Genomic DNA, 57,547 nt, shown 5'->3' with positions numbered 1-57,547 from the left:
GAGCATCGACGACATCGTCGATCTGCTGCACGCCGGCGTATCGAATCGCGGCGCCGTGTATGGGCCGATGGCCGAGGTCGTCTACGACAGCTTCCAGTACCTCACCGAAGACGACGTGCGCGCCGTGGCCGTCTATCTGAAGTCGCTGCCGGGTCATTCGGGCGAGGTCGACAAGTCGCCGAAAAGCCCGTTCGTGACCGAGGAAGCCAACCGTCTCGCGCCGCTCGGCAAGAAGATCTACGAGGCGCAGTGCGCGGAGTGCCACGCCACCGAAGGCCAGGGCAAGCTGCCCAACTTCCCGCCGCTCGCGAACAACCAGTCGATCCAGATGAATTCGGCGGTGAATCCCATCCGCATGGTGCTCAACGGCGGCTATGCGCCGGGCACGAAGAAGAATCCGATGCCGTACGGCATGCCGCCGTTCGCGCAATTGCTCTCCGATGAGGAGGTCGCCGCCGTGGTCACCTATATCCGCACGGCATGGGGCAACCACGGCGCGCCGGTTTCGGAGCGCGAGGTGAATGCGCTGCGCTCGGCGCCGCTTTTCTGAGCCGCGCCGGCAAAGTTTTCAAACTACGCTTTTCACTGCGTTGCAAACCGCGTTTCAAACTGCGTTTCAAGCTGAGGCCGCGATGATCGAGACTCCCGTTCCGCAACAGCCGGGCGAGCGCCCGCAGCACGAGCAGATCGACGAGATCGTGCGCCGCGGACCCTGCGGCGCGCTCGCGCTCGCCGGCATCGCCACGGCCATCGTGGCCGCGATCTGGCTGGCGTTCTACTTCCTGGTGTTCCTGCCTCGCGGCGTCATTCAATAGCCACCATGACTTCGCACTAACTTCACTCTCTTCTCGCGCCAACCGCTCTCATGTCCACGCAACCAACCGATCCCCATGCCAGCGCCGAAGTGGCCGCGCGCGTGGAGCGCCGCTGGGCCACGCTCATGGTGGCGCTCGTCCTCGCCATGGTGGCGATCGTGATCTTCACGGGCCTGCACTGGAAGATGATGCCGCCTTCGCGCGTCGAGATCATCGACCCCGAAACGCTGCACGTCTCGGGCGAATTCGTCGAAACCAATCTCGGCAGCGCGCTCGAGCCGGACGGCTCCGTCACGGTGCGCGTGATCGCGCAGCAGTACTCGTTCACGCCGCAATGCATCGTGGTGCCGACGGACACGCCCATCACCTTCCGCGCCACCAGCGCCGACGTCGTGCACGGCTTTCTCGTGACCGACACGAACCTCAACACGATGGTCGAGCCGGGCTACGTCTCCACCTTCCGCACGACCTTCGCGAAGCCCGGCGACCACCTCATGCCGTGCCACGAGTATTGCGGCACGGGCCATCAGGGCATGTGGGCGCACGTGAAGGTCGTCGATCGCGACGCGTTCATGCAGATGGCCGCCCTTCCGGAGAACCATTCGCGGAGACTGAGCTGTGTTAAATAACAAGCGACTCGTGCTCGCCCACTTCTGGCTCGCGTTCATCCTGTTCGGCGTCGCGCTGCTGCTCGGCGCATGGCAGATGCTCGTACGCAGTCCTTTGCATCCGTGGCTGCACGACCCCGAGCTCTATTACCGCTCGGTGACCGAGCACGGCACCGTGATGGGCTACGCGTTTCCCACGCTGATCGCCATGGGCTTCGGCTACGCGGTCAGCGAGCTCGCGTTGAAGCGCCCGCTCGTGGGCGTGCGCTGGGCATGGCTCGGCTTCATCCTGCTCACGCTCGGCGCGGTGAGCGCTTCCGTGCCCGTCGCGCTCGGTCGCGCCTCGGTGCTCTACACCTTCTATCCGCCGATGATCGGCAACGTGTTCTATTACATCGGCGTCGTGCTCGTAGTGGTGGGCTCGTGGGTCTGGGTCGCGCTGATGAGCGTGAATCTCGCCGCGTGGAAGCGCGAGAACCGCGGCAAGCCGGTGCCGCTCGCGATGTTCGCGACCGTGGCGGGCGCGTATCTGTGGGGCTGGACCGCCGTGGGCGCGGCCATTGAAGTGCTGTTCCAGATCCTGCCCGTCGCGCTCGGCTGGCGCAGCACCATCGACGCGGGCCTCGCGCGTGTGTTCTTCTCGTGGACGCTGCACGCCATCGTCTACTTCTGGCTCATGCCCGCGTACATCGCCTATTACACGATCGTGCCGCGCGCGATCGGCGGGCGCCTCTATAGCGATGCGATGGCGCGCATCTCGTTCATCCTGTTCCTCGTGGTGGCCATGCCCATCGGCCTGCACCACCTCTTCACCGACCCGCAGGTGGGCTCGGGCTTCAAGTTCCTGCAGTCGGTGTTCACGGCGCTCGTGGCCGTGCCCACGCTGCTCACGGTCTTCACGATCTGCGCCTCGGTCGAGATCGCGGGGCGGCTGCGCGGCGGCAAGGGCGTATTCGGCTGGATCGCGAAGCTGCCGTGGCAGAACCCGCAGATGCTCGCCGTGGCGCTCTCGTTCGTGATGCTCGGCTTCGGCGGTGCGGGCGGGCTCATCAACATGAGCTACCAGCTCGACCAGCCGATCCACAACACGCAATGGGTCACGGGCCACTTTCACCTGATCTACGGCGGCGCGATCGTCATCATGTACTTCGCCATCGCCTACGATCTGTGGCCGCAGCTCACGGGCCGCGCGCTCGCCAACTGGCGCCTCATGCGCTGGCAGCTCTGGCTCTGGTTCATCGGCATGATCGTGACCACGTTTCCGTGGCATATGGTGGGCATTCTCGGCATGCCGCGCCGCATGGCCTACTTCGACTACAGCGACCCCGCGCTGGCCGGGCAGGCCGCGCTCGTGGCCATCTCGGCCGTGGGCGGGCTGATTCTCGTGATCTCCGCGATCCTGTTCTTCGTGGTGCTGCTGCAGGGCCATCGCAGCGCCGCGCAGGCCCCCGAGGAATACCGCTTCAGCACGCCAGTGCACGAATCTCCGGTGCTACCCGCCGCGCTGAACGGTTTCGCGCTGTGGCTCGTGCTGATGGTCGCGCTCACGATCACCAACTACGGCTACCCCATCGCCCAACTGCTCGCGACACCCAACACGGCCGTGCCCGCGATTCCGATTGGAGCGCCGCGATGAGCGACGAACGCCTGTTCACGTTACGCAATGTCTGGTTCCGCGCGAGCGTGGGCGCGACGATCCTCGCGCTCGTCGCCTCCGCGCTGATCGGCTTCATCTGGCTGCCTTCCGCGCAGAGCGATCCGCAATTCCAGGGCATCTGGAACGCCATCTGCAGCGCCGCCGGGGTGCCGCGCCAGTGGTACCAGGTGGGCACGCCGATCACGCCCGGCTACAAGGTCAGCACGGTCGAGCTCACGCCGCACATGCTCGACGACGCCACGACGCTCTCGATCGGGCGCGGCGCCACGCTCTCGCTGCGCTGCACGATGTGCCACGGCCCGCGCGGCATGAGCGAGGCCAACTCGCCGAATCTCGCGGGGCAGTTCGCGAGCGTGGTGTACAAGGAACTGCTCGACTTCCAGAGCGGCGCGCGCAAGAACGCGGTGATGTCGCCGATGGCGCAGAATCTCTCGGATCAGGACATGCGCGATCTCGCGGCCTACTACGCCTCGCTGCCGCCCGCTGCGCGCATTCGCGGCGACGCGCCCGCGATCGTCTCGGAAGGCGCGCCGCTGCGCAATATCCCGGCGTGCGCGGCGTGCCACGGCGGCGTCGACCACAAGGTGGGCAGCCCCTGGCTCGACGGCCTGCCCGCGGCCTATACGAAGGCCCAGCTCGCGGCCTTCGCGGACGGCACTCGCCACAACGATATTTCCGAGCAGATGCGCAATATCGCGCGCAACATGACCCCTGAGGAAATCGACGCGGCGGCCGCCTGGTACGCGGGCGGCGCGCACTGAACGCGCGGCACGCCGCTTGCGCGCTCCGCGCTTTCCCCCTCGCACTTGCGGAGAAACATCATGCAAAAGACGGCAACCGCCCAATGGCATGGCGGCATCAAGGACGGCCAGGGTTCGATCTCGACCCAGACCGGCGTGCTCAAGAACGCGCCCTACGGCTTCGCCTCGCGCTTCGAGAGCGGCCCCGGCACCAACCCCGAGGAGCTGATCGGCGCCGCGCACGCGGGCTGCTTCACGATGGCGTTCTCGCTCTTTCTCACCGAGGCGGGCTTCAAGGCCGATAGCATCGAGACGAAGTCGACGGTCACGCTGGAAAAGGTGGGCGAAGGCTTCTCGATCACCGCTTGCCAGCTCGACATGAGCGCGAAGATTCCCGGCATCGACCAAGCGACCTTCGAGAAGCTCGCGACCGGCGCGAAGGAGAACTGCCCCGTCTCGAAGCTGTTCGCCAACAACGCGAAGATCACGCTGACCGCGAAGCTTGTGCCCTGAGCCGGAGAGACGATCATGGCCATTGCTCACGCCACGCCGGGCGAAGTCTTCGACGTGCGTCCGCTCGGCGGCGCGTTCAAGGACGCGAAGTCGACCACGCTGATCCGCGCCGCGCAGCTCGAGGTGATCCGCCTCGTGCTGCCGGCCGGCAAGCGCCTGCCCGAGCACCACGTGCCCGGCGAAATCACGGTGCAATGCGTGGAGGGCGTGATCCGCTTCTTCGTGAAGGGCGAGCCGCGCACCATGCAGGCGGGCGAGATGCTGCTGCTCGGCGCGGGCGAGCAGCACGCGCTCGAAGCGCTCGACGACGCCTCGGTCATCGTCACGATCCATCTCGTGCACGACGGCAAGCAAACGTAAGCGCCAACGCCGACGACCCGCCCCGATCATGGCGCCGAGGCCCTTGCCCGCACGCTTGAGCGGCGCCGTGCGCCACGCGTTCGCGGCGCAGTTCCGCTGGCTGGGGCGCCATCCGTTCGTGCCCGGCTGCGCGGGCACGCTCGTGGCCATCGCAATCGTCGCGCTGGCGTTCACGGGCTTCGCGCAACAGCGCGAGCAGGCGCTCGCGCACGCGCGGCAGACCTCCGAAACGCTGGTCTCGCTGATGTCCGCGCACCTCGAAAACAACTTCGGCGTCTACGATCTGATCCTCACCGACGCGCTCGATGCGATCCGCGATCCGCGCACGGCCGCGCTGCCGCCCGACCTGCGCCGCAAGCTCATCTTCAGCCGCGTGGCCGGCGCGTCCTATCTCGACGGCGCGCTCTATGTCGACGCGCAGGGCAAGATCGTCGAATCGCTCGATGGTCGCGACTACCCCAACGTCAATCTCGCCGATCGCGACTACTTCCGCGCCCAGCAGCGCAGCCGCTCGGTGGGCATGTACATCTCCGATCCGTTCCGCTCACGCGTGAACGAAGGCCAGTACGCGATCGGGCTCTCGCGCCGCGTGAGCGGCTACGACGGCGCATTCGGCGGCGTGGTGCTGCTCACGCTGCGGCTCGCGTATTTCCAGCAGTTGTTCAGCCGCATCGACGTGGGCAGCCGCGGCGCCGTCTTCATCATGCTCGACGACGGCATGCTGCTCGCGCGCAAGCCCTTTTCCGATTACGACGTGGGCACGAATCTCGCCTCGCAGCGGCAGATCGCGCCGATGCTCAAGTCGAGCGCCGGCACCTTCGTCGCGCGCGACGACGAGGACGGCACGACGCGCATCTACACCTGGCGGCGCGTGCCGCACACTTCGCTGATCGTGGCGGTGGCGCCCGCGCTCGACGACGCGCTCGCGCGCTGGCACCAGCGCGTGGCGCTCTACGTGCCGATGTCGCTCGCGTTCGGCGCGGTCGTCGCGCTCTCCTCGTGGCTGCTCGCGTTCGGCTTGCGCGCGCGCCTGCGCACGCAAGCCGAACTCGAACGGCTTTCGGTCACGGACGCCCTCACCAGCCTCGCGAACCGCCGCGCACTCGACCTGCGTCTCGTGAACGAATGGAACCGCGCACGCCGCGCAGAGGAGCCGCTCTCGATCCTCTTCATCGACATCGACCGCTTCAAGCTCTTCAACGACTTCTACGGACACGCGGTGGGCGACGAGGTGCTGGCCGCCGTGGCGCACGCGATCGAGGCCTGCGTGCATCGCGCAACCGACATGGCGGCGCGCTACGGCGGCGAGGAATTCGCGGTGGTGCTCTCGAACACGCCGCCCGAGGGCGCGCGCAAGATCGCCGAGCAGATCCGCGCGAACGTGCAGCGTCTCGGCATCGCGCACGGGCACAGCGAGCACGGCTCGGTGACGGTGAGCGTGGGCTGCGCGACCTGCACGCCGCGCGAAAGCACGGGCGCGCATGCGCTGTTGCGCGCCGCGGACGAAGAGCTCTACGCCGCGAAGCAGGCCGGCCGCAACCAGGTCAAGGCGAAGGCATTCGACGGCGCGCCGCCCGATCCGCGCAACGCGCTGGCCGAGGGCGGCGCGCAACCGGAAACGCAACCGGAAACGCAAACGGAAACGCAAACGGAAACGCAAGCGCCGCAGGCTAGTTCGGCGACTCCACCGGATCGTCGTTGAGCGTCTTCAGAAACGCGACGATGTCGCGGATATCGTCGTCGGTCATCGCGGGCTTGTCGCCGAACTTGCGGTCGAACGGCGCGTCCGTCACGTCCACGTTCTTGCGATACACCGCCGGAATATCGTCGTATTGCTCGATCTTGCCGTTCGCGCCGCGCGGATAGAACTTGCCCGGGTCGGTATTGCGCTCGTTGTAGAACGCCATCACGTGGTCGAGGTCGTGATAAATGCCGTTGTGGAAAAACACCGTGCGCGTGGCCGAATTGCGCAGCGTGGGCGTGAGGAACATCCCGCAATATTGCGTCTGGTTCGACATGTCCGCGCGAAACGGCCCGCACACGCCCAGATCGAAAAAGCGCGGGTTCTGGTTCTGCGCGAGCTTGCGGTTGCGCGGCACGCCGAGCGCCTCGTACTGATAGTCGGTGAACATCGGCGGCAGGCCGTCCTTGCCCGGCTTCGAGAGATGGCAGCCCGCGCAGTTCGCCTTGTCGGGATCGTTGAAGAGGCGCAGGCCATGCAGCTCGGCCCGCGTGAGGCGCGCGCGCCCTTCGAGCCAGCGATCGTACTTGCTGTTATACGGATGGAACGACGGGTCCTCGACCTGATAGCGCGAGATCGCGAACATCGCTTCGGAGACGAGCAGCTTGTGGTCGCCGAAGATTCGTGGTCCGAACAACTCGGTGAAGCGCTTTGCGTAGGACGCGTGCCCGAGCTTGCCCGCCACCGTATCGACGCTCGTGTTCGCCATCTCCACCGGGTTGAGCAACGGGCCGTAGGCCTGCTGCTGCAGCGTATCGGCGCGGCCGTCCCAGAACAGGCCGCCTTGCGGCACCATCTCGACCGAGGTCGAGGGACCGCCTGCCGTCTTCTGCGATTTCACCACGTCGGCCGAGGCCGTGGCTTGCTGCGCGAGCGTGGGGGCGTCGTCGTTCTCGCCCGCATCGGGGCCGATGCTGAAATTGGGCTGGCGATACAGATACATCAGCGAAGGCGGCGGACGATAGCCCTGCTGCGTCATCACGAGTCCGCCCTGCTGCACGTCGAGCCCGTTGGGCGGCCCGTAGGCGTGCCCGGGGCTATGGCACGACGCGCACGACTGCTTGCCCGAAGCCGAGAGCGCCGGATCGAAGAAGAGCTGCTTGCCGAGCTGGGCCATGGCTGAGAGCGGCGCCACGGGCGGCCGCTGCAATACGACCGGATGCGGATTCGCGCCCGTGAGGTTCTCGACGATGGCGCCCACGGGCGCGGGCACGTCGGCGGGAAAGGCCACGGCGTAGGCGCTGAAGCCCAGCGCCGCGATCGCGATGGCGGCAGCGGCGCGCAGCGCGAGGCGCGCGGGCCTGGCACTCGCGCGCGCCGCACGGGAAGCAGGAGACGACGAAGAGGAAAGCTCGGACATGTTGCGTTCTTCCCGGTCGATCACATCGCCGGCGCGGAGCTCAGCTGCGTGCCCTGCGCGCCGTCGAGATACAGGACCGGCAGATTGCCCTGGCCGCTGAAGTCGAACATGCCGCGCATGTCGCCTGCCGAGGCGTCGAACGAACCGCCGCCCAGACGCGTACCGCCGAGCCAGTTGTCTTCGACGAAGCGCACCACCGAGGCCTGGTCGATGAAGGTGTGATCCACATAGTTCGCCTTCGCCCACGGCGAGATCACGACGAACGGAATGCGCGTGCCCGGACCGCAGCGGCCATTGACGGGCGAGCCCGCGACGCCCTTCGGCTGCGCGCCGTTACCGCAAGCGCCGTTGCCGCTGAGCTGGTCGGCCGAGGCCATCGACGAATTCACGGGCGCCATGTACTGGTGGTCGTACCAGCCGTCCGAGTCGTCATAGGTCACGACCACGGCGGTGTTCTTCCAGTCGGGCTGCTGCATCAGGAAGTTCACGACCTTCGTGACGAACTGCTGCTCATCGAGCGGGTCCGAGTAGCCCGCATGCGCGTCCTGCGCGGCCGGCGCCTTCAGGAAGCTCACCGACGGGTAATTGCCGGCCTTCACGGCGGCGAAAAAGTCGTCGGTGTCGTACTGGTGGTTCGCGGGCTCGGCCGTCTTGCCGTCCGTTTCGAGGCTCGAACCGATCGCGGCCGTCGAGCTCGGGCGCGTGTGCTGCGGGTTCGCGGTCGACTTGAAGTACTGGAACCAGTTGTGGTGCGGAATGTAGTCGGCCGTGGCCGCGTTCACTGCCGTCGCGATCGTGCTGCGCTTGCAGCCCGTCGTGCCGTTCGCGTTGGTCGTCTGCAGGTTGAAGCCGCCCATGAAGCCGCCCCAGCTGATCTTCTGCGCGTTGAGCAGGTCGCCGATATTCTGCGCGTTGATCATGCCCGTGTCGGTCGTGCTCGAGCAGACGTCGTAGCCCGGATCGACGTCGTTGATCATCGTGAGGCCGCCCGCACCGTCATTAATGTAGTAGGACGAACTAGTTGCCGTGGCCGGCCGCTTCGACGAGAGCACGATCTGGAAGCCGTTGGTCTGCCCCGCCACCACTTCGAGCGCGCCGGGCGTGGACGGGCCATAGGTGGCGGTCCATGCGTTGTCGCTCATCGCGAACTTCTGCGCGTAGTTCCACAGCGCCGTGACCGTGTTGCCGTCGAAGTAGCCCATTACCTGGCCCTTCGTGCCGAACGCGCCTGCGCCGCCGCTCGTCGCGGTGCCGGTGTACTTCGGGAACAGGTCGAGCGCGCCGTTGTCGCCGGCCTGCTGCTCGGCCGTGTAGGCGTGATTCTGGTCGGCGGTGGCCGCCTGGGTGCGGTCGAGGCGGAACGGGTTCGCGGCGTCCGTGCCGTTGGCCGTGTTCGTGAAGTTCGGGTTGGCCGTGAGCAGCGTGCCCGAAAGACCGTTGACGGCCGGCGTACCCGAAGTGGCCGCGAAGGCCGGTTCGCCCGAGGGGTTCGTAGCGTTCGGATAGGTCGCGAAGTAGTGGTCGAACGAGACGTTCTCGCCGTAGATCACCACGAGGTGCTTGATCGGCGTGGCGGTCGCGAGCGCGTCCTGCGCGGACGTGGCCGTGGGCGCAGGCGTCGAGGCGGGGTTCGAATTGCTGCTGCCGCACGCGAACAGTGCGGCGGCGAGGCCCGCGCACGGCACGGCGAATAGTGCCCGGCGATACATGCGAGACATGTTGTGAGGCTCCGTCGATTCTTCGAATTGGTTTCAGAGTCCCGCCGACGCGTCAAATGCGTAAGGCCTTGCCGCCGCGCCATGCAGGTTCGTGCAGGTTCATGCAGTTCGATTTGCCAGACATCTGGGCGAGCGCATTTGAACACCTGAACATGACGACATGGCGACCATCTCATTTCATTAAACTTTCGCTTAATTTCATTTCGGAAAGAATTTGCTCACTCGGCGCAGGGTTGCGTTGCACTATTGCGCATGCGAGCTATAACGGAGGTGCAGCGCGGATGTTCTCTGCGCGCCCGCTCTTCCCTTCTTCTTGCGCCGCACCACGCTGCCCCGCCTCCCGAACCGGCGCAGGCGGGCTTGTGAGAAAGCGTTAGCTAACACGTCCGGCAGCCCGGCCTCTTGCGCCGGCATCCCGGCCTTCCACCCGAGTGCGCACGGCGCGGCGTTTCGCCGTGCGCACAGCGGGTCGTGTTTGGGTTTTGCCAGGGAAGGAGTGTTGAAATGAAGATTCGCTTGGCGTTGATCGCCGGCTGCGTGGCGGTACTGGCGGCCGGTGCGCCCGCAACGGCGCAATCGAAGGACGAGCCTGTTTCGCAGCAGCGCGCGCATCAGACGATGACCGATGACGCGGACGCTTCCGCCCAGGCCAGCACCGACATGTCGTATGGCGGCATGCCCGACACGCACAGCGTCTCGGGCCATCGCACAGGCAAGGCATGCTGGCCTCGTTCGGAGTGCGACGTATTTTTCGGGCAATAGGGGATGAGGGTGCGGCGCCGCTAGTCTCGCGGCGCCGCGTGCTTCACTGCACCGCGGTCTGCAGGAGCGCCGCCACGCGCTGCAAGGGCGCAAGCAAATCGGGCGCGATGGCATAGTGCGGCCCGAGCGTCTGCGTGACGTCGAGATAGTCGACGTTTGCGCGCCCTGCGTCGTCTTCCCAGATCACGAGCCGCAGCGGCAATTCGAGCGCCGCGTGCGGATTGGCCGCCATGACCGGCGTGCCCGCCTTCGGATTGCCGAACAGGATGAGCCGGGTGCGCCGCAACGTCAGGCCCGCGAGTTCGGCCGCCTCGCGCTGGTCCACGTCGGCGAACACGACGGCGCCCACGCGCTCGAGCGCCGTTTTGAGGCGCGCGATCGTCGTGTCGAAATCGTGGCTGCTCTTGAAGGTCAGAACAGCTGAAGGGTGCTGCCCGTGTTCGCTCATGGCAAGGCTCCTGGGTCGTCGAAAACGCGTGCCGGCTGCCCAGCCGGTAATGCGCGCGAACCGGCCCGGCTCCCGCGCGCTATCGCACTGTAGCCCCACTTTAGTTCATAACGCGCATGCACTGAAATGGCGCTGACGCGCGCCGCTCAACGCGTGCGCGCCGCGTGTCCACATCTCCCTCGCCCGGCGCTCAGAGCATCGGCGTGAGTTGCTGGACCTGCTGCGCGAAATGTTCGAGATCCGCGCCGTTCAACGCCGTGCGGATCGGCAGTTCGACCGTGAGCGGGTCCTGCGGCACGTGATCCACATGGACCTCGTAGTGCAGATGCGGCCCGGTCGCCCAGCCCGTCTTGCCCACGTAGCCGATTACCTGACCCTGGCGCACCTGGCTGCCCACGCGCAGCGCCTTCTCGAACCGCGAGAGATGCGCAAACGTCGTGGAGAATTCGCCGAAATTCCTGATCTTGATGACGCGGCCATAGCCCCGCTGCCAGCCCGCGAACGTCACCGTGCCCTGCGCGGTCGCGTGCACGGGCGTGCCCACGGGCGCGGCAAAATCGACGCCCTCGTGCGGCGCGAGGCGGTGCGTGAAGGGGTCGAGCCGGTTGGGCGAGAAGTCCGAGGAGATGCGCTTGTAGTCGAGCGGATAGCGCAGGAACGACGGTGCCGCCGGATGGCCATCGGCGCTGTAGTAGAACGCCTTGCCGTCGAGATTGCGATAGAGAAACAGGTCGTGTGCGTCCTTGCCGGTGGAAATGCGCATCGCGATGGGCGCATCGCCGGCGCCGGCTGCCGGGGCGGCGGTCTGCGCTGTTCCCGTCTTTCCCGCCGGACCGGCGGACGCGCTGGCCTGCGCCGCGCCGTTGCGGAACACGAGCCGCACCTCGCTGCCGGGCTGCAGATCGCGCCGGAAGTCGAGCCGCCCGGCGAGCGCGCGCGCGAGCTTCGCCGTCACTGCGGCGCTCACCCCCAACTGATCCGCCGTGGCCGCAAAGCTGCGGGTGACCTCGGCGGTCTCGACACGATAAGCGGGAACCGGAGCGACCACGGGCGCGGAAGCCGATGCGGCGACGTCCGGCGTAGCGATGCCGGAGACAGGATCGCGCGCGGCGCGATCGGGCATGTCGTCGGAGGCGTGCAGCGATATTTCGGCGTCGGGCCGCGGCATCTCGTGCGAGAGCCACGCCGTGCAGGCGGTGCTGAGGGCGGCAACGAGCATCGCTCTACCCGCGACTCCCTGGGCGGTCGTCGATACGAATTTGGGCATCTACGGATACAAAATCGGGTACGGCTGGCTGGCAGAAAGCCGCGCGCGCAGCACGCCGCTTTCGAAGAGACACCGGCGCCATTGCGGCACCGATGGGCGAAATACCCGAGGCTAAGGAAGTTTTCTTAAGCGAATCTTAAAATTGGTCAATACCGTTAATTCCCTCTTTTTGACAACCGATTTGCGGAAGTTCAATGGGGTTGCGCGCTTTGGCAGGACCCGTAAACCAGGCCTATATTGAAAACTACGGGATGGCCTTGCCATTTCGACGGGGTAACACACCGGCAGGAGAACGCAGCACACGGGACTAGAACAATGCAATCGGTCAGGGGTGACTGAAAGCAAGGAGTTCGGCATGAGCACTCCCTCAAGCCTGACCCTCGAAGGCAAACTCCGGCGCGACGCCGGAATCGTAGGGCTACTGTTTGCCAGCACAACCAGCATGATCGGCTCGGGCTGGCTGTTCGGCGCTTATCACGCCTCCCGCATCGCAGGACCGTACAGCATCGGCAGCTGGGTGCTCGGCGCCATCATCATCATGCTGATTGCGCTGTGCTTCGCCGAGCTCGCCGCCCTGTTCCCGCGCAGCGGCGCGCTGGTCCACATGAGCCACGCGAGCCACGGCGAAGGGCTCGGCCGCATCTGGTGCTGGCTGCTCTTTCTGGCCTATGTGCCGGTACCGGCCGTCGAGGCCGAGGCCATCGTCACCTACGCCAACAACTATCTGCCGTGGTTCATCCGCCCCGGAAGCTCTGGACTGCTAACGTTGACGGGGTTCGTCGCCTGCGCCGCGCTGCTCGGCGTGATGGCGCTCCTGAACCTGCTGGTCGTGCGCTGGCTCCTCAACGTGAACTCCACCATCACCTGGTGGAAGATCCTGGTGCCGCTCGTGACCATCGTGGGCTTGATCGCGGCGAGCACCCACTGGGACGTCATGCACGCGGCGCCCGGCACCTACAAGCTCTCCGGCATGTTCACGGCCTTGCCGGCCGCCGGCATCGTCTTCAGCTATCTGGGCTTTCGCACGGCCATCGACCTGGGCGGCGAAACCGCCAACCCGCACCGCGATATCCCGCTTGCCGTGGTGGGCGCCGTGGTGCTGGCCGCCGTCATCTACATCCTGCTCCAGGTCGCGTTCATCATGGCGCTCGCGCCCGGCGACCTCGCGCACGGCTGGGCGCAACTGAGCTTCAAGGGCGAAATGGGTCCGTTCGCCGGCCTCGCGGCCACGCTCGGGCTCGGCTGGATGGCGACGCTGCTCTATATCGACGCCTATGTCTCGCCGGGCGGCACCGGCCTCATGTACGTGACGGGCGGCTCGCGCGTCTTGTTCGCCGCCGGTGAAATGAACGCGGGCCCGCGCGCGCTCACGCGTCTGAACGGCAACAAGATTCCGTGGCTCAGCGTGCTCGCGATGTGGGTGGTCGGCGTGCTGTTTCTGCTGCCCTTCCCGGCGTGGCAGCAGATGGTCAGCTACATCACCTCGATCACCGTGCTGACCTATGGCCTCGGTCCCGTCGCGCTCATGGTCCTGCGGCGCAATCTGCCGGACCTCCAGCGGCCGTTCCGCATGCGCGGCGCCGGCGTCGTCGCTCCGCTCGCGTTCATCTGCAGCAATCTCATCATCTACTGGACGGGGTTCAAGACCAATAACTTCCTGTTCCTGCTGGTGGCGATCGGCTTCGTGATTTACGCGCTCCACTACCACTTCGTTGCGCGCCGCAGCGTTCACGACTTCGGCTGGCGCCACATCGCGTGGCTGCTGCCGTGGTTCGGCGGCCTGTGGCTGCTGTCGTGGCTCGGCGGCATCGGCGGCGGGCGCGGGGTGATCGGCTTCGGCTGGGACATTCTCGTCGTCACGCTCTGGAGCATCGTGGTGCTCGTGCTCGCGCTGCGCAGCTCGCTCGATGCAACCGGCACGTCGGCAATGATGGCGCAGATGAATCAAACCAGTTAGGTTCGCCCCGGGGCGGCGGTGGCGTGCGCCGCGCGCCGCCGCCCCGATACGTGATCGGTGACGCGATAGCAATCATCAGGATTACAAACTTTGTGGGCGTCCATGCAACGATCGAAATACCCCCTGCGCAGAGGGCTCGCGACGGATTGGCCGCATCTATCATGCAGCAAGTCTTACGCTTTTCTCTCACCCAGGAGCGAGCAATGCCCACCGGACTACTCACCCGCGGCGCGATCGATCGGCTGGTTCTTTCCCCCGCGGAGCAGGAAGCAATCAAGCACTTTCTCGACAACGACCACCCCGCGACCGCCAGCAGCCAGCCGATCGCCAATAAGCTCCGCGAGGTGGCCCTCGGCCTCGGATACTCGGACCATCAGCTCGCCAACCAGAACCTGCTCCGGCAAATCGCGCAACTCTTGTTCCGCCGGTTTTGCGGCGTGGCCGATACGCCCCGGCAGACGAGCGGCACGCACCCGCTCGCCTATGGCACGCCGATCGGCCGCTGGACGCGCGGTAATCTCTCGATCAGCGTCGACGCGACCGGCTGCAAGGGAGTCACGGCCGCAGACGTCGATCAACTGACGTGGGACGCGTACATGCAATATCAGGCGGTCTGTCCTTTCTTTTCGTTCCGTCACGTTGATAGCGGCGGGGACCTGCACCTCAAGTTCGGCGACTCTTCGCTCGACTCGCGGCTCGGCAATGGCGCCATCGGCGTGGGCGCGGCGCCGCCGCATGGAGATCTCTACCTCGACATCGGCGCGATATGGACCCCTGACTTGTTGCTTGCCGTCCTGCTCCACGAGGCCGGGCATACGCTCGGGCTTGGTCACTCGACGTCGCGCAAGGCCTTGATGTATCCGGCCGCGCCATTGACGCGCGTGCTCGACCCCGAAACGATCGAAGCGATCCGCAGCCTCTACGACTGGCAGCCGCAGATCCCGCTGCCGAATCGCGCGTCGTCGCATGCGCCGTCGATGGCCAATGTCACGCAGCCTGCGCTGTTCGGCCCCGCATCGGAAACCTTGTACATGGCCTGGAAAGGCACCGTGGGCGATTCGGGCCTCTACTTCGCATCGAGCGCGGACGGCGTCGCATGGACGCCGCAGCAGAAAATCCCCAATACGGGCTCTTCGCATGGGCCTTCGCTGGTTGCTTATCATCCTCCCTCGGCCGCCGGCACCTTGCGCGCGGGACTCTTCATGGCCTGGAAAGGCGTGGGCGACGATCACAACATCTACTGGGCCCGCAACCCCGCGCTCACGGGATGGACGGGTCAGCAACGCATCGCGGTCGGCACCAGTGAGCGGCCTGCGCTCGTCGAGTTCGGCGGGACGCTCGTGCTGGCCTGGAAGGGCTTGCCCGGCGACTCCGGCATTTACTGGTCGACCTTCGACGGTGCGAACGCGTGGTCGCCCCAGCAGTTGATCGCGGGCCGCGGGACGTCTTCCGGTCCCGCCCTGGCGGTCTATAACGGAGAACTGCACATGTTCTGGAAAGGCGTTAGCGGCGACAACAATGCCTGGCACGCGCGCCTCGTGGACCCGGCAAACCGCATCTGGGGGCCGCAGGAAAAAATCGCCTTCATCGACGCCGGCGATCTGAGTTCCGGAGAAACGCCGGTCCCGATCGGCACCAGCGATGCGCTCGTGGCGACCCAGCGCGGCAACGAGCTCGTCCTCGCATGGAAAGGCATCCCCGGCGATCACGCGCTCTGGTTCTCGCGCTATCGCGATGGCGAGTTCTCGGGGCAAATGAGCGTGCCGAACGTCGGCAGCGAAGCCGGTCCGGCCATCGCGCTGCTGGGCGGCAAGCTGGTGCTCGCATGGCGTGGCATCGGCGACGATCACAACCTGTGGATGTCGAGCCTCGGCTGACGATGCAAAGGCCGACGACGCAAAGCGCCGCGTGATGGCTCCGCTCCGGCGCCATCACGCAGAAGCCTGGGCACAAAAAACGCCTCTCAGTTCGCCGCGATTGTGAACATCGAGCTTGCGGTAGAGTTTGCGCACGTGATCGATCACTGTGCTTTCGCGCACGTCGAGCAGCCTCGCGATCTCGCCATAGCTCCGGCCCGCGATCATGTGCAGGCAAATCTGTCTTTGCCGCTCGCTCAGGCCCAGTTCGAAGCCGCGATTTTCGACAGCCAGTGCGAGCGGCGGAAAATGCTCGATATGAATGGCGATCGCGAGGCCATGCACGCAGGTCTCGTCGGGATCGAAGCGATAGGCCTTGAACACGAAACGCCCCGCCGCGCAGCGCCGTTCGAGCACGGCCGGCGGCACCGCGACTCCTTGCCATAAGCGGTTGAACGTACCGCGCAGCGGCGAGAGCCAGTCGGGCAGGCGCGCCTCGACGCGCGCGAGGCCCGGTGCGCCGCCCGCCAGCCAGAGCAGCCTCGAGCCTTCCGCACTGCGCAGCAAGACCTTGCCTGTTTCGTCGGCCACCACAATGGCGCTGCTCGCGAGCTCGGCGTCGTGCACGGAAATTTGCTCTGGACTACGAAGCGCATGCGCGATGTGACGCGATAGCGGGCGAATGTCGGCGTGATTGCGCGCGGTGAATGGGCTGCCGCCAGGCGGCCGCGCCAGTTGCAGACTGCCCCAGCCCCGGCGCCCGTCGCTGGCCGTCAGCTCCAGACTATGGCGGATGCCCGTGGGCTGCCATAGCTCGCCATACATCGTGCTGCCCGGCAATGCGTCGTCGAACTGGAGGCTGTTTTCATATCCCCTGCCACGCCGCATGGCCGTTTGAAAATCGACGCCGAGCACTTCCTGATTGCTCGTGTTGTGGATCTGGGCGAAGTAGACCGGCATCACGTCGAGCACGGCCTGGTTCTCGCTGTACACGTCCGCGAGGCCGAAATGCTCGTCCGCGTAAAAGAACATGGCCCATTCGGCGCCCGCGATTTTGCGCAGCGCTTCGGTCACATGGGGAATCACCAGATGCGGATCGCATCCCAGAGAGCACAGGCGCCGAACATGGCCAGACAATGCGACATGCTTGTTCGACATTGCGCCTCTCTTCGTCGCACGCCCGCAGGACCCGCCGAACCTGCCGGAAGCGTCGGCGCTCCGGCAACACTCTCGTTGTAGTACAAAAGTGAGCTAACCGATAGCAGATTGTAATTTTATAGCCTCGGCATCGAGCAGCGCGCGCAGCCTCACCTGATCGCCGCTCACCACCCCCGGCGACGACGACAACATCCGCTGCGCGCGCGGCTCGTGATCGTGAATCGTCGAGCGCACCAGCGGATAGATCTGCGTATCCCAGCGATAGCCGTTGAACACGCCGTAATGGCCCACGCCCGTCTGCACGTGGTGCGTCTTCATGTACGGGCGCAGCCCCGAGCAGAGATCCTGGGCGGCCACAGTCTGCCCCACGGCGCAGATATCGTCCTTCTCGCCTTCGACGGTCAGCAGCGCGGTGCGCCGGATCGCATGCGGCTCCACAAGGCGCTCGCCCACCTTGAGCTTGCCGAGCGGCAGCGCGTATTGCTGAAACACCGAGCTCACGGTTTCCAGATAGAACTCGGCGGTCAGGTCCGAGGTGGCGAAATACTCGCGGTAGAACACGTTGATGGCATCGGCTTTCGCGGGGTCGCCCTTCGTGCGCTCGTGGCGCATCTGCTCGAAGGACGCGAGATGGCGCTCGAGGTTCATCGACATGAACGCGCCGAGCTGCACGAAGCCCGGATACACGCGCCGCTGCGCGCCCGCAAAACCGCCCGGCACCGCGCTGATGAGGTTGCGCTCGAACCATTCGATCGGCCGGCTGCTGGCGAGCTCGTTGACCCGCGTGGGATTCACGCGGCAGTCGATGGGGCCGGCCATCAGCGTCATGCTCGCGGGCTGCGCGGGATCGTTGTCGGCGGCCATCAGCGAGACGGCCGCCAGCGCGGCGACGGTCGGCTGGCAGATCGCCACCAGGTGGGCGTCGGGACCGATCCTGCGGATGAACGACACCACGTGCCCGACATATTCGTCGAAGCCGAAGCGCCCCGCCGAGAGCGGCACGTCGCGCGGGTTATGCCAGTCGGTGATATAGACGTCGTGATCGGCGAGCATGGTGCGCACCGTGCCGCGCAGCAGCGTCGCGAAGTGCCCCGACATCGGCGCGACCAGCAGCACGCGCGGCTGCGGGGCCGCGACGTCCTTGCGAAAATGCAGCAGCGAGGCGAACGGCGTGCGCTTCACCACCTCTTCCGTCACGGGCACACGCACGCCGTCCACCTGCACGGAGTCGATGCCGAACGGCAGACGCGCGTGCGAGAGTCCCGCCAGCTCGATCTGCTCCCAGCAGGCGGCGAGATAACGCGCGTCGAATCCGCAGGCGAATGCGGGCCACGCCGCGAGCGCCGCGCGCGCGAACGAAGCGGCGGCGCGCCAGGGCCGCATCAGGTCGGTGACCGCCTGATAGGCCGGATAGGCAAGCAGGTTCATGGCTCAAATCCCGATCCGGTTGAACGCGAACCCGTAAAGGCAATAGGCATGCCAGAGGCGCGTGCCGTTGGCACGATTGGGCGCCATTGGCACGGCGCTTGCACCTTGTCGGGCGCGTCGTGGGCCGCTTTCGTACGCATGAAAGCCCTGGCCGTGGCGGCACGCATATGAAGCGCCACGCACGAGGCAACGTCCGGGGCAATCGCTGGTGCAACACGCGCTCGCTTCGTGCTGCAAAGCAGTGCAGCCGCTGGCCTTCGAGGTGCATGGCGCGCGCGATGTCCCCGTCCGGTGCATGCCTGCGCCCTGCGCCCTGCGCGTCGCGTCCGACTGCGTCCTTTCCGTTCGGGAGCCCTGCATGAATCACCCCACTACGACCTTGACGATCAGCAGTCGAAACTATTCGTCGTGGTCCCTGCGCGGCTGGCTGCTCGCCAAACTCGCGGGCCTCGAATTCGAAACGGTCGCCGTGCCGATCGACGATGCGGCCGCGCGCGCCGAACTGCTGCTGCTCTCGCCTTCGATTCTCGTGCCCTGCCTGCGCCACGACGGCATCGAAGTCTGGGACACGCTCGCGATCTGCGAATACCTCAACGAAATCCAGCCGCAGGCGCGCCTGCTCCCCGCGGAGCGCAATGCACGCGCGCACTGCCGGTCGGTCTGCGGGGAAATGCATTCGGGCTTCGGCGCGCTACGCTCGGCACTGCCGATGAACCTGCGCGCCCACTTTCCGGATTTCCGCATCTGGTCGCGCGCGCAGGACGACATCGAGCGCATCGTCACGATCTGGCGCGACTGTCTGCAACAGTACGGCGGGCCCTGGCTCTTTGGCGAGATCGGCGCCGCCGACGCGATGTACGCCCCCGTCGTCACGCGCCTGCTCACCTACGACGTGCCGATCGCGCCCGACATCGCCGACTACTGCATGCGCATGCTCAAGCAGCCCTATATGGCCGAGTGGATCGCGGCGGCGCGCGCGGAAACCGAAGACATCGACGAACTCGACATGGAGTTCTGAGCCGCCATGCAGCGCAACGCACCGCGGCGGTGCGTCCACATGCACGCGAATGGCACCCGAATGGCGCCCGATCAAGGGAAATGGCCCGCTTTTATCCACTGCCGATGCACTCATCTGCACGCCCATGCACGGTTATGCACAAGGCACGGACCTTGCATTGAAACGTCTACGCCGGACCGGCAAAGCACTGCCGGAGCGAAAGACGGAGAACATCAATGAAGCCTTTCGACGAAATGCTGCAAACCGGCGATACCGTGCGCACCCCGTACTCCGGGCTCAAGCAGTGGCTGGACGCCCAGGACGCCGTGGACCTCGCCCGCAAGGCGCACGACGCGGAAGCCGTATTCCGCCGCACCGGCATCACGTTCGCGGTCTATGGCGACGCCGAGGCCGCCGAACGGCTGATTCCGTTCGACATCGTGCCGCGCATCCTCTCCAGCCAGGAGTGGGCGCGGCTCGCGCAAGGCATCGAGCAGCGCGTGATGGCGCTCAACGCGTTTCTCGACGATATCTATCATCGTCAGGAAATCGTTCGCGCGGGCATCGTGCCCAAGCAACTGATCGCGTGCAACGACGCGTTTCTCCCCGAGATGATCGACTTCCGGCCACCCGGTGGCGTCTATACGCACATCATCGGCGTCGACATCGTGCGCACCGGCGAAAACCAGTTCCACGTGCTGGAAGACAACGCGCGCACGCCATCGGGCGTCTCGTACATGCTCGAAAACCGCGAAACGATGATGCAACTGTTTCCCGAGCTGTTCCAGCGCGTGAAGGTGCGGCCCGTCGAGACCTATCCGCAGTTGCTGCGCCAGTCGCTCGCCAGTGTCTGCCCGCCTGGCGGCAATGCCGATAACCCGACTGTCGCGGTGCTAACGCCCGGCATCCATAATTCGGCCTACTACGAACATGCGTTTCTCGCGGACCAGATGGGCGTGCATCTGGTCGAGGGCAGCGATCTGCAGGTGATCGACGGCCGCGTCGCGATGCGCACGACCGAGGGCTATCGTCCGATCGACGTGCTGTACCGCCGTCTCGACGACGCGTTTCTCGATCCGCTCACGTTCCGCCCCGATTCGGTGCTCGGCGTCCCCGGCATCATGGACGTCTACCGCGCCGGCAACGTGACGATCGCGAATGCGCCGGGCACCGGCATCGCCGACGACAAGGCGATCTACTCGTACATGCCCGAGATCGTCGAGTTCTACACGGGGCGCAAGGCGCTGCTCGAAAACGTCCCCACGTGGCGCTGCGCGGAGGCGGACAGCCTCAAGTACGTGCTCGAGCATCTCGACGAACTGGTCGTGAAGGAGGTGCATGGCTCGGGCGGCTACGGCATGCTCGTGGGCCCCGCCGCCACGCGCGACGAGCTCGGCGCCTTCGCCGCGAAGCTGCGCGCGCATCCATCCAACTACATCGCGCAACCCACCCTCGCGCTCTCCACGACGCCGATTCTGACCGAGCGCGGGCTCGCGCCCCGGCACGTCGATCTGCGCCCGTTCGTGCTCGTGTCGGACCGGATCCGCATCACGCCCGGCGGGCTCACGCGCGTCGCGCTGAAGGAGGGCTCGCTCGTCGTCAATTCGAGCCAGGGCGGCGGCACCAAGGACACCTGGGTGCTCGCGGAGTGAAGGCGCATGGCGCGGCGGGTCGTCGTGCATGGCCGGCCTTCGGGGCTGTCGTGCACGCGACTACAACGCGGCGCACGCGAGAACAACGAATTTGGGGAGTAGTCCGAAATGCTACTTGGACGCACGGCAAGCGGTCTTTACTGGATGTATCGCTATATCGAGCGCGCGGAGAACACCGCGCGCATTGTCGACGCGGGCCTGCGCATGGCGCTCACCAGCACGTCGGACGCGCCGGCCCAGTGGTCGTCGGTGCTCGTGAGCTCGGGCGCGGACACCGGCTATTGCGAGAAATACGGCAACTACGCGGCCGAGACCGTCACCGACTATCTGCTGCGCGATCGCGACAACGCGTCGAGCGTGCTTTCGTGCATCGAGTTCGCGCGCTCGAACGCGCGCATGGTGCGCACCGCGCTCACGCGCGAAGCGTGGGAAAGCGTCAACGGCGCGTGGCTCTCGATCAAGCGCGCGCTCGCGCCGCCCATCGCGTCGAGCAACCTGCCCGCGATCCTCGACGAGATCAAGCGCGAAACCGCGCTGATACTGGGCAGTTTCTACAGCACGATGCTGCGCAACGAGATCTTCGATTTCGCGCAGATCGGCGCCTTCGTCGAGCGCGCCGACAACACCGCGCGCATCCTCGACGTGAAGTATCACCTGCTGCTGCCGTCGGTCTCGCACGTCGGCACGATGCTCGACAACTACCAGTGGGAGTCGATTCTGCGCTCGGTCGCCGCGCACCGTTCGTACCGCTGGGTGTACGACGTTCAGTACCGCTCGATCAATATTGCCGACTACCTCATCCTCAACAACCGGATGCCGCGCTCGCTGCGCTATTGCTATGGCCGCGTCGTATCGAGCCTCGATTATCTCGCGCGCGACTACGGCACGACGCACGGCTGCCACGCAACGGCCGCGAGGATCCTGAGAATGCTGGCCGACAACAGTATCGAGCGCGTTTTCAAGAGCGGTCTGCACGAATTCCTGACCGACTTCATCAGCCGCAACAACAGTCTCGGCATCGAGATCGCGCAAGCGTACAACTTCGATTGAGGGCATCCATGCGACTCGCCATTCGCCATATCTCGCGTTATCACATCGACGAACAAGCCGCCTATGCGATGCAGCGGCTGCGCCTGCGACCGCAAAGCGGCCCGTGTCAGACCGTGCGCGCGTGGCAGGTAACCATCGACGGCGTCGAACCCACGCTGGGCTATACCGACGGGCTCGGCAACCGCGTCGATCTCGTGCGTCACGAGCGCGGCCGCGCGGAAGTCGTGATCGTCGCGGCGGGCGTGGTCGAGACCGAGGACCACGCGGGCATCTTTGGCGAAGCGGATCCCTATGCGGCGCCCTGGCTGTTCGAACGCGAGACGCCGCTCACGCGCGCGGGCAGCGCGGTGCGCGAGCTCGCCGCAGCGTTGCCGGCCGAGCATGGCTGCCTCGACGCGCTGCATTGGCTGATGGGTCAGGTGCATACGCAGATTCGCCATGTGCCGGCCGCGCACGCCGATGAACCCGCGCAAGCCGATGCGGCGCTCGTGCGCGGCGAGGGATCGAGCCGCGACCACACACATGCGTTCGTCGCCGCCGCGCGTGCGCTGCGGATTCCCGCGCGCTACGTGTGCGGCTATGTGCTGACCGACGGGTCGCTGGAGCGCATGACCGAGGCCATCCGGCAGGCCGGTGCGGCCCAGCCGTCGCAACAGTCGCAGCAATTGCAGATGGACAGTGCGGGGATGCTGCAATCGCAGTCCGCTGCCGGCGCCGCGCGGCAAACGAGCGTGCAAACCGGCACGCTTGCGAGCGCACAGGTCAGCGCACAAGCGAACCCACAAGCAAGCGCACAAACGCACACCCTCGCCGCAACCCTGCCGCCCTGCGGCCACGCGTGGGCCGAAGCCTTCGTCGACGGTCTCGGCTGGGTCGGTTTCGATCCGTTCCTGAACCGCTGCCCCGACGAGCGCTACGTCCGCATCGCCGTCGGGCTCGACCACCGCGACACGCAATCGGTGAGCGGCATCGGCGCATGGGCGTCCGGCGTCGAGATCAGCGTGGCCCAGGCCCCCGAGCTCATCTAGCGCGCAGGCACCCCCACCTCCGAACGGGATCATCGGCCCATGTCCATCCAAGTCGCGCTTCATCACACCACCCGCTACCGCTACGACCGCCTCATCGGCCTCGGCCCGCAAACCGTGCGGCTGCGGCCGGCGCCCCATTGCCGCACGCCAATCCTCTCGTACTCGATGCGCATCGCGCCCACGGGCCACTTCGTCAACTGGCAGCAGGACCCGTTCGCCAATTACCTCGCGCGGCTCGTCGTGCCCGAGCGCACGCGCGAATTCGCAGTGAGCATCGACCTCGTCGCCGAGATGTCGGTCTACAACCCGTTCGACTTTTTCCTCGACGAGTACGCCGAGCACTATCCGTTCAGCTATGACGATGCGTTGCGCGCCGAGCTCTCGCCGTATCTGGCCTGCGACCCGGCGACGAGCGCGTCGCCGGCGTTTCGCCGCTATGTCGAGGCGATCGACCGCTCGCGCGCCGCCACCGTGACCTTCCTCGTGGCGCTGAACCAGCAGTTGCAGCGCGACATCGGCTATCTGGTCCGGCTCGAACCGGGCGTGCAGACGCCCGAGGAAACGCTCACGCGCGCGACCGGATCGTGCCGCGACAGCGGCTGGCTGCTGGTTCAGCTATGCCGGCATCTGGGGCTGGCCGCGCGCTTCGTCTCGGGCTACCTGATCCAGCTCACGCCCGACGTGCAGCCGCTCGACGGCCCCGCGGGCGCAGCGGCCGATTTCACCGACCTGCACGCCTGGTGCGAGGTCTATCTGCCCGGCGCGGGCTGGCTCGGGCTCGATCCCACCTCGGGGCTGCTCGCGGGCGAGGGGCATATTCCGCTCGCCTGCACGCCGCAGCCCACGAGCGCCGCGCCCATCGAAGGACTCGTCGACGAATGCGAGGTGGAGTTCGCGCACACGATGCGCGTGACGCGCATTTACGAATCGCCGCGCGTGACGAAGCCCTATACCGACGACCAATGGCGCAACGTGCTCGCGCTCGGCGCGCAGGTCGACGCGCGGCTGCAAGCGGGCGACGTGCGGCTCACGCAGGGCGGCGAGCCGACCTTCGTGTCCGTCGACGCGCGCGACAGCGCGGAATGGAACACCGATGCGCTCGGCCCGACCAAGCGCCACTACGCGAGCTCGCTGATCCACAAGCTCAGCAACCGCTATGGCGCGGGCGGCTTTCTGCATTTCGGCCAGGGCAAGTGGTATCCGGGCGAGCAACTGCCGCGCTGGGCGCTCTCCGCGTTCTGGCGTGCGGACGGCCAGCCCGCGTGGCACGACCCCGCCTTGTTCGCCGACGAAAGCGCGCCCTCCTCGTACACGAGCGCCGACGCCGCGCGCTTCATCCGCGCGCTGGCGCAGCGGCTCGGCCTCACGGACGCGCACATCGAGCCCGGCTACGAAGACGTCTGGTATTACCTGTGGCGCGAGCGCCGCTTGCCCGTCAACGTCGATCCGTTCGACTCGCGGCTCGACGACGAGCTGGAGCGCGAACGCCTGCGCCGCGTGTTCGATCGCGAGCTCGACAGCGTGATCGGCTATGCGCTGCCGCTCAAAGCGCTCGAAGCCCAACTGGGCGCCGAGGGTCCGCGCTGGGAAACGGGCCCCTGGTTCTTCCGCGACGAGCGCATGTATCTCGTGCCCGGCGATTCGCCGATGGGTTATCGCCTGCCGCTCGATTCGCTGCCCTGGGTCGGCAAGGACGACTACCCGTATCTGCTCGAACGCGATCCGTTTGCCCCGCAGGCGCCGCTGCCCGATGCGCAGGCGCTGCATGCGCGCCACGCGAACGCGCATGATTCGCTGCACGAACCGCCCTCGCATCGCGAGCCGCAACCCGCGCGCACGGCGATGCAAACCCGCCTCGGCGCCGAAGACGCGACAGAGGCCGCCGCGCCTGTCGCCGGCCGGATGCCCGAGCCGTTCGAGTCGGCCGCCTGGCTCACGCGCACCGCGCTGTGCACGGAGGTCCGCGACGGCGTGCTGTACGTATTCATGCCACCGCTCGCCGCACTGGAAGACTACCTGGACCTGCTGAGCGCGGTCGAGGCAAGCGCGGCCGCGCTCGAAATGAAGCTCGTGCTCGAAGGCTATCCGCCGCCGCGAGACGCGCGGCTGAAGGTCTTGCAGGTGACGCCCGATCCCGGCGTGATCGAAGTCAACGTGCATCCGGTCCACGACTTCGGGGCGCTCGTCGAGCAGACCGAGTTCCTCTACGACGCCGCCTGGCGCACGCGGCTGTCGACCGAAAAATTCATGATCGACGGGCGGCACATCGGCACGGGCGGCGGCAATCACATCGTGCTCGGGGGCGCCACGCCCGCGGACAGCCCCTTCCTGCGCCGCCCCGACCTGCTCGCGAGCCTCATCGCGTACTGGCACAACCATCCGTCGCTCTCGTACCTGTTCTCGGGCTTGTTCATCGGTCCGACGAGCCAGGCGCCGCGCGTCGACGAAGCGCGCAACGACCAGGTCTACGAGCTCGATGTCGCGTTCGCCGAGATCCGGCGCAATGCGTTGCTGCACGGCGAGGACATGCCGCCGTGGCTGGTCGACCGCGTGCTGCGCAATCTGCTGATCGACGTGACCGGCAACACGCACCGCAGCGAGTTCTGCATCGACAAGCTCTATTCGCCCGACTCGCCCACAGGCCGCCTCGGGCTCCTCGAATTGCGCGCCTTCGAGATGCCGCCGCACGCGCAGATGAGCATCGTCCAGCAATTGCTGCTGCGCGCGCTCATCGCGCGCTTCTGGGCAGCGCCCTACACGACGCCGCTCACGCGCTGGGGCACCGCGCTGCATGACCGCTTCATGCTGCCGACGTTCCTGCGCATGGATTTCGACGATGTGGTGACCGGGCTGCGCGAGGCCGGCTTCCCGTTCGACGCCGCGTGGTTCGCGCCGCACCTCGAATTCCGCTTTCCGCTGCTCGGGCAGATCGCGGTACGCGGTTTGCGGCTGTCGCTGCGCGGCGCACTGGAGCCGTGGCACGTCATGGGCGAGCAAGGCGCGACCGGCGGCACGGTGCGCTATGTGGACTCCTCGCTCGAACGGCTCGAAGTCCACGTGAGCGGCCTCAACGACAACCGGCACGTCGTGACCGTCAATGGCCGCGCGCTGCCCTTGCAGCCGACGGGCATCGCGGGCGAGTACGTGGCCGGCGTGCGCTACAAGGCGTGGTCGCCGTCCTCGGCGCTGCACCCGACGATAGGCGTGCACGCGCCGCTGACGTTCGACATCGTCGACACGTGGATGAACCGTTCGTCGGGCGGTTGCCGCTATCACGTCGCGCATCCGGGCGGACGAAACTATGCGACATTTCCGGTCAACGCCTATGAGGCGCAGAGCCGCCGCCTCGCGCGCTTCGAGCCGATCGGCCACACGCCGGGCCGGATGGAAGTCGCGCCCGCCACGCCGAGCCGGGAATTTCCGTGCACGCTCGATTTGCGCCGGCCCCCGTTCCCCTGAAGAGACGACATGGTGCTTTCCGATCCGACCGACGACCTGCACACGTTGTTCGATTCCGGCGCGCTGCAGGACGCGGCAGAATTGGGGGCGGCGCTTGCGGCGCCCGCGATGACGGGCCGCTACGACGAACTGCGCGGCGGCGCGGCGGCATTGCGCACGGCCGCGCTCGCGCCGCTGTGGCGCGACTTCTTCAACCAGGTCGGCAACGCGGGTATCGCGGATCTGGACCGCCGCGCGGACGCGCTGGGGCGACGCATCCACGAAAACGCGCTCGCCTATCAGCCGCACACAGCCGATACCGCCGCGCCGCCCTGGTCGCTCGACCTGTTGCCGATGATCGTCTCGCCGGCCGACTGGGCGACCATCGAGCGCGGCGTGCTGCAGCGCATGGCGCTGTTGAACGCGATCCTCGCCGATGTCTACGGCGAGCAGACGCTCTTGAAGCGCGGCTTGCTGCCACCCGCGCTCGTGACCGGCCACCCCGGCTATCTGCGGCCGATGTGCGGCGCAGCCATTGCCGGCGACACGTGGCTGCACGTCGCCGCGTTCGACCTCGCTCGCGGCCCGGACGGCCAATGGCGGCTGATGGCGCAGCATACGCAGGGCCCGACCGGTCTCGGCTATATCCTCGAGAACCGGCTGATCGTGTCGCGCCTGTTCCCGCGCGCGTTCCGCGGCCTGCGCGTGCAGCGCCTCGCAGCGGGCTATCGCGCGCTGCTGCAAAGCCTGCAAACGCTGAGCCCCGCGCGCAAGAACTCGCGCATCGTGCTGCTGACGCCAGGTCCGCTCGCCCCCACGTATTTCGAGCACGCGTATCTCGCGCGCTACCTCGGCCTCACGCTCGTCGAGGGCGGCGATCTCACCACGCGCCATAACCACGTCTACCTGAAGACGCTGCGCGGACTCGAACCCGTGCATGGCATCCTGCGCCGCGTCGACGACGACTGGCTCGACCCGCTCGAACTGCGGCCCGACTCGCTGCTCGGCATCCCCGGTCTGCTGCGGGCCGTGCGGGCCGGCAACGTGCTCGTCGCCAACGCGCCGGGCTCCGGCTTTCTGGAGTCGCCGGGCATACTCGCGTTCCTGCCGAAGCTCGCGCAGAGCGTGCTCGGCGAACCGCTCAGCCTCGCGGCGGTGCCCTCGTGGTGGTGCGGCGAGGCGGCCGCCTGCGAGGAGGCGCTCCCGCAGCTCGCGCGCTCGATCGTGAAGCCGGCGTTCCCGGACAGCGTGCAGGCGGGCGGCGCGTTCGCGCCCGCGATCATGGCCGGACTCAGCGCCGCGCAGCTCGCCCAATGGCGCGCGCGGATCCTGGCCAACCCGGCGCACTACGTGATTCAGGCCGACATGCCGCTGTCCCAGGCGCCCACATGGGCCGGGCGCGCCATGGCGGCCGGCGGCGCGCGGATCGTGCCGCGCCCGGTGCTGATGCGCGTGTTCGCTGTGCTCGACGGCGCCGGATCGTGGCGCGTGCTGCCGGGCGGGCTGTCACGCGTCGGCACGCGCGACGAGCTGTTCAACGCGCCGATGCCGCGCGGCGGCAGCAGCGTCGACACGTGGATCGTCACCGATGGCGCCGTCGATCCGACCACGCTGCTGCAGACCCATCTAGGCCCCGACGATCTGGTCGAACGCCCGCGCACGATCTCGAGCCGCGCGGCCGAAAACCTGTTCTGGCTCGGCCGCTACGCCGAGCGCGCGGCCAATCTCGTGCGGCTCGCCCGCACGGCGCTCGAACAACTGCGCGGCGAGAACGCCATCGACAATCCGGCCCATCTCGAACTGCTCGACGCGCTGTGCCACGACCACGGCCTCGTCGCGCAGGAGACCGCGCCCGTGCTCGACGCGCCGCACGCGTTCCAGCTCAGACTCGCGAGCGGCCTGTCACCGCTCGCGGACCGCGCGAGCGGGATCGCTTCGTGCGTCTTCGGCATGCGCACCGCCGCGGCGGCGATCCGCGAGCGCCTCTCGCGCGACCAGTGGCAACTGATCGACGAAGCGACGCAAGCGTACGAAGGCGCGGCCCCCGCCGACGACGAGCCGCCCGAACAGCTCGGCAACCGCGCGCTGCAGGTGCTCGACCGGCTGAACCTGCTGCTCTCGGCGATCACGGGCGCGCAGACCGACAACATGACGCGCGACGACGGCTGGCGTCTCCTCTCGATCGGCCGGCAGATCGACCGTCTCGACTTTCTGTGCGGCGTGCTCGACTTCGCCTTCGAGCGCGGCGCCGTCCACCGGCAGGAGGGCTTCGAACTGGTGCTGGAACTGTTCGATAGCGCGATCACGTTCCGCTCGCGCTTTCAGCGCTGTTTCGACGTGGCCCCGCTGCTCTCGCTGCTGGTGCTCGACAGCGACAACCCGCGCTCGCTCGCATGGGTCGTGCAGACGATGCGCGGCCGGCTCGCCAAAATCCAGCGTCCCGAGAGTGCCGTGGCGCCCGAACTCGAACCGCCCATTCCCGACGTGGCGAGCTGGTCGCTCCATGCACTGTGCGAGATCGACGCGGACGGACGGCACACGGCGCTGCTGGACCAGTTGCACGGGTTGCGCGACGTGGCGCGCACGCTCTCGGATCGCATCGGAGAGCGGTATTTCAGTCATGTGAGGGAGGCTGGCCGATCGCTATGGGGATGAGCGCAAAACCACCGCAGCGCACACGCGGCACCGAGCGCTCGCATGCGCCGCGCGACGCGGCGCGCACGCTGCGCGTCACGCACGACACCCGCTACCGCTACGCGGCGCGCGTCGAGGCGGCCCAGCACCAGGCGCGCCTGCGCCCGCTGGAGACGTCGAGCCAGCGCGTGCTGGAGTTCGCGCTCGAGATCGAACCCGCGCCCGAAGAAATCGCCATGGGAACGGATTCGTTCGGTAATCAGCGGACGTCGTTCGCGCTGCATCAGCCGCACGAGGAATTGTTCGTGCGCAGCCGCAGCGTCGTCTGCGTCTCGGCCTCCGCGCTCACGGGCGGCAAGCAGGGCGAGCCGCCGCCCGCGATCGGCACGCCTGTGCCTGGCCGCGCCAGCACGTGGGAAGCGGTGCGCGAGGCGCTCGCCTATCGCGCCGGACGGCCCTACGACCCGGCAAGCGAGTTCGTGTTTGCGTCGCCGTACGCCGCTTGCCATCCCGATCTCGCGGGCTATGCCGCGAAGAGCTTCACGGCGGGTCGCGCGCTCGGGCTTGCCGCGTGGGAACTGATGCGGCGCATTCACGCCGATTTCGCATACACGCCGAACAGCACCGACGTGAACACGACCGCGCTCGACGCCCTCATCTTGCGGCGCGGGGTATGCCAGGACTTTGCGCACGTGATGATCGGCGCGATGCGCTCGCTCGGGCTCGCGGCGCGCTATGTGAGCGGCTATTTGCTGACGCGGCCGCCGCCAGGGCAACCGAGACTGATCGGCGCGGATGCGTCGCACGCGTGGGTCGAAGTCTACGATCCTGCGTGGCCCGAAAACGGCGGATGGCTGCAACTGGACCCGACCAATGATCGCGCGCCCGGCAACGATTATGTGACGCTGTCGATTGGCCGCGACTATGCGGACGTGACGCCGTTACGCGGCGTCATTCGCGGCGGTGGGGCCGATCAGGAATTGAGCGTGGGCGTGACGGTGGAGCCGCTTGATGGGGGCTGAGGCGGTAGGTGGCGTAGCGCCACCGCCCCCTTTCCGTACCGGTTTTCGTGCGCCCATCTGTACCGGTACTGTACCGATTTCCGCGGATAAACTGGCAGCCAGCCAATCGCCGCGATCTTCGCCGATCGCCGCCCTTTCCTGGAGCCACCGCACCATGCTGTCCGAAATGCTCAGCGCCAGCGCCCTGCCCGCGGGGATGCTCTTCGTGGTCGTCACGACCATCACGCCCGGCCCCAATAACACGATGCTGCTCGCCTCCGGCGTCAACTTCGGTTTCAGGCGCACGGTGCCGCACATTCTCGGCATCAGCGCGGGCGTGGTCGTGCTCATGCTCTCGGTGGGATTCGGCCTCGGCGAGGTGTTCCGGCATCTGCCCTGGCTCTATACGGCGCTCGAAGCCGCGAGCGTCGCCTATCTGCTGTGGCTCGCGTGGAAGATCGGCACCTCGGGCATGATCAAGGAGAAGCGCGGCGAGCATCGGCCCATGCGCTTTCACGAAGCCATCGCGTTCCAGTGGATCAACCCGAAGGCGTGGATGATGGTGCTCACCGCGGCCACCACGATCCGTCTCTCGGCCGACTTCGGCGTCAATACCGTCGTGATGGCCGCGCTGTTCTACATGATCGGGCTGCCCTGCATCTGCCTATGGGCCGCGTTCGGCACCGGCATGCGCCGCTTTCTCGACGACCCGCGCCGCCTGCGCCTGTTCAACGTCGCCATGGCGCTTGCGCTCGTCGGCTCGATGTATCCGCTGTTCGTGCATTTGCTGCAGCGTTGAAGCCGCCGACGTTCAGTCATCCTTAGCATGATGCGCGGGCGCATCCAGGCCTCACTTCAGGCCGCGCTTCACGACGCGTGCTTGCCCACGCGCTCGATGAAGCGCCACAGCGCATCGTTGAGCGAATACGGCGCGTTGAAGCGGAACCAGGCGCTGGCCGCGTCGTCGGGGCGGAAATAGGAGCCGGGCGCGAGCCAGATGCCGTCGGCCAGCGCGGCCGTGGCGATCGCGCCGGCGCGCGCGGCCTCCACCGGCAGGCGCACCCAGACGAACAGCCCCGCGCGCGGCCGGCAGAACGGTTCGAGGCCCAGCGCGTCGAGGCGATCTTCGAGCGTGGCATGCGCGGCCTTCAGGCGCTCGTTGACGATCTCGACGTGACGCGCGTAGCGCCCTTCGAGCAGCACCTTGTCGACGATGCGCTCGATCGTCTCCGACGATGTGAGCCCCACCGCCATCTTCGCGCGCGCGAGCTCGCGCAGCACGTCGCGCTCGGCGACCACGTAGCCGCAGCGCAGCGACGGCGTGACCGTCTTCGAGAATCCGCCCACGTAGAGCACGCGCTGGAGCCCTTCCATCGCGGCCAAAAGCGGCGCGCCGGGCGGTGCGAGCTCGCGGCTCACGTCGTCCTCCACCACCCACATGCGCTCGCGCTCGGCGATCTGCAGCAGGCGAAACGCATTCGCCATCGTGTAGGTCGCGCCCGTGGGATTCTGCAGCGTCGTGTTCACGAAAATCGCCTTGGGCCGGTGCGCGGCCACCTGCTGCTCGAGCACGTCGAGGTCGAGCCCCGCCGGCGTGCGCGGCACGCCATGCACGGCAAGTCCGGCGAGTTTGAGGATCTGCAATAAATTGCAGTAGCCGGGATCTTCCACCAGCACTGCATCGCCGGGACGCAGTATCGTGCGCACGATCAGGTCGAGCCCCTGAGTCGCGCCCTGCGTGAGCAGTACGTTGCCGACTTCCACCGGCAGGCCCTGGCGGTCCAGTTGCGCGGCAATGCGCTCGCGCAGCGGCGCGAAGCCATACGGGTGCCCGTAGTCGCCCAGCCGCACCGCGGGCACGCGGCTCGTCGCGCGCAGGGCATGATGCAGACCCGTCTCGTTGATCCACTCGCTCGGCATCCAGCCGCAGCCCGCCTTGATCGGCACGGAGTGGTCGGCGAACACGTCCGAGAGCAGCCAGGTGGCCGTGAGCGTGGGCGGCTGCCAGACCGCCGCGCTCGGGCGCGGCACGGCCTCACGCGGCGCCACGCGGTAGCCCGAACCGCGCCGCGCCACCACGAGCCCCATCGAGACGAGCCGGTTGTACGCCTCGGTCACCGTATAGGTGGAGAGCGCATGCGACTGCGCGAGCTGCCGCACCGAAGGCAGCAGCGCGCCCGCACGCAGCGTGTTCGCCTCGATCGCATCGGCGAAGCCGCGCACGAGTTGCTCGACGAGCGTCGTGGCGGCGCCACGGTCGCGTTTCAGTTCAAGTTCGATCATGGGAAATGTCGACGGCGCACGCCGACCAATACAGTTGCGGCAAATTGTCCAGCACGGTTATCAGCGCAGTATAGAGACTGTATATGCCGCCGTCCAAGCCCGGAGGCTACAGTCTGTGGAATCAACCCACAACCGCAACCCTGTTGCACGGAACCGGCGCCAACGCTGAAGCCAAGCCGGTCGACACTGGAGGAAACCCATGACTTCGCGCCCCGTCATCGACGATCTGTCGTCGTTCTGGATGCCGTTCACGGCCAACCGTCAGTTCAAGGCCGCGCCGCGCCTCATCGAATCGGCCAAGGGCATGTACTACCGCACGACCGACGGCCGCGAGGTGCTCGACGGCAGCGCGGGGCTCTGGTGCGTGAACGCGGGCCATGCGCGCGACGAGATCGTCGCCGCCATCGCGCAGCAGGCCGGCACGCTCGATTTCGCGCCCACCTTCCAGATGGGCCACCCGCTCGCGTTCGAGGCGGCGCGCAGGATCGCCGACATCATGCCCGCAGGGCTCGACCGCATCTTCTTCACGAACTCGGGTTCGGAATCCGTCGACACGGCGCTCAAGATCGCGCTCGCCTACCAGCGTTCGCGCGGCGAAGGCCAACGCACCAAGTTCATCGGCCGCGAGCGCGGCTATCACGGCGTGGGCTTCGGCGGTATTTCGGTGGGCGGCATCGGCCCGAACCGCAAGGCGTACTCGGGCCAGTTGCTGCCCGCCGTCGATCATCTTCCGCATACGCATAGCCTCGAGCACAACGCGTTTTCGAAGGGCCAGCCGGCCTGGGGCGCGCATCTCGCCGACGACCTCGAGCGCATCGTCGCGCTGCACGACGCCTCGACCATCGCGGCCGTCATTGTCGAGCCGGTGGCGGGCTCGACCGGCGTGCTGGTCCCGCCGCAAGGCTATCTGCAACGCCTGCGCGAAATCTGCACGAAGCACGGCATCGTGCTGATCTTCGACGAGGTGATCACGGGCTTCGGCCGCCTCGGCAAGGCCACGGCGAGCGAATATTTCGGCGTGACGCCCGACATCATCACGATGGCGAAGGCGATCAACAACGCGGCCGTGCCGATGGGCGGCGTGGCCGTGAGCCGCGCGATCCACGACACGGTGGTCAACGGCGGCGCGGCGGGCGCGATCGAGCTGTTCCACGGCTATACGTATTCGGCGCATCCGATTGCCGCTGCGGCGCTGATCGCGACGCAGGACCTGTATCGCCGCGAAGGGCTGTTCGAGCGCGCGCAAAGCCTCGCGCCGAAGTTCGAGGCCGCGGCCCACGCGCTGCGCGATGCGAAGCATGTGAAGGACGTGCGCAATCTCGGTCTCGTCGCGGGTATCGAGCTTGAATCGCGCGACGGCGCACCGGGCGCGCGCGCTTATGAAGTGTTCGTCAAGTGCTTCGAGGCGGGCGTGCTGATCCGCTTCACCGGCGACATTCTCGCGTTCTCGCCGCCGCTCATCGTCACCGAGGAAGAGATCGAGCGTCTCTTCGGCACGGTGCGCGACGTGCTGGCGAAGGTGCAATGACGAAGACGCGCTGACGACAGTGCAATAGCACACGCGGCCCGCTTCTCGTGGCCCCGCGCAGTTAGCGCGGCGCGACAGGTCTCAAGACTCCGAAGCAGCCCTGCGGCCCGCAGCACATCGTGCGCGGGCCGATTTTTTTCGTCCGTATCTTTCAGTTGGCTTTTCACGCGCACGGCGCGCGGCATCGGCGTATCGTTTGCTTATGGACACTGCGATGCCGCTCGCACGCGGCGGCGGGAGGAAAGGCCATGAAGACACCGATCCGTATGGGCGCGCATATCGAGGGCGTCCACTGGGTAGCGGAATATCTCGCGGCGACGCATGAAATCCGTGTGTTCCGCGATGGCCGCGAAGTCGACACTATCGCGGCGCCAGCCGCGCTGCTCGGCGAAGAGGACGATGCGGGCTCGGCCAGCGACGAAGCGAGCCGCGCCGAAGACGCCGCCGTGCTCGCCATCCTGCGGCGCTACGTGGCCGAACTCAATGCCGAAGAGTGAGCAGGTTGCAACGGGGCGCAGCGCGCCCCGTTGCGCAGGACCGGATCAGCCCTGCGCGTTGCCGGAGGAAGCCGTGTCTTCCTCGCGGAAGATGCGGTCGGCGAGATGGAACGCCGAATTGGCTGCGGGCACGCCGCAATAGATGGCCGTCTGCAGCAAGACTTCCTTGATTTCGTCGCGCGTCACGCCGTTGTTCTTCGCGGCGCGCAGATGGAGCGCAAGCTCCTCGCTGCGATTGAGCGCCACCATCATCGCGATCGTGAGCAGGCTGCGCGTGTGGCGTGGCAAGCCCTCGCGCGTCCAGATCTCGCCCCACGCATAGCGCGAAATGAGCGTCTGAAACTCTTCGGTCAACTCGGTGCGGTTCGCGATCGAACGGTCGACGTGCGCGTCGCCGAGCACCGCGCGACGCACTTTCAGGCCCGCTTCGTAGCGTTCGTCTTCGTTCATTTCGACTCCAGCAGGAAGCCCAGCACGGTCTGGTTGAACTCGTCCGCGAGCTCGACGTTCGAAATGTGCGAGGCGTTGAGCTCGACGTAGCGCGCGCCCGGCACCGACTCCGCGAGTTCGCGGCCCTGCGCGGGCGTGGCGGCCAGATCGTGGGTGCCCGAGATCACGAGCGTGGGCGCCTTGATCGACGCGGCCTCGCCACGCAGGTCGGCGGCATTGATTGCTTCGCAGTTCGAAGCATAGCCGTCCTTGTCGGTGTGCACGAACACGTCGCGCGCCTGGTCGATCACGAGCGGATTCTTCGCCATGAATTCGGCCGTGTACCAGCGCGGCAGCACCGCGTCGGCGAGCGCGAGCATGCCTTCGGTGCGGGCCTTCGCTGCGCGCGGCACCCACACTTCGGGCGTGCCGATCTTCGCGGCGGTGTTGCACAGCGCGAGGCGGCCGATGCGACTGCCGTAGCGCGCGCCGAGGCCCACGCCCGTGAGACCGCCCATCGAGACGCCCGCGAAATGCGCGCGTTCGATGCCGAGATGATCCATGAGACCGATCACGTCGCCGGTCAGTTGCTCGATGGTGTACGGGCCCGCCGGCGCCGCCGAATGGCCGTGGCCGCGCGTGTCGTAGCGCAGCACGCGGAAATGCTTCGAGAATGCGGCGAGCTGGGGCGTCCACATCGACACGTCGCTGCCGAGCGAATTCGACAGGACGAGCCACGGCGCCGTGGCGTTCTGCGCACCGTCGATGCGGTAGAACAGCTGCGTGTCGTTGACGGCTGCATGAGGCATGCGGTTACTCCTGATGAGTCTGCGATGAAGAATGGGCGGCGCGCTGCGTATGCAACGCGTGCGATGCATGCGACGCAAGCACCGCGTCGACAAAGGCATGCGCCTGGCCCACGTAATTGGCGGGATCGAGCAGCGCCTTCAGGCGCGCCTCGTCCAGATGTTGGGTGACGGCGGGATCGGCGGCGAGCACGTCGTAAAGCGTGCACCCCGTTTGCACCGCCGTTTTCGATGCGTGCTCAACGAGATGATGGGCGTCGAGCCGGCCGATGGCATCGCCGAGCGCGAGCATCACGGCCTCGCCGAGAATCAGGCCATGCGTGACGTTCAGATTGGCCGCGAGACGCTCGGGCCGCACTTCGAGACCGCCGGCGATCTGCTCGATCTGCGCGAGCGCGCCGCCCGCGAGACGCGCGAGCTCCGGCAGCGCATCCCATTCGGCCTGCCAGCCGCCGAGCGCGCGCTCGTGCTCCTGCACCATGCCCGCGAAAACCGTGGCGACGAGGCCCGGTGCGCGCGTCGCAGCAGTCAGGACTGCTGCACAACCGACCGGATTGCGCTTGTGCGGCATCGTCGACGAACCGCCCTTGCCTGCCGCCGCGGGCTCGCCCAGTTCGCCGATTTCGGTTTGCATCTGCAACGAGATATCGCGCGCGATCTTGCCGAGCGTGCCGATCAGCATGCCGAAGAAAGACGCGGCCTCGGCAATGCGGTCGCGCTGCGTATGCCAGGGCAGCGCGGGCACGGCAAGCCCCAGTTCCTTCGCGAGTTCGGCGCTCACTTGCGGCGCCGCCTCGCGCAGGCTCGCGAGCGTGCCCGCCGCGCCGCCGAATTGCAGCACGAGCACGCGCTCGCGCAACGCCGCCAGGCGTTCGCGATGACGCAGCATCGCGTCGAGCCATTGCGCGAACTTCAGGCCGAGCGTGATCGGCAACGCTTGCTGAAGCCAGGTGCGCCCGACTGCGGGCGTCGCGCGATGCGTGCGCGCGAGGTCGGCAAGCTTCGCGCAGGTGGCGTCGATACCGCTTTCGATCAGCGCGAGCGCGTCGCGCAATTGCAGCACCGTCGCTGTATCGATGATGTCCTGGCTCGTCGCGCCCCAATGCACGTATTTCGCGGCTTCGGGGTCGGCGGCCTTCACGCGCGCGGTCAGTTGCTTCACGAGCGGGATCGCCAGATTGCCGCCCAACGCGGCGTCGCGCGCGAGCGCCTCGGCGTCGAGCCGGTCCGCCTCGCAGGTCGCCACGATGGCCGCGACCGCGCTCTGCGGAATCACGCCATGCGCCGCAGACGCGCGCGCCAGCGCTGCCTCCACGTCGAGCATGCGCTGCAACGTGGCGTTGGGAGACCACACGGCGTTCATCGGCTCGGTGCCGCAGATCAGGCTCGTCAGGCGTTCAATCATGGGTCGGAATGAGTCGGGTGGGGAGGCGCGCAAACACAGATGGCGCGGCGCCCGGCCGCTATGCAACCGGACACCGCGCCACGCGGGTGTTCTGGCGAAAAGCGCGTTGCAGCAGTTTAAGCCGCGCGGCGATTCTGCGTCGCGTCGATCAGCGGCACGCCCGCGAGCTTTTGCAGCGCGTCGAAGTCGATGTCCGAATAGATCTCGCGCACCGCGAGCCCTTCGGGCGTGACGTCGAACGCGGCGAGGTCCGTATAGATGCGGCCCACACAGCCCACGCCCGTGACCGGATACGAGCATTCGCTCACGAGCTTGCTTTCGCCCTGCTTCGTGAGCAGTTCCATCATCACGAACACCTGCTTCGCGCCGAGCGCAAGATCCATCGCGCCGCCCACGGCCGGAATCGCGTCGGGCGCGCCGGTGTGCCAGTTCGCGAGATCGCCCTTCACCGACACCTGGAACGCGCCGAGCACGCAGTAGTCGAGATGGCCGCCGCGCATCATCGCGAACGAATCCGCGTGATGGAAGAATGCGCCGCCCGTGAGCAGCGTAACGTGCTGCTTGCCTGCGTTGATGAGCTCGTCGTCTTCCTCACCAGGCGCGGGCGCGGGGCCCATGCCGAGCAGGCCGTTCTCGCTGTGCAGGAAGATTTCCTTGCTCGGGTCGAGGTGGTTGGCCACCAGCGTCGGCACGCCAATACCGAGGTTCACATAAGCACCCTCAGGAATGTCCTGAGCCACGCGTTGAGCCATTTCGTCGCGATTCAACCGTTTCATTATCTGACTCCTCTCAGGCGGCCTGGCCAGCTTGCAGCGGTTGATGGGCCGCCTGCGCCACTTCCACGACGCGTTGCACGAAGATGCCCGGCGTCACGATGTTTTCCGGATCGAGCGCGCCGAGTTCGACGACTTCCGACACCTGCGCGATGGCGACCTTCGCCGCGCTCGCCATGATCGGACCGAAGTTGCGCGCGGTCTTGCGATAGACCAGGTTGCCCCAGCGATCGCCCTTGTGGGCCTTGATGAGCGCGAAGTCGGCGTGCAGCGGCGACTCCAGCACGTAGTGGCGGCCGTCGATCAGGCGCGTTTCCTTGCCCTCGGCGAGCTTGGTGGCGTAGCCCGTGGGCGTGAAGAAGCCGCCGATGCCGGCGCCCGCCGCGCGGATGCGCTCGGCCAGATTGCCCTGCGGCACGAGCTCGAGCTCGATTTCGCCGGCGCGGTACAGCGCGTCGAACACATACGAGTCGGTCTGGCGCGGGAACGAGCAGATGATCTTGCGCACCCGTTTGGCCTTGAGCAGCGCAGCGAGACCGGTGTCGCCGTTGCCTGCGTTGTTGTTCACGATCGTGAGCTCGCGCGCACCCTGCGCGATCAGCGCGTCGATCAGTTCCGCCGGCATGCCGGCCGTGCCGAAGCCGCCGATCATCACCGTGGCGCCGTCGTGCACGTCGGCGACGGCGGCTTGAAGCGAATCGAAAATCTTGTTGATCATGCCTGTTCCTGAAAGCGATGCGCATCGCGGAAAGTCCACGTCACCCGATCGCGAAAAGTTCTATATACGAACACCGATTCGTTTAGCGAACGTCCAGCGCATTATCGGAGCCGAAATGCGCACTTGTCAAGGCGGGACTTCCTGAGGCTGCAGTCCACTGCACGCCGATTCGTCGGAGGAAATTGCGTGCATTGTCTTCGCACAATGCACTGAAATGCCCGCAGTGCAGGCCTGAGGGATGCAGTGGGCAAATCCCCCCATATCGTGCATTCGAATTCCTGCACTACTGTTTATCCCGGTTCGATATAGTTCTCTTTCGCCGCCAGCGTGCATCCGTCCCATGCAAGAGCTCGACCTGAATCTGATTCCTTACCTCGTCGCGATGGAGGAAACGCGCAACGTGAGCCGCGCGGCCGAACGGCTGGGCGTGAGCCAGCCGCGCGTGAGCACGGCGCTCGGCAAGCTGCGCGAGTTCTTCGGCGACCCGCTGTTCGTGCGCACTTCGCGCGGCATGGAACCCACGCCGCGCGCACTCGGCCTGATTCCCGCCGCGCGCGACGCGCTCATTCGTATCGAAAAAGGCATGCTCGAAGCCCAGGACTTCGATCCGGCCACCAGCACGCATACGTTCTCGATCGCGCTTTCGGACGTGGGCGAAATCGTCTTTCTGCCGCGCCTCCTCCAGGTGTTCGCCGAACGCGCGCCCAACGCGAATCTGCGCTCGGTCTCGCTGCCGCACAACCAGGTGGAGCGCGGGCTCGAATCGGGCGATGTCGACCTGGCGGTCGGCTACTTTCCCGACCTCGGCGGCAATAACTTCTTCCAGCAGCGCCTGTTCACGCACCGCTTCATCTGCCTGATGCGCAGCAACCATCCGCTCGCCGGCAAGTCCATGACGCTCGAGCAGTTTCTTGCACTCGGGCATGCCGTCGTGCGCGCCGAAGGCCGCAGCCAGGAAGTCCTCGAACGCTTTCTGGAGAAGAAGCGCCTGCACCGGCGCGCCGTGCTGGAGACGCCTCACTTCATGAGCCTGCCGTTCATCCTCACGCGCAGCGACCTGATTGCGACCGTGCCGCATGCAATCGGCTTCGCCTATGTATCGGAACACGCCTCGATCGCGCTGGTGGAGCCGCCGCTGCCCTTGCCCCGCTTCGACCTCAAGCAGCACTGGCACCGCAAGTACCACAATGCGCCGCGCGGCGAATGGCTGCGCAGCGTGGTAGCCGAGCTCTTCAACGATGCGATGGACGAATGGCCGAAATGAACGAGGCCACGAACGCCACGGCACGAGCCGCTAACGCGCGGCACCTTGCACGGGCGCGCGCGAATCATGGAACAATGCACCCTCGTGGGACGCGTCGCAACGGCGCGGCCCACATGACAGGAGCCGATGCATGAGCGACGAAAAGAACGCAGAAAAAACCATCAAGAAAGAATCGAAGACGGGCGCAGGCCGGCCATCGCGCGAGCAGGCCGAAGATGCGGTGCGCGTGCTGCTGCGCTGGGCCGGCGACGACCCCGCGCGCGAAGGCCTGATCGATACGCCCGCGCGCGTCGTGCGCGCCTATGAAGAATTCTTCGCGGGCTACAACCACGACCCGCGCGAGATCCTGTCACGCACGTTCTCGGAAGTGGATGGCTACGACGAGATGATCGTGCTGAAGGACATCCGCTTCGAGAGCTACTGCGAGCATCACATGGTGCCGATCATCGGCCGCGCGCACGTGGCGTATCTGCCCGAGCATCGCGTGGTGGGCATTTCGAAGCTCGCGCGGCTCGTCGATGCGTTCGCCAAGCGGCTGCAGATCCAGGAGAAGATGACCGCGCAGATCGCCGACACGCTCAACGAGGTGCTTCAGCCCAAGGGTGTCGGCGTGATTCTCGAAGCGGCACATCAATGCATGTCGACGCGCGGCGTGCACAAGGCGGGCGTCACGATGGTCACGTCGCGCATGCTCGGGACGTTCCGCAGCGACCCGTCCACGCGCCGCGAATTCCTTTCCATCGTCGGCAATCCGGGTGTGATGAGCGTGCCCAACACCTGAGGCGCGGCTTCGATTGCGGCCCGCGCCGGGTCGCAATCGAACGTCATGCTCGCGCGCGACGTCACGCATCAGGCAGACGTGGATCGGCGCGCGTGCGGGCTGCCGGGACACTGCGCCGCTCGAGAGCCGCGCGTGGCAGAACCCATTCATTCATAGCCACCGAAGACCGCCCAAGCCCCTTAAAAACGCTTCAAGGCGCCTCGTTCCCGCTGCCGATTTCGCGGATCTTGCCCTGGCGCACGCTGCTGCCCGGCGGCACGCTGTGCGTGAGCCACACATTGCCGCCGATCACCGACCCGCGCCCGATCGTCACCCGGCCCAGGATGGTCGCGCCGGCGTAGATCACCACGTCGTCCTCGACGATCGGATGGCGCGCATTGCCCTTCACGAGCGTGCCGTCGAGGTCGGCCGCGAAGCTCTTCGCCCCCAGCGTCACCGCCTGGTACACGCGCACGCGCTCGCCGATGATCGCCGTCTCGCCGATCACGACGCCGGTGCCGTGATCGATGAAGAAGCTCGGACCGATCTGCGCGCCCGGGTGAATGTCGATGCCCGTTGCCGAGTGCGCGATCTCGTTGATGAAGCGCGCGAGCAGCGGCACGCCGAGCCGGTGCAGTGCATGCGCGAGCCGATGATGCGTCATGGCCCAGACGCCCGGATAGCAGAGCAGGATTTCGGTGATGTGCTGCGCGGCCGGGTCGCCCGTGAACGCGGCCTGAATGTCGCTCACGAGCAGGGCCCGAATGCCGGGTAGTTGATGACCGAATTCGCGGGCGATTTCGAAGGCTCGTGCGCGCAGCACGTCGTCGCCGGCTTCGGCGTTCTCGGGCAGGAAGCGCAACGCGCGGCGAATCTGCTCGGCGAGGAGGCGTAGCGTGCTTTCGAGGGTATGGCCGACGTAATAGTCGACGCTTTCGTCGGTCAGGTCGGGGGCGCCATAATGCGTGGGGAACAGTGCCGCACGCAGCCCGGCGACGATGTTGATCACACCATCGCGCGAGGGTAGTTCGCGGATGCCGAGCGGATGGCGCGTGCGGTGGAGTTCTTCGCGCGACGCGCGCAGATCGGCAACGATCTGTTCAAGGCCCCAGTTGGGGAAAGCGGCATTTGACATGATGAAACGGCGCGGCGGCAGGCACCGCCAAGGAGTGTATCGACCCCAGAGATTACCGCTTTTCGCGATAATCCGCCGACCGGTCCTTTAATGCACTTTAGTCCGCACAGGCACCGTCAGCCGTGGCACCCGCCAGCGGCGCGCCGCATCGGGAGGCGGCGGGTCCTCCATGCACAGCCTCAGAGCGTGACGCTGCTCGCGTCGATCCAGCGCACCGCCCAGTCGCGCGCATGGGCAATGGCGGCGGCTTCGTCGGAAAAGCGCAGATCGGCCGGGAAAAAGCGATTGGCAACGAGTTCGCCGTCGCTCGAGCGCGAAATCACCACATAAGGCTGATAAGTGCCGTCGCCGGCGCGCGCCGGTGCGCAATTGAGCAAATAACCGCGATGCGTGAATGCAGCGTCGAAGTGCATGTGTCTCATCCGCCCCTGACTGCCTTGTCCGTTTTCGTGGGCGCGTGCAGGATCGTGCGGCAAAGCCACAGCCCGGCTTTGACTTCATGCCGTTCATTCTTAAGCGCGCCAACTCGTTGAAAGAGGATCATACTCCCAGTAAATACGGCGATCCAACGAAAAAAATCCTGGAATGCTGGAGGCGTTCTCCTGGCGCACAGGCTTGCAATTCCACCGGATTCAGGGTTCGCACCGGGCGTTGTGGAACGTTTCATCGTGAAGTTTGGTGCATCCGGTTCTTCATTGGCTCTCCCACGGAGGACACACCATGAACGACTCCGACCGCAGCAACCGCCCCACCGCGATGCAGGGCAAGGAGCTGCGTCCGCGCAGCGCCGAGTTGCACAACGACCGCACGCACGACAGCACGGTCGACACCGACGGCAAGAACCGCGAAGCCGCGCGCCTTGCGGGCGAAGGCCTGATCGGCCCCGACGAAGTCACCACCAGCAACGCGTCACTCGACAACAGCGTGCCCGTGCCGCCGGACGGTCTCGCCGGCTTCGACAGCCGTGGCCTCGCGCATCGCATGCCGTTCGCGCCCGAGACTGGCTTCGAGGCCGTGGATCTGGGCATGGCCGCCCCGGAGCTACCCAACGACGACTGGCAGTTCGCCGACCCGCGCGAGCCTGGCCAGCGCCGCAGCCCGGGGCGCATTCACTACGCGATGAACCACCTGCGGCCGACGCGCGTCGTCGAGCTGCATCGCAAGTAGCCACCCACGCGGCGCATGCACTCGAATGCCTGGCGGGCGCGCCTCGTCAGGCACGCCCGGCTGCGACCGTGCACTGCGCCTCTTCGCTTGAATAACGGCGATAAGCGGCAACAAGCGGGCAACAAGCCGGCAGCCGAATGCACAAACGGCATTCGGCTGCATTAACAATCTTTCAAATTAGCGCGATACGAATTATCCGGATTTATTACCGATTCTGATTAAGCGATTAACGGAATAAGCAATAAATGCCAATCGCCATTCCCCACGCGGCTCGCATAGGCACTGCCTGCCAACCCAATCTGCACTTTTGTTCTGCATTTGCAGAATAAGTACACGGCTTACCGCCAAGAAGCGAGGAAATCCCTGGCGCAAAACCTTTCCGGCGGGGAGAAAAAGACGATCAATGCGGAATTTAGTGATAAATTGTTACATCACAAGAAGCAAGGCGGCAGCCTGCCCCAGGCGCCGCCTGCGGTCTGGCCCACCGCCGATGGAGAGTGTTGACGTGCCTCTACATTACATTGAGCAGATGTCATCCGTGCTCGAAGCGCCCGAAGATTCGGCGTGGTTCGACGCGGTGTCTCGGCTCGCCGCCTCATGGGGTTTCGGCCAGGTCATGCTGGCCATCCTGCCGCGCCCGGGCATGCGGCTCGAGGACGCGTTCATTCGGACGAACTATTCTTCCGTCTGGCGGCAGGCTTATAACGACCACGGCATGGCGTATTTCGACCCGGTCGTCGCGCATTGCACCATGCGCGCGGCCCCGCTGATCTGGTCACCTGAGCTGTTTGCCACCGAGCAGCAGCAAACGATGTATGAAGAAGCCCGCTCGCACGGATTGCGCGCCGGCATTACGCTGCCTATCCACGGCCCGCGCCAGGAGGCGGGCATGCTGTGCTTCGTCAACGACGCCAATCCATCGGACTCGTTCTGGCAGGACGTGGACCGTGCGCTGCCGAATCTCGTCTTGCTGCGCGATCTCGTGCTCGACACGAGCCAGCGGCACCTGAACGATCATGCACAATCGCTGATTCCCAAGCTCACGCCGCGCGAAAAGGAATGCCTCAAGTGGACTGCACTGGGCAAGTCCACTTGGGAAATTTCGCACATCCTGAATTGCTCCGAAGCCGTCGTGAACTTCCACATGAAGAACATTCGCGGGAAGTTCGGCGTGAACTCACGGCGTGCGGCAGCCGTGATTGCCACCCAGATGGGCCTTATTGACCCGGGCTAAGCATCATGGGCGTTTCCGCGCGCCGAAGCACACGTTCGGCACGGCCCAGATCGCCATCCGAAATCGTCTTGTTGAAATACAGACCGAGCAGGATCGACACCGGCGGCGGAATCTCCGCGCCCGACTCGAACCGGCTGCCGCGCGACTGCGTCACGCCGAACCGCGCCCAGAAGCGGCGCTGGCTTTCTTTCTTCTTCTTCCGATACGCGATGATCAGGACGCGGTCGATTACCGACGACAGGTCCCCTCCGCTGCTGTGAGAGGAATTCGTGCCCGCCTGCCATTGATGATTGTCCAGAAGTTCCATTTTGACCCTCGCTGTGTCAGATATGCCTAGTGAGTGACTGCCGCCCAGCCATTCTCCAGAAGTGACCCTCCCTGCGCACCTACCTATCTTGATAGGTGTTTTTTTATATTCATAACGCATAGCTTTCGATCCATACCGCTGCCCCTCCACACGTACTTACGGGAGAGTTGTCATGCAAGCTGCGATTCGGATTGGACTGCGTCAGGAGTTCGACAACGAAGACATCAACGAGATGTACCGCTTACGCGCACGGGTTTTTCGCGACCGCATGGGCTGGGATATTCCGACCATCGCGGGGATGGAAATCGATGGGTACGACGCGCTCGGACCCCATTACATGCTGATCCAGGATAACGGTGGAACGGTGCGCGGCTGCTGGCGCCTGATGCCGACCGAAGGCCCGAACATGCTGCGCGATACCTTCCCGCAGCTGCTGCACGGCGAGGCCGCCCCGGCCGGCCGTCATATCTGGGAACTCAGCCGTTTTGCCATCGAGTCGGGCAACGACCACGCATTCGGCTTCGCCGACGTCACCATGCACGCGATCCATTCGCTGGTCTCGTTTGCCGACCGCATGGGCATTTCGCGCTACGTGACCGTGACCACGACGCCCATCGAGCGCCTGCTGCGCCGTACCGGCATCGACGTTTCGCGGCTCGGCGCGCCGGTGCGCATCGGCGTGGAGAACGCCGTCGCGCTGGAGATCGTCGTGGGCGAGCAGACTCGCAACGCCCTGTTCGGGCCGATGGCCGTCGCCGCCTGAAGGCCGCCGCGCACACCCCGCCACTCTCTCTATCGATCCGGCACCTTGCGCCACGGCACGCGGCGCTCCAGTCAGACGAGCAAGCATTTTGTCTGACGAATTGCGCCGAAGGTGGCCGAAACCACCGCAGCGGGCGAGCCGCGCACGCGAGTCCCGGATCCTGACAGGCAACGCCGTCACTCCGCCTGAACCGGTGCGGGCGCAGGCGTCGCCGCGGCGCGGCTGCTGAAACGAATGTGCGCGATGCGGCGCACGCACAACGCCGCCACGAGCGCAGCGAAGCCGGTCAGGCCGATGCCCAGATGAATGGCGTCCACGAGCACGTGCCGCACCGCCTCGATGAGCGCAGCGCCGTCGAGTCCCGCCGCCTTCATTTGCGCCGTCAGCGCGCCGCGCAGCGCCGGATCGATCAGCACGCGCGGGTCCGCAAGCTGCGGCTGCCAGCGCGCCGCGCCCGGCGCCCCGAGCACCGCGAGCGCGTCGCCGACGCCCCCGGCATAGCGATGATTGACGATCGTCCCCACGATGCTCGTGCCGAGCATCCCGCCCACCATGCGCGTGGATTGCAGCAGCGCCGTCGTAATGCCGAAACGCTCGCGCCCGGCAATCTCCTGCCCGAACACATTGAGATTGTTGAGAATGAAGCCCAGCCCGATGCCCACCGCCGCCATCGCCAGCTCCAGCCACAGATGCGGCGTCGTGCGCGTCGCGAACGCGAGCCCCACCGAAGCGCACACGAGCAGGCCAAAACCCACCGTCAGGATGGCCGTCGGCCGCTTCAGATGAATCACGATGCGCGTATTGACGAGACTGCCCAGCGCGATACACGCGGCGATCGGTGTCGCCAGCAGACCGGCCTCCTGAGGCGAGAGGCCGAAGCCGCCCTGCAACAGTAGCGGCGCGAAAAAGATCAGCGAGAACATCACGAAGCCGGAGAGCGTCGAGAGGGTAAACAGCGTGACCAGTTGCGGATCGCGAAAGAGATCGAGCGGAATGATCGGATGCGTCGCGCGCCGCTCGCAAGCCAGCAAGGCCGCGGCGCCCACTGCCACGACAGCGATCAAGGCGAGATTGCCGGGCGTCGCGCCGTCCTTCGGCACCGCCTCGATGACGGTCTGGAACGCGCCCAGCACGAGCGCGACCAGCGCCGCGCCGGTCCAGTCGATGCGCACTTCACCGGTACGCGCATGACGCAAGGTCGGCAGATGCGCCCAGATGAAATAAAGTGCCAACGCCCCGACCGGCAGATTCACCATGAAGGTCGAGCGCCAGCCGAAATGCTCGGAGAGCCAACCGCCCAGCGAGGGCCCCGCTGCCGTGCCGATGCCGTAGGCCGCCGCCATCACCACCTGCCAGCGCACCCGCGCGCGCGGATCGGGAAAGAGATCGGGAATCGAAGCGAACGCGGTGCCCACCATCATCCCGCCGCCCACGCCTTGCAGCGCGCGCGCCACCGCGAGGAAGCGCATGTCGGTGGCGAGTCCGCACAGCACCGAGGCGACGGTGAACACGATCACCGCCGCGATCACGAAGCGCTTGCGCCCGAAGTAGTCGCCCAGACGCCCGAACACGGGCACGGTCACGACCGACGCCAGCAGATAGGCGCTCGCGATCCACGCGTAATACTGGAAGCCGTGCAGTTCGGCGACGATCGACGGCAATGCGGTGCTGACCACGGTCTGATCGAGCGCGACCAGCATATTGACGAGGCCGATGCCGAGCATGGCCAGCAGCGCGTCGCGAAACGGCAAGGGGGTATGGGCGGAAGTCACGGATCGGAATGCTGCGGCGCGCACGTGCGCAAGAGACGCAAAGATAGCGGGCCGGCGAGCGCTGCGCAACCGCACGGATGACCGGAATGCCCCGAGCCACGGGCAGCAAAGGCGGGGGACAAAAGGAGACCGGCATCGCTATCCGACACAAAAAGTTTGATCTTCCTTCTTGTGATTTCCATTTTTCATACCGCGGCACTGCAATTTTACGAATTATCCTTTAAGCTTTTCTGAATTCGAAAAATGCCGCACAAGGCCAAGGACAATTAACCCGAAGCCACGCGGCCCCCTTCAAGCGGAGGCTCCATGTATAAACGCATCCTGGTCGCGGTCGATGGCAGCGAAACGTCGCGCCGCGCATTCGACGCCGCGCTCGAACTGGCGAAGGCGATGGGTTCGACGCTCCAGCCGTTCTACGTGATCGAGAACACGCCGATGTATTTCGACGCCCCGGGCTACGATCCGTCCATCCTGCGCAACCAGATGATCGCCCAGGGCAACGAGCTCGCCGAGCAGATGAACAAGACGCTGCAGGAGCGCGGCGTGCAAGGCACGATGCTGACGGCGGAAGCGTCCTCGCTCGACGACGTGCCCGCGCTCGTGCTCAATGCGGCCAAGGCGAGCGGCGCCGACCTGATCGTGATGGGCACCCATGGCCGACGTGGTTTCCAGCGCCTGATTCTCGGCAGCGTGGCCGAGCGCTGCGTGCGCCAATCGGCTCTGCCGGTTCTGTTGATTCCTTCTGCTGCAAACCCATCGGCAACGGACACGGAATAACGAACGTCGAATAATCGACAATTATTAGATAACGCTTTAATTCACGTCTTTTTGAACCCACTTGAGCCCGATCACTTGCCGCGAAACCGGCTTCTGACAAGGCTCAAGCGGGTTCATCTCAAATGCGCGGCGTTTTGCCGCCATTTTAAGATTTAAACGCGGTGTGACAATGCTCCTAAAGTCGATTACAGGAGCAAGCCAATGCTGACCCCTACTGTCGTATCCACCGTGCGTCGTACCAGCCGTAATACCACGACGAGCCCGCGCACCACCGCGCGCTGCTCGAGTTGCGCAATGCGGCATCTATGCATGCCCCAGGGGCTTGGGCTCGACGATTTACCGAAGCTCGAAGCGCTCATCTGCAACGCGCGCAGCGTGCGCCGCGGCGAGGCGCTGTATCGCACCGGCGACCCGTTCGACACGCTCTACGCCGTGCGCTCCGGCTCGCTGAAAACCGTCATGGCGCACCGCGACGGCCGCGAGCAGGTCACGGGGCTGCGCCTCGCCGGCGACCCGCTCGGCATCGACGGCATCAGCACCGACTTGCACACCTGCAGCGCCGTGGCGCTCGAAGACAGCTCGGTGTGCATCATCCCCTACTCGGCGCTCAAGCACCTGTGCCGCGAAACCGGCGCCATGCAAGACCGCCTGCACCGGCTCATGAGCGACCAGCTCATCCGCGAGTCGTCGCAGATGATGGTGCTGGGCTCGCTGTCCGCCGACGAGCGCGTGGCCGCCTTCCTGCTCGACGTTTCCGAGCGCAACGGCCAGCGCGGCTACTCGCACGCGGAGTTCAACCTGCGCATGACGCGCGAAGATATGGGCAGCTATCTCGGCATGACGCTCGAAACCGTAAGCCGCACCCTGTCAAGATTTCAAAAGCGTGGTCTGATCGACACGCAGGGCAAGCTCATCCGCATCATGGACATCGAAGGCCTGCGGCACCTTTAAGCGAATGCCCGGGCGCCGCGCCTGCTCACGGAGCGCCGCGCTTGCGCTCCCATCGCTCCCTCCGTTCGTTTCGTCCATGATTTCCCCTCAATCGCGCCGCCGTTCGGTCCTGAACGGCGGCGCGCTGTCATTCGCAACACGTTGGCATGACTCCTGCGCAGCGGTAAAGTCTTGTTCACCGCTCAAGTCAGGAGACTCGCCGCAATGCAGCTCCCGTCCTCGCCCACGCTCGCCGCACGTCTCGCCCGCGCCCGTGCCGCCAGCGACGCGCTTTTCGCGATCGTCAAGCCCGAATTCCTCTACGAGCGCCCGATCCGCGAGCGTCACCGCATCGTGTTCTACGTCGGCCATCTCGAGGCGTTCGACCGCAATCTCCTCGACAAGCGTCTGTTCGACCTGCCGTCCGCCGATCCGCGCCTCGACCAGCTATTCGCCTTTGGCATCGACCCCGTCGACGGTGCGCTGCCCACCGATACGCCCGCCGATTGGCCGCGCCCAGACGAAGTGCGCGACTATGCTCGCGACGCCCGCACGCGCATCGACGCGCAGCTCGCCGCGCTCGACCTGCCGCCCGGCGCTTCGCAGCACGACACCGCGGCGCAGCTGCTCAACGTGGCGATCGAGCATCGTCTGATGCACGTCGAGACGCTCGCCTACATGCTCCATCAACTGCCGTTTGCACAGAAGCTCGCCCCCGCCGAGGCACGCGAAATTGCCGATCACCTTTACATGGCCACGCCGTCGATGGTCAGCGTGCCGGCCGGCCGTACCGAGCTCGGCATGACGCACGAGCGCGGCGTCTTCGGCTGGGACAACGAATTCGGCGAGCAGCAGGTGGACGTGGAGGCGTTCGAGATCGACCGCTACATGGTGACCAACGGCGCCTGGCTCGATTTCATGGCCGATGACGGCTATCGGCGCAAGGATCTCTGGGGCGACGCCGATTGGGCGTGGAAGGAGGCGGAAGGCATCGAGCATCCGGTCTTCTGGGTACGCGACGGCAGCGGCTGGCGCCTGCGCACGATGTTCGAAGACATTCCGCTGCCGCTCGCGTGGCCTGTCTATGTGAGCCATGCGGAAGCCAGCGCCTTCGCGCGCTGGCGCGGCGCACGGCTGCCGACCGAGGCCGAATGGCAGCGCGCGGCACACGGCGCATTGCCGGGCGCCACCGACAACTTCGACTTCCGGAACTGGAACCCCGTGGCCGTGGACGCGACGCCGGACAGCGCTAGCACCTGGGGCGTGGAGGGCCTATACGGCAATGGCTGGGAATGGACGTCGACGGTGTTCGGCCCGTTGCCTGGATTCGAGCCGTTTCCTTTCTACGAAGGCTATTCGGCGAACTTCTTCGATGGCCAGCATTATTCGATGAAAGGCGGTTCCGCTCGCACCGCCGACTGCATGGTGCGCCCGACGTTCCGTAACTGGTTTCAGCCGCATTATCAGTATGTGTATGCGGGATTTCGTTGCGTACGCAACTGACCGATCACGAACGCCACGTAAAGCCAGCCTTGCCACGTCGAAAGTGGAGTAAGAGACCGGGCGTAGTCGGGCTATCCCCCGGCCTCTCCTCCCCGAACCGGACTTGCACCTCTCAGCACATCCGGCTCTCCGTTCAAGCGTTGCTCATAGCAAAGGCAACATCGGGATAGCGCGCGCATGCAACGGACAACGCATGGCCTCTGCGGCTGCTCGACGGGAAAGCCGCGACTGCGAAGAACGCCGGCAAGAATCGTTCAAGCAGCGTTCGGCCTACGCGGGTTGATTCAGGAACGCGTCGGCGGCGGCCATGTGGCGAGGTAGATCGGCCACCATCTTCATGCGGGCCGCGGCCAGGTTGTCGGCCGTGACGGCCATCTCGTCGGCGAGAATCTGGTGCGAGGCGTCCTGCACGAAGCGCGCGCGCGGATAGCGGCGCCGCATGAACACGCCGAGCGTATGTTCCACAGACCGGCTGCGGTCGGCGACGAGTTCCTCGGCGAGGACCATTGCATCCTCGAGCGCCATAGCCGCACCCTGGGTCAGATGCGGCGAACATGCGTGCGCCGCGTCACCGCAAACGACGACACGCCCCTTGAACCAGGGCTCGGGCAGCATGCACTCCTTAAGCGGACTGTAGACGACGTTCGAATCGGCCTTGAGATGCTGGTCGCGAATTTCGCCAACCAGTCCGCCAAAGGTCTGGAGACGCTCTCGCAACATCTCGACGAAATCTTCCTGCCGATAGCGCACCTCCGGCTCGGGCGTCACGTTGAGCAGGTACATCCAGTCCTCGCTGAGCGGAATCACTCCGGCCTTGGCACCGATCGACTGGAACAGGTTGATGCAGGTGATGTCCCTGGGTCTCGGCGCCAGCACGCGCCAGACCGAATAGCCGGTATACACCGGCTCGTACGCCGTTCCGAACAACTGCCTGCGTATCGCGGAGTTAACGCCGTCAAACGCGACGACGAGGTCGTATGAAGCGCGAACGCCATCGGTCAACGTGACCTCAACCCGATCGGGAAGACTGTCGAATGTGTCGATCGTGAGGCCGTATCGAATGTTCACGCCGGCACGCGTCGCGGCGCCGATCAGGATCGAATGCAGATCCTTGCGCGCGAGGGCGTTGTTGGCGGGAATCCCGTCGTCGCCCATGTTCGATGGGCAGCTTGCAATCAGTTTGCCATCCTGATCGTTGTAACGCCATTCGGCATACTGAAAGCCCGCGTCGCAGATTTCGTCCAGCACGCCGATGCGCTCGAGTACCCGCAGCGAGTTGGCGGGCTGATTGATGCCGATGCCGAGCACATTGGAGTCAGGACGGATCTCGACGATATCGACTTCAATGCCCTTTTGCGCCAGCAGCGCACCGGCAGCGAGTCCGCCAATGCCGGCACCGATCACAAGGACTTTTCTGGGGTTAGACATGAATCACCTCTTTAAATGGAATGATGGTAAAGCGCGCGCATACCTGCATATCCGCCGCGCACAGAACAAGCGAACTACTTTTCGCCGGTTAATGGCCCGCGTATCTCACTCACGCTGCATTTGCGGACCGTTCGCCGTGAACGTCACCACCTGCTTTCCCTTGCCCTGGACCACGGCCGTGAACGCAGTCCGGTCCGGCCGCTGCGCGCCGGTGAAGGTGGCGCCGCCGTCTCGGCTCGACATCGAGATGCCGTCCAGCCCAGCGGCGACCGCGCTCCGGTCCTCGCGAACGACGAGCGCCGTCACCGAACTCCTGAGTGTCCCAGTGCCGGCCGGCATCCATCGAACGCAACACGCGGCCTTGTTCGCACTCCACATAGAGCGTGTTGTTCGCACCGGGAAAAATGGTGTAGAGATTGCGCGCGATCTTCGCACCAGTGGCTCAGCACACCCCGCGCGCGGGTTTTCGGCGAGGAAACAGACGGTCGAGCGTCACGGCCGTGAAGACCATCGCCATGCCGACTTCGAGAATCGCGTGCTCCAGCGCCTTCGCCGTCGACTCTCCGGCCGCGAGATGGCCCTGCAAGCGGTTGTAGATAAAGAACGCGTAGTCCACGCCGATGCCCACTGCAAGCACCATCACCGGCCGGGGCGCGCGTCGAGTACGTGGATTGTTGCGAACCGCAAATCGGGCGTCACCAGCCAAATAGGTTGGCGGCGATGCGTGCTAACCCGATGCCGCCAGGCGTACGCGTGTGACAGGAAGGAGGGGGAAGAACCCAGCAGGAGAAGAAAGCGAATGCAGGCCGCCTGGCGCGGCCCGGCGAAATCAGCGAATCCAGTGCAGCTGGCGCGCCTGCTTGACGGCATCCACGCGCCGCCTGACATCGAGCTTGTCGAAGATGCGCTGCCAGTACCACTTGACGGTACTTTCGGCGAGACACATCGAGCCCGCGATCTCGCCGTTGGGCAGTCCTTGCGCCGCAAGCCGGATGATCTGCAACTCGCGTTCGGATATCTGCTCGCGAACGGCTCCGGCGCTCGCGGGCGGCGCGGCCAGTCCCGCCCGGCCGGTGTCGCCGTGCGCCGCCAGCACGGCTTGCAGATGCCGCCAGTCGAACGGATGCTGTGCCACCGCCACGGCGCCGAGCTCGGAGAGCGCCTGCACGACTTCGCCTCCCTCGTCGAGATAGGCGCGAACGAACGGTCCGCTTTCGCCCAGCTTCAGGGCTTGCACGAGCGTGCGCTGGGCTGCGAGCCGGTTGCCGTCGCGCAGATAGCCGCCCGCCAGCAGCATCGAAAGACGGATAGCGGAGCGTATGCAGTGACGGCTGCGGCACCACGCGAGCCACGGCCTCAGCAGCGCGACGGCATCGCCCACGCGGCCATTCGCGATCCACGCACGCGCATGCGCCGTCGCGAACAGTTCGTCGGTGCTCGTGACGCCTTCTCCCGGCTGCATCTTCAACGCAGGCAGCGACGGGGTGCGCGACTCCAGCAGCAAGCGGCCAGCCGCCTTCGCGTCGCCCTCCGCGACGCGCATCCTCACGCGCTCGCCGAGGACGTGAACCTGCAGCCGCGTAAATTCGTACTCCGTAGCGAAATACGAGGCGTCGTCGAGCGCACGCTCCGCTTCGTCGGTCTGCCCGCGCAGGCAGGCGAGACGCGCGCGCGTGACGAAGCCCGCCACGAGCTTGTCGACGAGCCCGAAGTCCGCCGACATCCCATGCGCGCGCAGCAGTTGTGCAGCCTCGGCCTGCTCGTTGCGTTCGTAGTGCAGTTCGGCCAGCATGGCCGCGGGAAACGCACTGAGTGCCGAGCGCTCGCCGTGCAGTTCGACGGCGGTCTGGTGCGAGCGCCGATAATGCTGCTCGGCGGCCGCGAACTCGCCGCGCGCGAAGAACGCGGCCCCGCACACGCAATCGTGATAGACCGACGAGAAATAGCCGCCGCCCTGCACGTATTGCTCGCCCAGCGCCTTCGATGCAGCGGCGATGCCATCCCAGCGATAGAACTCGCGCCGCGCCTGGTTCGCGATCGAGCTGGCCGTCGCCCGCATGACGGGCTCGTGGATCGAATCCGCGGCCAGCCAGTCCTCGGCGAGCCGCAGCGTGAGCGGCAGGTCGTCACGCGTGACGGCCAGCACGAGTTCGCGATGCGACAGCTTGCTGCGCAAAAAGGCCGCGTCGCGATGCTGCGCATCGGTGGTGGCGGCGGCTGAGCGCTCTGCGATGAGCTTCGCCACGCGGTCCAGCAGGATGCGCGCCTCGCTGAACCGCCAGCAGGCGATCAGTTGCCACGCTTCGTCGAGCACCGCGCCCGGCATCTGGTCGAGCAGGCTGTCGGGCAGGCGTGACGCGAACGACATCAACTCCGCCGAGCGGCCGCCCGAGATGAGACGCTGGCTGTGCTGATCGAGCAGTTGCGCGGCGCGCAGCATCTGTCCGGCGCCGAACGCATGCTCGATCGACTCGACTGCATGGCCGTGCGCCGCGAACCACTCGCTCGCTCGCGCGTGCAGCACCGGCAGCAGCCCGGGGTGCTCCTCGCGCAGCTTGCGCCTGAGGAAGTCCGTGAACAGATGGTGATAGCGATACCAGCTTCGCTCGTCGTCGAGGCAAAAGATGAACAGGTTCGCGTGCTCGAGCCGCGTCAGCATCTCGCGCGCGTTGGACAGCCCGCTCACGGCCTCCGCCAGTGCGGTGTCGAAACGCGACAGCACCGAGGTCGCGAGCAGAAACGCCTGCACCTCGCCCGGCTGCAGACGAAACACCTCCTCGGCGAGAAAGTCCGCGACGCTCGCATGCTCGCCCGAGAAGCTTTCGACGAAATGCGCCGCGTCGGGCCGGTCGCGCATCGCGATCGCCAGCAACTGCACGCCCGCGGCCCAGCCCTCCGTCTTCTCGCGGATGCGCTCGATCTGCGCCGGCGCTACGTCAATGCGCGCCACTCGCGAGAAGAGCGCCTGCGTCTCGTGGGCCGACAAGCCCAGCTCCGTCGCCGTGATGGTCTGAAGCTGATCGTTCAGGCGCAATCGGCCGAGCTTGAGATGGTTCGCGTCGCGTGTCGCGATCACCATATGCAGCCGGTCGAGCGGCGCCTGCAAGACCGCGTTCACGAGCGCCGCAATCGAAGGATCGGAGACGAGGTGATAGTCGTCGAGAAAGATGAACGACGGTTGCGTGAGCTCGCCGAGACGGTCGATGAACCCGGCCATCAGCATCTGCATCGGCACGCGGGCAAGCGCGCCCGGTTCCGCGAGCCTCGCCGCTGCGCACCAGTGCGAGACGAAGCGCGCCGGATCGTTGTCGTCGTGATCGAGGCTGATCCATCCGGGTTCGCTGCCGAGCGCACGAAGCCGGTTGAACGCGCTCACGAGCACGCTGGTCTTGCCGTATCCCGCCGGCGCGCAGACGAGCGTGAGCCGCTTGTTGCCGATATCGGTCAGCTTGCCGGCGAGGTGATCGCGTGCGAGCAACTGGCCGGCGACACTCGGCGGAAAGAGCTTGGTCCAGCGTTGGCCGGGACTCAGGTTATCGGCCGCCATGTCGTTGAGGAAACGCGAACCAGCATAGGGAGGCATCGGGTGGCCGGCTTCGACGCGACTCTCGTCGAGCCGCCGCGCCGGATGGCAAAACAATCGCATCGTCTTTCCATGGTCGCGTGGCGGCGGCCCGGCGCGCTATCGGGGCTATCCCGCGTCCAGGGTTAGCCCCCATCGCCAGGTGGTGCTGTCGTTCGGACACAAGGAGGGCGACGCGCTACGCTGCATGTATCACGGCATGAAGTTCGCGCCCGGCGGCGAGTGCAGCCGCCGCGCCCGTCTCCTCTGCCGGGTTTCATGGGAAGACCTATGAACTACTCGAGTTCTTGCCAAAATACAATCGTACTCGACCGTCGTGTATCGGCATGCAGTCGATGTTGTCCGCACCGACCTCCTCGTCGAGACGCTGATTGAGCATTGCATTCATTGTCATCAAGCGCTCGCCGTTAGCCTTGGGATCGAGCGCGAGATTTTGCATTTCTTCCGGATCGCGCTCTAGATCATAGAGTTCAACGTCGTTCTGGGCGAACAACTCGTCAAGCGTGGTCGGCTGATTGAAATGAGTGAGTGCAAAATACCGGCTGAAGCGGTAGCGCCCATCAAACACACTGCGAATGGCGCCACGGAAATCGAGGCGAGGTTGCATGGCCTCCATCTTTTTGTGAATCTGATCTGGCGGCACGCCTTTTTCCCGCATGGCCCGTAACTCGGCCAGCATCCAGTCGCTGTCGTAGTAAACAAGCATCGAGTAATTGAAGAGTGCCGCGGGACGGATTGCATGCGTTTCAGCAAGTTCCGGATTTCGCAACAGATGGGAAAAATTGCGACCTTTGGCGGCGCTGCCCGCCACTTTGGAGACGGCTTCCGGATCCATACCCGTCAGTCCCAGCAAGGTCGGCGCAAGGTCGATGTGCGAGGTCAGAGCGCGGCATTCCCGGCCCCCTGGATAAGCCGGATGACTAATGACGAGCGGCACATGGTTCTGCTGACGATATGCGCTACCGCCCTTATCGACCATCTGGTGATAGCCACCATATTCGCCGTGGTCCGATGTCATGACCACGATGGTATTTTCATCCAGGTTGAGTTCGTGCAGCGCCTTCAGCATGCGCTCGACATGCGTATCGCAGTCGCGGATGCAATTGAAATAATAATCTTGATAGATGCGCACTCGATCGTCGGTGAACGGAAACGCGCCGACCAGATTGCTGTGGGCGGTGCCGTACATGGCGTGTGCTGCGGGCCGGCCCGCAGCATCGAGCGGTTGACGGCGCGACGGCGGCAGAGGCACGTTGGCCCAGCTCGTCTGGTAAAAGCGGTCGTCGGGCGGCCGCCGATTGCCGAGCACGGGTGCATGGCTGCGTTGCAGATTCACATCAGGCGGGTCGGTGTCCACAAACATCGCATCGTGCGGATTGACCAGATTGACCGCGAGGAACCAGTGCTTATTCTCGCGTTTGAAGTCTTGAGCGCGAGTGCGCATCCAGCTGACAGCGGCTTCCGAGGTGATACCGTCGTAGTTGTAACCGCCTCGTATCCAACCGACCAGGTCACCGACACCGAAGTAGTCATCGAAACCATATTCCTTCATGGTGTGATTGTACTCACCCACCGGCGCACTATAGGGGTCATGGGTTTCATCCATGGTCCTGCTCAGATGCCACTTGCCCAAATATGCCGCGTGATAACCGGCGTCGTGAAACATGTGTCCAATCGTGCGAACGTCGGTGGACATATCCGGCTGCCACGGCGCGCCAGCGTTATCGAAAACACCCGTGTGCTGGGTATGCAAGCCGGTGTATATCGTCGAGCGCGACGCCGAACAGATGGACGAAGCGATCTGGTGATTCGAGAACGTAATGCCCCGGCGCTTGAGCATTTCGCGACCAGGTACCGGGAAGGGCCACTTGTCGAAATAGCGTTCCTGATCGGTCAATATGAACAGGATGTTGTAGCCTGCGGGCGGTGTAGGCGGCGCAATTTTGGGCGCCTCCCCGACCGGCGTCGCCGACGCTATGCGGGCAGCGCTCTGCCCGATGGCTGCAGCGCCGATCCCTGTCGACACCACGGCAGCGCTCGCCACTTTAAGGAAATTACGTCGCGAGGGTTGATTCACCGTGTTTTCTTCATTGCCATGGTCAAGGTCTTCATTTTGCATACTTCCGGTCTCCAACAATGATTCGATTTTCGTATCACGGATTTGCCGCTGCCCGCGCACCACGACAGACCCTGTAGCGGCGGGTGCCGGGCTCTCAGGCCGCGCACGCAGTTTGCGTCTGTGGCAAGCCGAAAAAGCGCAGCGCGTTGCCGCCCAGAATCTTCGTCCTGGCCGCTGC

At 65.9% G+C, this 57,547-nt stretch carries 49 protein-coding genes and 2 pseudogenes (1 of these 51 cut by a window edge); 30 read left to right on the top strand and 21 right to left on the bottom strand.

Annotation, left to right across the window (positions count from 1 at the left end; all coding sequences use genetic code 11):
• From U5775_RS10120 to U5775_RS10085, 8 genes are all read left to right on the top strand, one after another.
• Positions 1-550 carry the 3' portion of a c-type cytochrome gene (locus U5775_RS10120; RefSeq protein ID WP_415913551.1) on the top strand. It extends 812 nt beyond the left edge of the window, so only the last 550 of its 1,362 coding nucleotides appear in the window; the start codon falls outside the window, past its left edge; its stop codon occupies positions 548-550.
• An 82-nt stretch (positions 551-632) separates the two neighbouring features.
• A complete protein-coding gene (locus U5775_RS10115; RefSeq protein ID WP_322057998.1) occupies positions 633-815 on the top strand; it encodes a hypothetical protein in 183 nt (60 codons plus the stop codon).
• A 50-nt stretch (positions 816-865) separates the two neighbouring features.
• Positions 866-1,444, top strand: coding sequence for a cytochrome C oxidase subunit II (locus U5775_RS10110; RefSeq protein WP_322057997.1), 579 nt, complete (start codon positions 866-868; stop codon positions 1,442-1,444).
• A complete protein-coding gene (locus U5775_RS10105; RefSeq protein ID WP_322057996.1) occupies positions 1,434-3,059 on the top strand; it encodes a b(o/a)3-type cytochrome-c oxidase subunit 1 in 1,626 nt (541 codons plus the stop codon). Before U5775_RS10110 ends, U5775_RS10105 begins: the two co-directional genes overlap by 11 nt.
• Positions 3,056-3,841: a c-type cytochrome gene (locus tag U5775_RS10100; RefSeq protein WP_322057995.1), complete on the top strand. Its 786-nt coding sequence runs from the start codon at positions 3,056-3,058 to the stop codon at positions 3,839-3,841. The genes U5775_RS10105 and U5775_RS10100 overlap by 4 nt, the downstream gene beginning before the upstream one ends.
• 60 nt (positions 3,842-3,901) lie before the next feature.
• Positions 3,902-4,333, top strand: a complete 432-nt coding sequence (locus tag U5775_RS10095) for an OsmC family protein (protein WP_322057994.1) — start codon at positions 3,902-3,904, stop codon at positions 4,331-4,333.
• A gap of 15 nt (positions 4,334-4,348) precedes the next feature.
• The gene (locus U5775_RS10090; RefSeq protein WP_322057993.1) at positions 4,349-4,693 is read left to right on the top strand and encodes a cupin domain-containing protein; all 345 of its coding nucleotides are present in this window, start codon (positions 4,349-4,351) and stop codon (positions 4,691-4,693) included.
• Between the two features lie 43 nt (positions 4,694-4,736).
• A complete protein-coding gene (locus U5775_RS10085) occupies positions 4,737-6,395 on the top strand; it encodes a sensor domain-containing diguanylate cyclase (RefSeq protein ID WP_322057992.1) in 1,659 nt (552 codons plus the stop codon).
• On the opposite strand, the gene U5775_RS10080 is transcribed toward U5775_RS10085, so the two are convergent.
• Together U5775_RS10080 and U5775_RS10075 are read right to left on the bottom strand one after the other, a co-directional pair.
• The gene (locus tag U5775_RS10080; RefSeq protein ID WP_322057991.1) at positions 6,364-7,794 is read right to left on the bottom strand and encodes a cytochrome-c peroxidase; all 1,431 of its coding nucleotides are present in this window, start codon (positions 7,792-7,794) and stop codon (positions 6,364-6,366) included. The genes U5775_RS10085 and U5775_RS10080 overlap by 32 nt on opposite strands.
• Before the next feature lie 20 nt (positions 7,795-7,814).
• Complete coding sequence (locus U5775_RS10075) at positions 7,815-9,503, bottom strand: alkaline phosphatase family protein (RefSeq protein WP_322058151.1); 1,689 nt, start codon at positions 9,501-9,503, stop codon at positions 7,815-7,817.
• 513 nt (positions 9,504-10,016) lie between these two features.
• Between U5775_RS10075 and U5775_RS10070 the strand changes: the two genes are divergently transcribed.
• The gene (locus U5775_RS10070) at positions 10,017-10,274 is read left to right on the top strand and encodes a hypothetical protein (protein ID WP_322057990.1); all 258 of its coding nucleotides are present in this window, start codon (positions 10,017-10,019) and stop codon (positions 10,272-10,274) included.
• 43 nt (positions 10,275-10,317) lie between these two features.
• On the opposite strand, the gene U5775_RS10065 is transcribed toward U5775_RS10070, so the two are convergent.
• On the bottom strand, positions 10,318-10,722 hold the full coding sequence (locus tag U5775_RS10065; RefSeq protein WP_322057989.1) for a DUF302 domain-containing protein: 405 nt from the start codon (positions 10,720-10,722) through the stop codon (positions 10,318-10,320).
• 190 nt (positions 10,723-10,912) lie between these two features.
• Complete coding sequence (locus U5775_RS10060) at positions 10,913-11,941, bottom strand: M23 family metallopeptidase (RefSeq protein ID WP_322057988.1); 1,029 nt, start codon at positions 11,939-11,941, stop codon at positions 10,913-10,915.
• Positions 11,942-12,344: 403 nt separating this feature from the next.
• Between U5775_RS10060 and U5775_RS10055 the strand changes: the two genes are divergently transcribed.
• A complete protein-coding gene (locus U5775_RS10055) occupies positions 12,345-13,946 on the top strand; it encodes an APC family permease (protein WP_322057987.1) in 1,602 nt (533 codons plus the stop codon).
• Positions 13,947-14,149: 203 nt separating this feature from the next.
• Entirely contained in the window at positions 14,150-15,823 is a 1,674-nt protein-coding gene (locus U5775_RS10050) for a matrixin family metalloprotease (protein ID WP_322057986.1), read from the top strand.
• A 54-nt stretch (positions 15,824-15,877) separates the two neighbouring features.
• Here the strand turns inward: U5775_RS10050 and U5775_RS10045 are convergent, their stop codons facing one another.
• Both U5775_RS10045 and U5775_RS10040 read right to left on the bottom strand, forming a co-directional pair.
• Positions 15,878-16,960 (bottom strand): helix-turn-helix transcriptional regulator, encoded by a 1,083-nt coding sequence (locus tag U5775_RS10045; protein ID WP_322057985.1) that lies wholly within the window; start codon positions 16,958-16,960, stop codon positions 15,878-15,880.
• A 93-nt stretch (positions 16,961-17,053) separates the two neighbouring features.
• Positions 17,054-18,388, bottom strand: a complete 1,335-nt coding sequence (locus U5775_RS10040) for a polyhydroxyalkanoate depolymerase (RefSeq protein ID WP_322057984.1) — start codon at positions 18,386-18,388, stop codon at positions 17,054-17,056.
• Between the two features lie 358 nt (positions 18,389-18,746).
• On the opposite strand from U5775_RS10040, the gene U5775_RS10035 reads away from it, so the two are divergent.
• The 8 genes from U5775_RS10035 (at position 18,747) to U5775_RS10000 (ending at position 30,987) form a co-directional block, all read left to right on the top strand.
• The gene (locus U5775_RS10035) at positions 18,747-19,406 is read left to right on the top strand and encodes a glutathione S-transferase family protein (RefSeq protein ID WP_322057983.1); all 660 of its coding nucleotides are present in this window, start codon (positions 18,747-18,749) and stop codon (positions 19,404-19,406) included.
• Between the two features lie 215 nt (positions 19,407-19,621).
• A complete protein-coding gene (locus tag U5775_RS10030) occupies positions 19,622-21,037 on the top strand; it encodes a circularly permuted type 2 ATP-grasp protein (protein WP_322057982.1) in 1,416 nt (471 codons plus the stop codon).
• Positions 21,038-21,145: 108 nt separating this feature from the next.
• Positions 21,146-22,087 carry an alpha-E domain-containing protein gene (locus tag U5775_RS10025; protein WP_322057981.1) on the top strand — a complete coding sequence of 314 codons (942 nt, stop codon included), beginning with the start codon at positions 21,146-21,148 and terminating at the stop codon, positions 22,085-22,087.
• Positions 22,088-22,095: 8 nt separating this feature from the next.
• Positions 22,096-23,115, top strand: a complete 1,020-nt coding sequence (locus tag U5775_RS10020) for a transglutaminase family protein (protein ID WP_322057980.1) — start codon at positions 22,096-22,098, stop codon at positions 23,113-23,115.
• A 39-nt stretch (positions 23,116-23,154) separates the two neighbouring features.
• Positions 23,155-26,574, top strand: a complete 3,420-nt coding sequence (locus U5775_RS10015; protein WP_322057979.1) for a transglutaminase family protein — start codon at positions 23,155-23,157, stop codon at positions 26,572-26,574.
• Between the two features lie 9 nt (positions 26,575-26,583).
• Entirely contained in the window at positions 26,584-29,208 is a 2,625-nt protein-coding gene (locus U5775_RS10010; protein ID WP_322057978.1) for a circularly permuted type 2 ATP-grasp protein, read from the top strand.
• Positions 29,199-30,209 carry a transglutaminase family protein gene (locus tag U5775_RS10005; RefSeq protein WP_322057977.1) on the top strand — a complete coding sequence of 337 codons (1,011 nt, stop codon included), beginning with the start codon at positions 29,199-29,201 and terminating at the stop codon, positions 30,207-30,209. Before U5775_RS10010 ends, U5775_RS10005 begins: the two co-directional genes overlap by 10 nt.
• Before the next feature lie 154 nt (positions 30,210-30,363).
• Positions 30,364-30,987 (top strand): LysE family translocator, encoded by a 624-nt coding sequence (locus U5775_RS10000; RefSeq protein WP_322057976.1) that lies wholly within the window; start codon positions 30,364-30,366, stop codon positions 30,985-30,987.
• Between the two features lie 68 nt (positions 30,988-31,055).
• Here the strand turns inward: U5775_RS10000 and U5775_RS09995 are convergent, their stop codons facing one another.
• Entirely contained in the window at positions 31,056-32,471 is a 1,416-nt protein-coding gene (locus U5775_RS09995) for a PLP-dependent aminotransferase family protein (RefSeq protein WP_322057975.1), read from the bottom strand.
• Positions 32,472-32,657: 186 nt separating this feature from the next.
• On the opposite strand from U5775_RS09995, the pseudogene U5775_RS09990 reads away from it, so the two are divergent.
• Positions 32,658-33,999 (top strand): annotated as a pseudogene (locus tag U5775_RS09990) (aspartate aminotransferase family protein).
• Between the two features lie 248 nt (positions 34,000-34,247).
• Positions 34,248-34,496, top strand: coding sequence for a hypothetical protein (locus tag U5775_RS09985; RefSeq protein ID WP_322057973.1), 249 nt, complete (start codon positions 34,248-34,250; stop codon positions 34,494-34,496).
• A 45-nt stretch (positions 34,497-34,541) separates the two neighbouring features.
• On the opposite strand, the gene pcaC is transcribed toward U5775_RS09985, so the two are convergent.
• From pcaC to U5775_RS09960, 5 genes are all read right to left on the bottom strand, one after another.
• Positions 34,542-34,946 (bottom strand): 4-carboxymuconolactone decarboxylase, encoded by a 405-nt coding sequence (gene pcaC, locus U5775_RS09980; RefSeq protein ID WP_322057972.1) that lies wholly within the window; start codon positions 34,944-34,946, stop codon positions 34,542-34,544.
• Entirely contained in the window at positions 34,943-35,734 is a 792-nt protein-coding gene (pcaD, locus tag U5775_RS09975) for a 3-oxoadipate enol-lactonase (protein WP_322057971.1), read from the bottom strand. The genes pcaC and pcaD overlap by 4 nt, the downstream gene beginning before the upstream one ends.
• A gap of 4 nt (positions 35,735-35,738) precedes the next feature.
• Positions 35,739-37,136 (bottom strand): 3-carboxy-cis,cis-muconate cycloisomerase, encoded by a 1,398-nt coding sequence (locus tag U5775_RS09970; protein ID WP_322057970.1) that lies wholly within the window; start codon positions 37,134-37,136, stop codon positions 35,739-35,741.
• 116 nt (positions 37,137-37,252) lie between these two features.
• Positions 37,253-37,912 (bottom strand): 3-oxoacid CoA-transferase subunit B, encoded by a 660-nt coding sequence (locus U5775_RS09965; protein WP_322057969.1) that lies wholly within the window; start codon positions 37,910-37,912, stop codon positions 37,253-37,255.
• A gap of 13 nt (positions 37,913-37,925) precedes the next feature.
• A complete protein-coding gene (locus tag U5775_RS09960) occupies positions 37,926-38,627 on the bottom strand; it encodes a 3-oxoacid CoA-transferase subunit A (RefSeq protein ID WP_322057968.1) in 702 nt (233 codons plus the stop codon).
• Positions 38,628-38,967: 340 nt separating this feature from the next.
• On the opposite strand from U5775_RS09960, the gene U5775_RS09955 reads away from it, so the two are divergent.
• Together U5775_RS09955 and folE are read left to right on the top strand one after the other, a co-directional pair.
• Positions 38,968-39,891, top strand: a complete 924-nt coding sequence (locus U5775_RS09955; protein WP_322057967.1) for a LysR family transcriptional regulator — start codon at positions 38,968-38,970, stop codon at positions 39,889-39,891.
• Between the two features lie 130 nt (positions 39,892-40,021).
• Complete coding sequence (gene folE / locus U5775_RS09950; protein WP_322057966.1) at positions 40,022-40,672, top strand: GTP cyclohydrolase I FolE; 651 nt, start codon at positions 40,022-40,024, stop codon at positions 40,670-40,672.
• Positions 40,673-40,862: 190 nt separating this feature from the next.
• Here folE and epsC read toward each other — a convergent pair whose 3' ends face one another.
• The gene (gene epsC / locus U5775_RS09945) at positions 40,863-41,786 is read right to left on the bottom strand and encodes a serine O-acetyltransferase EpsC (RefSeq protein WP_322057965.1); all 924 of its coding nucleotides are present in this window, start codon (positions 41,784-41,786) and stop codon (positions 40,863-40,865) included.
• A 179-nt stretch (positions 41,787-41,965) separates the two neighbouring features.
• Positions 41,966-42,199: a hypothetical protein gene (locus tag U5775_RS09940; protein ID WP_028222781.1), complete on the bottom strand. Its 234-nt coding sequence runs from the start codon at positions 42,197-42,199 to the stop codon at positions 41,966-41,968.
• Positions 42,200-42,506: 307 nt separating this feature from the next.
• On the opposite strand from U5775_RS09940, the gene U5775_RS09935 reads away from it, so the two are divergent.
• A complete protein-coding gene (locus U5775_RS09935; RefSeq protein WP_322057964.1) occupies positions 42,507-42,953 on the top strand; it encodes a DUF3005 domain-containing protein in 447 nt (148 codons plus the stop codon).
• Positions 42,954-43,482: 529 nt separating this feature from the next.
• Positions 43,483-44,187 carry a LuxR family transcriptional regulator gene (locus U5775_RS09930; RefSeq protein ID WP_322058150.1) on the top strand — a complete coding sequence of 235 codons (705 nt, stop codon included), beginning with the start codon at positions 43,483-43,485 and terminating at the stop codon, positions 44,185-44,187.
• Here the strand turns inward: U5775_RS09930 and U5775_RS09925 are convergent.
• Entirely contained in the window at positions 44,171-44,494 is a 324-nt protein-coding gene (locus U5775_RS09925) for a helix-turn-helix transcriptional regulator (RefSeq protein ID WP_322057963.1), read from the bottom strand. The genes U5775_RS09930 and U5775_RS09925 overlap by 17 nt on opposite strands.
• Positions 44,495-44,666: 172 nt before the next feature.
• Here U5775_RS09925 and U5775_RS09920 point away from each other — a divergent pair, with 172 nt between their 5' ends.
• A complete protein-coding gene (locus tag U5775_RS09920) occupies positions 44,667-45,257 on the top strand; it encodes an acyl-homoserine-lactone synthase (protein ID WP_322057962.1) in 591 nt (196 codons plus the stop codon).
• Between the two features lie 176 nt (positions 45,258-45,433).
• Here U5775_RS09920 and U5775_RS09915 read toward each other — a convergent pair whose 3' ends face one another.
• Positions 45,434-46,981, bottom strand: a complete 1,548-nt coding sequence (locus U5775_RS09915; protein WP_322058149.1) for an MFS transporter — start codon at positions 46,979-46,981, stop codon at positions 45,434-45,436.
• A 354-nt stretch (positions 46,982-47,335) separates the two neighbouring features.
• Here U5775_RS09915 and U5775_RS09910 point away from each other — a divergent pair, with 354 nt between their 5' ends.
• From U5775_RS09910 to U5775_RS09900, 3 genes are all read left to right on the top strand, one after another.
• Complete coding sequence (locus U5775_RS09910) at positions 47,336-47,806, top strand: universal stress protein (RefSeq protein WP_322057961.1); 471 nt, start codon at positions 47,336-47,338, stop codon at positions 47,804-47,806.
• A gap of 201 nt (positions 47,807-48,007) precedes the next feature.
• Complete coding sequence (locus tag U5775_RS09905; protein ID WP_322057960.1) at positions 48,008-48,757, top strand: helix-turn-helix domain-containing protein; 750 nt, start codon at positions 48,008-48,010, stop codon at positions 48,755-48,757.
• 204 nt (positions 48,758-48,961) lie between these two features.
• Positions 48,962-50,239 carry an SUMF1/EgtB/PvdO family nonheme iron enzyme gene (locus U5775_RS09900; RefSeq protein WP_322057959.1) on the top strand — a complete coding sequence of 426 codons (1,278 nt, stop codon included), beginning with the start codon at positions 48,962-48,964 and terminating at the stop codon, positions 50,237-50,239.
• 270 nt (positions 50,240-50,509) lie between these two features.
• On the opposite strand, the gene U5775_RS09895 is transcribed toward U5775_RS09900, so the two are convergent.
• From U5775_RS09895 to U5775_RS09880, 4 genes and pseudogenes are all read right to left on the bottom strand, one after another.
• Positions 50,510-51,667 (bottom strand): FAD-dependent monooxygenase, encoded by a 1,158-nt coding sequence (locus U5775_RS09895; RefSeq protein ID WP_322057958.1) that lies wholly within the window; start codon positions 51,665-51,667, stop codon positions 50,510-50,512.
• Between the two features lie 105 nt (positions 51,668-51,772).
• Positions 51,773-51,973 carry a hypothetical protein gene (locus U5775_RS09890; protein ID WP_322057957.1) on the bottom strand — a complete coding sequence of 67 codons (201 nt, stop codon included), beginning with the start codon at positions 51,971-51,973 and terminating at the stop codon, positions 51,773-51,775.
• A gap of 181 nt (positions 51,974-52,154) precedes the next feature.
• Positions 52,155-52,322 (bottom strand): annotated as a pseudogene (locus U5775_RS09885) (MMPL family transporter); the annotation flags it as partial.
• A 174-nt stretch (positions 52,323-52,496) separates the two neighbouring features.
• Positions 52,497-55,313 carry a LuxR C-terminal-related transcriptional regulator gene (locus U5775_RS09880; protein ID WP_322057956.1) on the bottom strand — a complete coding sequence of 939 codons (2,817 nt, stop codon included), beginning with the start codon at positions 55,311-55,313 and terminating at the stop codon, positions 52,497-52,499.
• A 79-nt stretch (positions 55,314-55,392) separates the two neighbouring features.
• On the opposite strand from U5775_RS09880, the gene U5775_RS39440 reads away from it, so the two are divergent.
• Positions 55,393-55,524: a hypothetical protein gene (locus tag U5775_RS39440; protein ID WP_415913548.1), complete on the top strand. Its 132-nt coding sequence runs from the start codon at positions 55,393-55,395 to the stop codon at positions 55,522-55,524.
• Here the strand turns inward: U5775_RS39440 and U5775_RS09870 are convergent.
• Entirely contained in the window at positions 55,519-57,369 is a 1,851-nt protein-coding gene (locus U5775_RS09870) for a sulfatase-like hydrolase/transferase (protein ID WP_322058147.1), read from the bottom strand. The genes U5775_RS39440 and U5775_RS09870 overlap by 6 nt on opposite strands.
• Positions 57,370-57,547 lie beyond the last annotated feature (178 nt).

The sequence above is a fragment of the Paraburkholderia sp. J63 genome (assembly GCF_905220245.1).
Classification (GTDB): Bacteria; Pseudomonadota; Gammaproteobacteria; order Burkholderiales; family Burkholderiaceae; genus Paraburkholderia.
The sequence above is the reverse complement of the archived record's forward strand: the minus strand, read 5'-3'. Positions and strand labels throughout refer to the sequence as shown.

Bases quoted from the DNA above. Each gene is read 5' to 3' on its own strand.
- pcaC (WP_322057972.1), bottom strand. From the start codon at position 34,946: ATGAACGAAGACGAACGCTACGAAGCGGGCCTGAAAGTGCGTCGCGCG.
- U5775_RS10035 (WP_322057983.1), top strand. From the start codon at position 18,747: ATGAATCACCCCACTACGACCTTGACGATCAGCAGTCGAAACTATTCG.
- U5775_RS09940 (WP_028222781.1), bottom strand. From the start codon at position 42,199: ATGCACTTCGACGCTGCATTCACGCATCGCGGTTATTTGCTCAATTGC.
- U5775_RS10100 (WP_322057995.1), top strand. From the start codon at position 3,056: ATGAGCGACGAACGCCTGTTCACGTTACGCAATGTCTGGTTCCGCGCG.
- U5775_RS10060 (WP_322057988.1), bottom strand. From the start codon at position 11,941: ATGCTCGTTGCCGCCCTCAGCACCGCCTGCACGGCGTGGCTCTCGCAC.
- U5775_RS09965 (WP_322057969.1), bottom strand. From the start codon at position 37,912: ATGAAACGGTTGAATCGCGACGAAATGGCTCAACGCGTGGCTCAGGAC.
- U5775_RS10020 (WP_322057980.1), top strand. From the start codon at position 22,096: ATGCGACTCGCCATTCGCCATATCTCGCGTTATCACATCGACGAACAA.
- U5775_RS09935 (WP_322057964.1), top strand. From the start codon at position 42,507: ATGAACGACTCCGACCGCAGCAACCGCCCCACCGCGATGCAGGGCAAG.
- U5775_RS10075 (WP_322058151.1), bottom strand. From the start codon at position 9,503: ATGTATCGCCGGGCACTATTCGCCGTGCCGTGCGCGGGCCTCGCCGCC.
- U5775_RS10030 (WP_322057982.1), top strand. From the start codon at position 19,622: ATGAAGCCTTTCGACGAAATGCTGCAAACCGGCGATACCGTGCGCACC.
- U5775_RS10010 (WP_322057978.1), top strand. From the start codon at position 26,584: ATGGTGCTTTCCGATCCGACCGACGACCTGCACACGTTGTTCGATTCC.
- U5775_RS10040 (WP_322057984.1), bottom strand. From the start codon at position 18,388: ATGAACCTGCTTGCCTATCCGGCCTATCAGGCGGTCACCGACCTGATG.
- U5775_RS09920 (WP_322057962.1), top strand. From the start codon at position 44,667: ATGCAAGCTGCGATTCGGATTGGACTGCGTCAGGAGTTCGACAACGAA.
- U5775_RS09995 (WP_322057975.1), bottom strand. From the start codon at position 32,471: ATGATCGAACTTGAACTGAAACGCGACCGTGGCGCCGCCACGACGCTC.
- U5775_RS09905 (WP_322057960.1), top strand. From the start codon at position 48,008: ATGCTGACCCCTACTGTCGTATCCACCGTGCGTCGTACCAGCCGTAAT.
- U5775_RS10090 (WP_322057993.1), top strand. From the start codon at position 4,349: ATGGCCATTGCTCACGCCACGCCGGGCGAAGTCTTCGACGTGCGTCCG.
- U5775_RS10110 (WP_322057997.1), top strand. From the start codon at position 866: ATGTCCACGCAACCAACCGATCCCCATGCCAGCGCCGAAGTGGCCGCG.
- U5775_RS09870 (WP_322058147.1), bottom strand. From the start codon at position 57,369: ATGCAAAATGAAGACCTTGACCATGGCAATGAAGAAAACACGGTGAAT.
- U5775_RS10015 (WP_322057979.1), top strand. From the start codon at position 23,155: ATGTCCATCCAAGTCGCGCTTCATCACACCACCCGCTACCGCTACGAC.
- U5775_RS09930 (WP_322058150.1), top strand. From the start codon at position 43,483: ATGTCATCCGTGCTCGAAGCGCCCGAAGATTCGGCGTGGTTCGACGCG.
- U5775_RS10025 (WP_322057981.1), top strand. From the start codon at position 21,146: ATGCTACTTGGACGCACGGCAAGCGGTCTTTACTGGATGTATCGCTAT.
- U5775_RS09985 (WP_322057973.1), top strand. From the start codon at position 34,248: ATGAAGACACCGATCCGTATGGGCGCGCATATCGAGGGCGTCCACTGG.
- U5775_RS09880 (WP_322057956.1), bottom strand. From the start codon at position 55,313: ATGCGATTGTTTTGCCATCCGGCGCGGCGGCTCGACGAGAGTCGCGTC.
- U5775_RS09915 (WP_322058149.1), bottom strand. From the start codon at position 46,981: ATGCTCGGCATCGGCCTCGTCAATATGCTGGTCGCGCTCGATCAGACC.
- U5775_RS10050 (WP_322057986.1), top strand. From the start codon at position 14,150: ATGCCCACCGGACTACTCACCCGCGGCGCGATCGATCGGCTGGTTCTT.
- U5775_RS10065 (WP_322057989.1), bottom strand. From the start codon at position 10,722: ATGAGCGAACACGGGCAGCACCCTTCAGCTGTTCTGACCTTCAAGAGC.
- U5775_RS10045 (WP_322057985.1), bottom strand. From the start codon at position 16,960: ATGTCGAACAAGCATGTCGCATTGTCTGGCCATGTTCGGCGCCTGTGC.
- U5775_RS10000 (WP_322057976.1), top strand. From the start codon at position 30,364: ATGCTGTCCGAAATGCTCAGCGCCAGCGCCCTGCCCGCGGGGATGCTC.
- pcaD (WP_322057971.1), bottom strand. From the start codon at position 35,734: ATGCCTCATGCAGCCGTCAACGACACGCAGCTGTTCTACCGCATCGAC.
- U5775_RS09895 (WP_322057958.1), bottom strand. From the start codon at position 51,667: ATGTCTAACCCCAGAAAAGTCCTTGTGATCGGTGCCGGCATTGGCGGA.
- U5775_RS09970 (WP_322057970.1), bottom strand. From the start codon at position 37,136: ATGATTGAACGCCTGACGAGCCTGATCTGCGGCACCGAGCCGATGAAC.
- U5775_RS10115 (WP_322057998.1), top strand. From the start codon at position 633: ATGATCGAGACTCCCGTTCCGCAACAGCCGGGCGAGCGCCCGCAGCAC.
- U5775_RS09910 (WP_322057961.1), top strand. From the start codon at position 47,336: ATGTATAAACGCATCCTGGTCGCGGTCGATGGCAGCGAAACGTCGCGC.
- epsC (WP_322057965.1), bottom strand. From the start codon at position 41,786: ATGTCAAATGCCGCTTTCCCCAACTGGGGCCTTGAACAGATCGTTGCC.
- U5775_RS09955 (WP_322057967.1), top strand. From the start codon at position 38,968: ATGCAAGAGCTCGACCTGAATCTGATTCCTTACCTCGTCGCGATGGAG.
- U5775_RS10095 (WP_322057994.1), top strand. From the start codon at position 3,902: ATGCAAAAGACGGCAACCGCCCAATGGCATGGCGGCATCAAGGACGGC.
- U5775_RS09925 (WP_322057963.1), bottom strand. From the start codon at position 44,494: ATGGAACTTCTGGACAATCATCAATGGCAGGCGGGCACGAATTCCTCT.
- U5775_RS09960 (WP_322057968.1), bottom strand. From the start codon at position 38,627: ATGATCAACAAGATTTTCGATTCGCTTCAAGCCGCCGTCGCCGACGTG.
- U5775_RS10080 (WP_322057991.1), bottom strand. From the start codon at position 7,794: ATGTCCGAGCTTTCCTCTTCGTCGTCTCCTGCTTCCCGTGCGGCGCGC.
- folE (WP_322057966.1), top strand. From the start codon at position 40,022: ATGAGCGACGAAAAGAACGCAGAAAAAACCATCAAGAAAGAATCGAAG.
- U5775_RS10055 (WP_322057987.1), top strand. From the start codon at position 12,345: ATGAGCACTCCCTCAAGCCTGACCCTCGAAGGCAAACTCCGGCGCGAC.
- U5775_RS10070 (WP_322057990.1), top strand. From the start codon at position 10,017: ATGAAGATTCGCTTGGCGTTGATCGCCGGCTGCGTGGCGGTACTGGCG.
- U5775_RS10005 (WP_322057977.1), top strand. From the start codon at position 29,199: ATGGGGATGAGCGCAAAACCACCGCAGCGCACACGCGGCACCGAGCGC.
- U5775_RS09900 (WP_322057959.1), top strand. From the start codon at position 48,962: ATGCAGCTCCCGTCCTCGCCCACGCTCGCCGCACGTCTCGCCCGCGCC.